40 protein-coding genes, 1 other RNA gene and 1 pseudogene (1 of these 42 running past the window's edge) are annotated in these 45,176 nt (G+C 41.4%); 8 read left to right on the top strand and 34 right to left on the bottom strand.

Annotated elements, in window-relative coordinates; translation table 11 throughout:
• Positions 1–146: 146 nt before the first annotated feature.
• The 5 genes from BLU03_RS06135 to BLU03_RS06115 all read right to left on the bottom strand — a co-directional run bounded on the left by BLU03_RS06135 (position 147) and on the right by BLU03_RS06115 (position 3,771).
• Complete coding sequence (locus tag BLU03_RS06135; RefSeq protein WP_093106349.1) at positions 147–347, bottom strand: hypothetical protein; 201 nt, start codon at positions 345–347, stop codon at positions 147–149.
• A 35-nt stretch (positions 348–382) separates the two neighbouring features.
• The gene (locus BLU03_RS06130; protein ID WP_093106347.1) at positions 383–871 is read right to left on the bottom strand and encodes a TIR domain-containing protein; all 489 of its coding nucleotides are present in this window, start codon (positions 869–871) and stop codon (positions 383–385) included.
• Between the two features lie 25 nt (positions 872–896).
• Positions 897–2,264: an SIR2 family protein gene (locus tag BLU03_RS06125; protein WP_245698731.1), complete on the bottom strand. Its 1,368-nt coding sequence runs from the start codon at positions 2,262–2,264 to the stop codon at positions 897–899.
• Positions 2,265–2,326: 62 nt separating this feature from the next.
• On the bottom strand, positions 2,327–2,935 hold the full coding sequence (locus BLU03_RS06120; RefSeq protein WP_093106342.1) for a TIR domain-containing protein: 609 nt from the start codon (positions 2,933–2,935) through the stop codon (positions 2,327–2,329).
• A gap of 26 nt (positions 2,936–2,961) precedes the next feature.
• Complete coding sequence (locus tag BLU03_RS06115; RefSeq protein ID WP_143023820.1) at positions 2,962–3,771, bottom strand: TIR domain-containing protein; 810 nt, start codon at positions 3,769–3,771, stop codon at positions 2,962–2,964.
• Positions 3,772–4,038: 267 nt separating this feature from the next.
• Between BLU03_RS06115 and BLU03_RS06110 the strand changes: the two genes are divergently transcribed.
• On the top strand, positions 4,039–4,500 hold the full coding sequence (locus BLU03_RS06110) for a hypothetical protein (RefSeq protein WP_093106337.1): 462 nt from the start codon (positions 4,039–4,041) through the stop codon (positions 4,498–4,500).
• A gap of 134 nt (positions 4,501–4,634) precedes the next feature.
• Here the strand turns inward: BLU03_RS06110 and BLU03_RS06105 are convergent, their stop codons facing one another.
• The 7 genes from BLU03_RS06105 to BLU03_RS06075 all read right to left on the bottom strand — a co-directional run bounded on the left by BLU03_RS06105 (position 4,635) and on the right by BLU03_RS06075 (position 12,355).
• On the bottom strand, positions 4,635–5,981 hold the full coding sequence (locus BLU03_RS06105; protein ID WP_093106334.1) for a dihydrolipoyl dehydrogenase family protein: 1,347 nt from the start codon (positions 5,979–5,981) through the stop codon (positions 4,635–4,637).
• Positions 5,982–6,098: 117 nt separating this feature from the next.
• Positions 6,099–7,748, bottom strand: a complete 1,650-nt coding sequence (merA, locus tag BLU03_RS06100) for a mercury(II) reductase (RefSeq protein WP_407690262.1) — start codon at positions 7,746–7,748, stop codon at positions 6,099–6,101.
• A gap of 14 nt (positions 7,749–7,762) precedes the next feature.
• The gene (gene merF, locus BLU03_RS06095) at positions 7,763–7,990 is read right to left on the bottom strand and encodes a mercury resistance system transport protein MerF (protein ID WP_093106329.1); all 228 of its coding nucleotides are present in this window, start codon (positions 7,988–7,990) and stop codon (positions 7,763–7,765) included.
• On the bottom strand, positions 7,977–8,408 hold the full coding sequence (gene merR, locus BLU03_RS06090; protein WP_093106327.1) for an Hg(II)-responsive transcriptional regulator: 432 nt from the start codon (positions 8,406–8,408) through the stop codon (positions 7,977–7,979). The genes merF and merR overlap by 14 nt, the downstream gene beginning before the upstream one ends.
• A 227-nt stretch (positions 8,409–8,635) precedes the next feature.
• The gene (locus BLU03_RS06085) at positions 8,636–9,031 is read right to left on the bottom strand and encodes a DUF6262 family protein (RefSeq protein WP_076572938.1); all 396 of its coding nucleotides are present in this window, start codon (positions 9,029–9,031) and stop codon (positions 8,636–8,638) included.
• Positions 9,024–11,144 (bottom strand): tyrosine-type recombinase/integrase, encoded by a 2,121-nt coding sequence (locus BLU03_RS06080; protein WP_093106324.1) that lies wholly within the window; start codon positions 11,142–11,144, stop codon positions 9,024–9,026. The genes BLU03_RS06085 and BLU03_RS06080 overlap by 8 nt, the downstream gene beginning before the upstream one ends.
• Positions 11,145–11,209: 65 nt before the next feature.
• Positions 11,210–12,355, bottom strand: coding sequence for a tyrosine-type recombinase/integrase (locus BLU03_RS06075; protein ID WP_076572910.1), 1,146 nt, complete (start codon positions 12,353–12,355; stop codon positions 11,210–11,212).
• Between the two features lie 273 nt (positions 12,356–12,628).
• On the opposite strand from BLU03_RS06075, the pseudogene BLU03_RS06070 reads away from it, so the two are divergent.
• A pseudogene (locus BLU03_RS06070) lies at positions 12,629–13,270 on the top strand (DNA/RNA non-specific endonuclease); the annotation flags it as partial.
• 1,691 nt (positions 13,271–14,961) lie between these two features.
• Here BLU03_RS06070 and BLU03_RS06060 read toward each other — a convergent pair.
• Together BLU03_RS06060 and dcm are read right to left on the bottom strand one after the other, a co-directional pair.
• A complete protein-coding gene (locus BLU03_RS06060; protein WP_093106317.1) occupies positions 14,962–15,393 on the bottom strand; it encodes a very short patch repair endonuclease in 432 nt (143 codons plus the stop codon).
• A gap of 125 nt (positions 15,394–15,518) precedes the next feature.
• The gene (gene dcm, locus BLU03_RS06055) at positions 15,519–16,802 is read right to left on the bottom strand and encodes a DNA (cytosine-5-)-methyltransferase (RefSeq protein ID WP_093106314.1); all 1,284 of its coding nucleotides are present in this window, start codon (positions 16,800–16,802) and stop codon (positions 15,519–15,521) included.
• Positions 16,803–16,898: 96 nt separating this feature from the next.
• Between dcm and BLU03_RS06050 the strand changes: the two genes are divergently transcribed.
• Positions 16,899–18,272 carry a Sau3AI family type II restriction endonuclease gene (locus BLU03_RS06050; protein ID WP_093106312.1) on the top strand — a complete coding sequence of 458 codons (1,374 nt, stop codon included), beginning with the start codon at positions 16,899–16,901 and terminating at the stop codon, positions 18,270–18,272.
• A 357-nt stretch (positions 18,273–18,629) separates the two neighbouring features.
• Here the strand turns inward: BLU03_RS06050 and BLU03_RS06045 are convergent, their stop codons facing one another.
• From BLU03_RS06045 to BLU03_RS05980, 14 genes are all read right to left on the bottom strand, one after another.
• Positions 18,630–21,206 (bottom strand): hypothetical protein, encoded by a 2,577-nt coding sequence (locus BLU03_RS06045; protein WP_093106309.1) that lies wholly within the window; start codon positions 21,204–21,206, stop codon positions 18,630–18,632.
• Positions 21,196–24,867 (bottom strand): UvrD-helicase domain-containing protein, encoded by a 3,672-nt coding sequence (locus tag BLU03_RS06040; RefSeq protein ID WP_093106306.1) that lies wholly within the window; start codon positions 24,865–24,867, stop codon positions 21,196–21,198. Before BLU03_RS06040 ends, BLU03_RS06045 begins: the two co-directional genes overlap by 11 nt.
• Positions 24,868–25,564: 697 nt before the next feature.
• A complete protein-coding gene (locus tag BLU03_RS06035; RefSeq protein WP_093106304.1) occupies positions 25,565–25,768 on the bottom strand; it encodes a DUF6501 family protein in 204 nt (67 codons plus the stop codon).
• A gap of 103 nt (positions 25,769–25,871) precedes the next feature.
• The gene (gene msrB, locus BLU03_RS06030) at positions 25,872–26,831 is read right to left on the bottom strand and encodes a peptide-methionine (R)-S-oxide reductase MsrB (RefSeq protein WP_093106301.1); all 960 of its coding nucleotides are present in this window, start codon (positions 26,829–26,831) and stop codon (positions 25,872–25,874) included.
• A gap of 95 nt (positions 26,832–26,926) precedes the next feature.
• Positions 26,927–27,595: a uracil-DNA glycosylase gene (locus BLU03_RS06025; RefSeq protein ID WP_093106299.1), complete on the bottom strand. Its 669-nt coding sequence runs from the start codon at positions 27,593–27,595 to the stop codon at positions 26,927–26,929.
• Positions 27,596–27,643: 48 nt separating this feature from the next.
• Positions 27,644–27,892 (bottom strand): DUF2584 domain-containing protein, encoded by a 249-nt coding sequence (locus tag BLU03_RS06020; RefSeq protein ID WP_093106296.1) that lies wholly within the window; start codon positions 27,890–27,892, stop codon positions 27,644–27,646.
• 12 nt (positions 27,893–27,904) lie between these two features.
• Positions 27,905–31,024, bottom strand: a complete 3,120-nt coding sequence (locus tag BLU03_RS06015; RefSeq protein ID WP_093106294.1) for an AAA family ATPase — start codon at positions 31,022–31,024, stop codon at positions 27,905–27,907.
• A 2-nt stretch (positions 31,025–31,026) separates the two neighbouring features.
• Entirely contained in the window at positions 31,027–32,175 is a 1,149-nt protein-coding gene (locus tag BLU03_RS06010) for an exonuclease SbcCD subunit D (protein ID WP_093106291.1), read from the bottom strand.
• A gap of 8 nt (positions 32,176–32,183) precedes the next feature.
• A complete protein-coding gene (locus tag BLU03_RS06005) occupies positions 32,184–32,405 on the bottom strand; it encodes a YozE family protein (protein WP_076570144.1) in 222 nt (73 codons plus the stop codon).
• Positions 32,406–32,492: 87 nt separating this feature from the next.
• On the bottom strand, positions 32,493–33,227 hold the full coding sequence (gene tatC, locus BLU03_RS06000) for a twin-arginine translocase subunit TatC (RefSeq protein WP_008587592.1): 735 nt from the start codon (positions 33,225–33,227) through the stop codon (positions 32,493–32,495).
• A gap of 70 nt (positions 33,228–33,297) precedes the next feature.
• Positions 33,298–33,480 carry a twin-arginine translocase TatA/TatE family subunit gene (locus BLU03_RS05995; protein WP_008587590.1) on the bottom strand — a complete coding sequence of 61 codons (183 nt, stop codon included), beginning with the start codon at positions 33,478–33,480 and terminating at the stop codon, positions 33,298–33,300.
• 130 nt (positions 33,481–33,610) lie between these two features.
• The gene (locus BLU03_RS05990; RefSeq protein WP_076570141.1) at positions 33,611–34,099 is read right to left on the bottom strand and encodes a dihydrofolate reductase; all 489 of its coding nucleotides are present in this window, start codon (positions 34,097–34,099) and stop codon (positions 33,611–33,613) included.
• A 10-nt stretch (positions 34,100–34,109) separates the two neighbouring features.
• Positions 34,110–35,063: a thymidylate synthase gene (locus BLU03_RS05985; RefSeq protein WP_093106287.1), complete on the bottom strand. Its 954-nt coding sequence runs from the start codon at positions 35,061–35,063 to the stop codon at positions 34,110–34,112.
• 156 nt (positions 35,064–35,219) lie between these two features.
• Complete coding sequence (locus BLU03_RS05980) at positions 35,220–36,068, bottom strand: DUF72 domain-containing protein (RefSeq protein WP_076570137.1); 849 nt, start codon at positions 36,066–36,068, stop codon at positions 35,220–35,222.
• A gap of 265 nt (positions 36,069–36,333) precedes the next feature.
• Between BLU03_RS05980 and BLU03_RS05975 the strand changes: the two genes are divergently transcribed.
• From BLU03_RS05975 to BLU03_RS05965, 3 genes are all read left to right on the top strand, one after another.
• A complete protein-coding gene (locus BLU03_RS05975; protein WP_008587582.1) occupies positions 36,334–36,534 on the top strand; it encodes a cold-shock protein in 201 nt (66 codons plus the stop codon).
• Between the two features lie 259 nt (positions 36,535–36,793).
• Positions 36,794–37,471: a queuosine precursor transporter gene (locus tag BLU03_RS05970; protein WP_076570135.1), complete on the top strand. Its 678-nt coding sequence runs from the start codon at positions 36,794–36,796 to the stop codon at positions 37,469–37,471.
• 5 nt (positions 37,472–37,476) lie between these two features.
• Positions 37,477–37,875, top strand: a complete 399-nt coding sequence (locus tag BLU03_RS05965; protein WP_093106285.1) for a ribonuclease HI family protein — start codon at positions 37,477–37,479, stop codon at positions 37,873–37,875.
• Positions 37,876–38,002: 127 nt separating this feature from the next.
• Here the strand turns inward: BLU03_RS05965 and BLU03_RS05960 are convergent, their stop codons facing one another.
• From BLU03_RS05960 to BLU03_RS05935, 6 genes are all read right to left on the bottom strand, one after another.
• A complete protein-coding gene (locus BLU03_RS05960; protein WP_076570131.1) occupies positions 38,003–39,130 on the bottom strand; it encodes a THUMP domain-containing class I SAM-dependent RNA methyltransferase in 1,128 nt (375 codons plus the stop codon).
• A gap of 144 nt (positions 39,131–39,274) precedes the next feature.
• Positions 39,275–39,649, bottom strand: an RNA gene (rnpB, locus tag BLU03_RS05955) — RNase P RNA component class B.
• 57 nt (positions 39,650–39,706) lie between these two features.
• On the bottom strand, positions 39,707–40,042 hold the full coding sequence (gene gpsB, locus BLU03_RS05950; RefSeq protein ID WP_093106282.1) for a cell division regulator GpsB: 336 nt from the start codon (positions 40,040–40,042) through the stop codon (positions 39,707–39,709).
• A 56-nt stretch (positions 40,043–40,098) separates the two neighbouring features.
• Complete coding sequence (locus tag BLU03_RS05945; protein WP_093106280.1) at positions 40,099–40,668, bottom strand: SLOG family protein; 570 nt, start codon at positions 40,666–40,668, stop codon at positions 40,099–40,101.
• Positions 40,669–40,785: 117 nt separating this feature from the next.
• On the bottom strand, positions 40,786–41,187 hold the full coding sequence (gene cdd, locus BLU03_RS05940; protein WP_076570121.1) for a cytidine deaminase: 402 nt from the start codon (positions 41,185–41,187) through the stop codon (positions 40,786–40,788).
• A 74-nt stretch (positions 41,188–41,261) separates the two neighbouring features.
• Positions 41,262–41,609 carry a DUF1798 family protein gene (locus tag BLU03_RS05935; protein WP_093106277.1) on the bottom strand — a complete coding sequence of 116 codons (348 nt, stop codon included), beginning with the start codon at positions 41,607–41,609 and terminating at the stop codon, positions 41,262–41,264.
• A 319-nt stretch (positions 41,610–41,928) separates the two neighbouring features.
• Between BLU03_RS05935 and recU the strand changes: the two genes are divergently transcribed.
• Together recU and BLU03_RS05925 are read left to right on the top strand one after the other, a co-directional pair.
• Positions 41,929–42,537 carry a Holliday junction resolvase RecU gene (gene recU, locus BLU03_RS05930; protein ID WP_093106375.1) on the top strand — a complete coding sequence of 203 codons (609 nt, stop codon included), beginning with the start codon at positions 41,929–41,931 and terminating at the stop codon, positions 42,535–42,537.
• A protein-coding gene (locus tag BLU03_RS05925; RefSeq protein ID WP_093106275.1) for a PBP1A family penicillin-binding protein crosses the window boundary here: on the top strand, positions 42,538–45,176 show its 5' portion. 919 nt of this gene lie beyond the right edge of the window; 2,639 of the gene's 3,558 nt are visible here — the first part of the coding sequence; the start codon lies at positions 42,538–42,540; its stop codon lies off the right edge, out of view.

Raw genomic sequence — 45,176 nt, 5'->3', positions numbered from 1 at the left:
AGTCACTTCTAACATCTCCTTAATGACCTCCTGTCCTTAAATGGTTGCACAACAGGAAGTCTATTGATTTAAGGGATCGTTAGCAAGTGGCTTTTTTTTACGCTTTTTGCCTTCTTTGGCAACCTACATAGAAGGACTGCCGAACCTTACATTTTCATACTGCCATAAACAACTATAGGAAGAATAAAGATTATTAAATCGGAACCACCAATTGTTTGAGTACTTTTATACGTTAGTAATGCAGTAACTAACGTTACTGCCCAACCTTTCAAATAAAAAGAATTAGCTGCCATACGCGATATAATTGGCTGAATCATTTCTAGGTGCCTAATTTTTTCCTCGTTCATAATAATGCTCCTAATTTGTTTCAAATATTTTTTTATTATAAATATTTATAACTTATAGCGCATGCTTCATCTATCCACCTCCCTAGGTTCTGATAGCCATCGTGGATTTTCCAATCATAAACAGGAAATACATTTGATGCTTTTTCAATTCGACTATTGGTTCTAACATTAAATTTATTAAGTGGATTGGCGCCTTTGATGCTAGTATAGCCGTCTAAATTTTTTATATTGTGTATATTAATACCTAGTATACCTTTGTTGCGATTTAAACTTTCTTCTATTTCATACTTCACCCAATCTCTTTTTGAAGTTTCCGCTCCTATTAAAATGATTGTCGCTGAAGTATTCGTTAATTGAGAATTAATCCATCGTTTAATAGCAAGGGGAGTTTGTTTTTTCACCTTTTCCCACTCTGCAGCATCAAAATAATCTTTCATATCTTTAGTAATATTTGAATTCCTTACTACTCCAGCTCTCGAATTATCTTTACTATAATGAAAGCTAAAAAAAACTCTTTTAACCAAATAATCTCCTCCATTATCTTTGTAATCAATATTTTTGTATAGATTTAATTAACATTATTATATGCTTGATTAACTTTTCTGGTTCCTTTTCTTCTGCCAATGTTTCTAAATGGCCTTGTAAATAATCATAATTTGTAGAGTCATTTCTAATTTCTTCGTAAATGGTTTTAGAAGCGTGGCCAGTAATTCCAACAGGTATAATATACTTGTTCTGCTTTTTAGCAATTTCAAATTCTTCTAAAACCCCATCTGCTTCCACTATCTCTCCATTTTTGTTTTTATTACCAAACACAAAAATGGCTATTCCAGATGAGCTTATAATGTCTTCTCGATAAGAAGACCATTGTTCTTTTAAATTATCTCCGAATTGTGGAAAAGGTTTCAGTTCTAAATAATCTGTGACCTTTTTGTATTTTGAATCTTTAATGCTTTGCAAAGCTCCATTTATGACAAAGTCTCCAACTCCTAAACCAAATCCATTAATTGTTTTCCATCCCTCGTCAACTATACTTTTAGAAAGTTCATGTATGAAAGATTGACCTTCTTTTTCGTCAAAAGGCTCGTAAGTGGCTGCACTTCCAGATATTAATATGTTATTTAACTTATATTTCCTTTCAATATCTTTCAGTATTCCAGTAATCTCTTCATATTCATCTACTAGCACAGCATTAATCGAATACCTTTGCAGATCTTCAATCTTTAAATCTTGTTTTGTTTTTTCATAAATATAATCTTCTTTATAATCGAAATCTTTCTCTTGCAGTCTCCTGAAAAAACAATAATGATCTCTGCTGTTTTCTCCTAGCAACAATCTAATACTGCTTAAGATAAAATTAAGGTTTGGATCTTCGAAACTAAAACCGATAAATAAAAATGTCTTCGAAATCAAATCACCTTGAAGATTAGTAGTAAATAATTTCCGATGTTCATTATATGCTTCGTAGTCATCTTTAATTAACACCGTTTCTTCAGGACGGTTTATATCGCCATGCATTTTATAAACTATCGCATCTCTTTGAGGAACATTTTGGGCTAGATCTTGCTGAGCGGTTTTAACATCTGGTTTCCTGTTTTGTTCTTCTAGAGCTTTTTCGAGTAATTTATCGTAATTGGTTGTCCAATAATTGAAAATTGGTAAAGAGGCTAAAATTCTTAAATTTTCAGAAGTAACTGCATCTTTTGTGAATTCTTCTAACAATTTTTGGTTTAAGGAGTGTCTATTTTGACGTTTAGAATTAACATAAAACTGAGCTATTTCAGCCAAATCCGATTCTTTATCAACGTCCAAACCGATGTATTCAGCTAACTCCCTCAGTAGTTCTTTCCAATTAACAAAACCTTGGGTTCTAGATAATCCTGCTCCAGCAAAGATTGCAGCGTTATCCTCTTTCAAAGATTTTAAAAAGTCTCGTTTAAATTCACGAACGGAAGTACTAATATTAACTCCCCCTTAACTTAAATTTTTCTTGTTATTTCATAATCATCAATATTTTTGCTTTTATTATAGGCATTATTGATATATTTATTAGGATTTTCAAGAAAATTTTCTTCGTTAATTAAAGAAATGAAAGAGCCTTCAAGCACATCAATATTTTTACATACATCGCAAGTATATTTTATAGGAAACTGATTACTTCTATTTTTCTTAATAATCTCATATAGATAGTCATCTTCTGTCAAAATTGCTGTGTGTCCATCTGAATTGACTGTAGTAGGTCGTAACCAAGAATAATCTCCATTCACTTTTTTCACCACACCTACTATGCCATTCGTTCCTGACCTTCTATTATCTCTTTTTATTTGCTTTAATGAATACTCTATTTCCCAATCTATCCAATTACTTTGTTTCATGTTTGGAGAAATAATTACGATAGTCACTGATGTATGATAAATCATGTCTTTTAATTTGCCCCTAATGTATTCTGTAGTCCTGTCTCCTAGATATGGTGAGTCACTTGTTTCACCTTGATAATATCTAGCATCTTCGCCTAGAGACATTTCGATTTCATCTCTTAAATCTTTAGCCTCGGAGTATTTATAAGAGATGAACGTTTTATAGGCCAAACTATCACTCCTTACACATTTATTTTTTAATTGGATTTTTCAAATTGTGAATATAAATAATCTAAAGGGTGCACATCAACGTCTGAATTTTTAGAAAATTGGTTTCTCCAAACCACTAAGTTTTTATATTTTAAAGGAATAAGTCTATTTAAGAGTTCATCGACAGGATAAGCAACATCCAATCTTTTCGCCTCTTCCAAAGTATGTTTTTCCATAGATTTTTGAACTTTTCGTCCAGGGTTTTTTTTTCTAATTAAATTAGTTAAAACAAGTTCTGAATATACCCAAGGAGATTTAGTTGCCTGAGAAATAGTGTCGTTAACTGGTTGCACTGAATTTTCAGTATTCATAAATATTACAAGTTCAGCTTTGTCCATCATTTTCGTTAAAGCCATTGATAGCATCATATGCACATGACTAGTAGAATAGTTTCTCTTGTTGTAATCATACATAGTTTCATCATCATTAAGGCAATGCTTATCATCTATCATCTTCAAAAGATCATTGGCATGTCCCCATATACAAGAATCAATAAATACAGTTAAATTAAAATTTTCTTCCAACCATCCAGCAAGGCCAATAGCTTTTTCCTTATCTATATGAGAATGTGAAAGAAATACATCTACTTTAATCTTCGGAAACCATTCGTTTGCCATCAAGCTTCCATTGTATATCTCTGTTCCTTCATAAAGATACTTTCTTAAGTTCTTCTCGACTTCAGAAGAATTTTGCTTGTATAATACTCTTCCTTTGTCATACCATTCAGTAAAATCGACGTCGGCCTCAAGGTTAAATCCTAAGTACATTTCCACTTCTCCTTTAAATTTATTAATCATGTATTAAAATCTTTTACTTCTTAGTAATGCAACTATGTTTCACTCCCCCTATCGATTCAACACTTTCAATAGTCAGTAAGATTTCTGATATAGTTAAAATATTACTTAAGTATAACCCTATTAAAAATTAAAACAAAGTATTGAAGGGGATTTTTTCCAATTCTCCCCCCCAACCGAAACGAAGATGGTATACTACAACTACAACAACCCCCGGGGGCGGTCCCGAGGTCCCCGTGATTCATCTATCATCCCGAGAGGAGCCTTCCCATGAAAAATATGATTATGTACATTCTTTTGCTTTTAACCATGCTCTTTACGTTAGGGTGTGCGGAGGACGAAGCGACCTCTGCCCCTGAGAAACCTGAAGAAACCGAAAAAGTCGCGGCCGACGAGACCACAACAGAGGAAGAACCGGAAACACAAGAAGAAAACAAGGAAATGGAAGACCCAGCCCCTTCTCAAGAAACGACAGAAAAAGAAATGACGATTGAATCCGAAAAACTAGAGCCCAAGACCCAACCATCTTCCAACGAAACCGATGAAGATCTGTTTTCCGGCTATGAACGTATCGACGTGGACGGCGGAGATCAAAGTGGGCATCGCGCTTCCAGCGTTGTCGTAGATATCGGCTACGGCGACCGGGAGTACTGGGCATTCACCAATGTTATATTTAGGTTAGAGGCTTTTACGCTTGGTATTAAAAGAACCACACATATTAGACATATCTAAAATGTGTGGCCTTATTTTGATCTTATCTTCAAGAAACGCCCCCGATTATTGAAAACTCGATTTCAAGATATTCTAGCTTTAGTTCTATTAAAAATATTACCGTCGATCCTTTTGAAATAGGAAATGCTATGCAATCATAGCATGTGAGCTATATCAGAAGCTGCTGTTGGATAGGCATACATCATTTGTTTCATTTCTTTGGGAGGTATCCCGAACCGGATCGCCGTTGCAAAGTGATTAATCAGTTCGTCTGCTTCTTCACTAATTAGATGAGCTCCAACAACCTGATCTTTATCGTTATCTACCAGGATTTTAAACCCGGTATGCGTTTCGTTCGTACGCTTATACGTAAACCACCCATCTACCGTCTGGTGTTTCACGTCAATATCCCTCCCCGAGGCATGCGCTTCTGTTTCTGTCATCCCTACCGAAGCTAGCTTTGGTACAGTGAAGACAACAGAGGGCATAGGCGGATACTCTACTTCCTTATGGTTTCCTTTCAGGATATTGGAAGCTGTAATGTGAGATTCCATGCTCGCTACCGGGGTGAGAGGCAGTCCACTAGTTGAAGCAGCATCCCCTGCAGCATAGACACGTGGGTTCGTCACGCTTTGCAAATAACTATTCACAGAAATCCCATCCTTCGTTGCATCAACATTCCCCTGTTCCAAGTCCAAGTCGAGCGCAGGGACCCGGCCTGCACCGTGCACGACCATATCTGCAGAAAAGGAGATTTCTTTTCCTTTGGTACGGGTTCTGACCACAAGAGAATCGTTTTCTTTCTCAATAGCTTCCACCGAATACTCTTCATGAACTTCGATGCCAAGGTCTTCGCTCTTTTGTAACAAGGAAGCGACAAGGTCGCTGTCAAAATGTTTCAGTGGACGTTCCCCGCGGTGAATAATATGAACCTTTGCCCCTGCCCGTGCCGCAATATGGGCAAATTCAAAAGAAATATACCCGCCTCCAACAAAAACGATTGTCTCCGGAAGTCGATCCAGCTCGAGGAACTCGTCACTATGCGTCATGTATGCTTCTCCCGGAATCGATAATGGCGTCGGTGTGGCACCGGTAGCTATCAATATATATTTCCCTTCAAGAACTTCATCTTCGACCCTTAACTGTCGGTCGTTGATAAAAGAAGCTTTTCCATGGTAAGTGTCCATCCCTTTTTTGTTTAATGCCTTTTCTTTTTTATCCGGCACGTCATCCGTGAATGTCTTTTTGAATGCCATAAGTTCCGGCCAATCGATGGTTACATCCCCGTGAATGCCGCTTCCTTTCATTCGTTTATGCCAGTCATATAGTTCTGCAGCTCCATGAAGCACTTTTTTCGGATCGCACCCTCGCAGGGCACAAGTACCTCCATACGGGCGATCATCTATCATGGCCACACGCCAGCCTTCTTTCAGGCATTTTGCTGCTGTGATTGACCCTCCAGAACCTGAACCTATCACAATAAGATCGTATTTATTGGTCATATTTATCTACCTCCTAAAATCTTTCTTATTTACGTTTGCCTACTTTGTGAAATGACAAACCCTGTACCTTATCCATGGTTTTAAAAAAGTTCATCGTAACTTACGGAGAACTTTTTGCTAGCCTGCACAACAAGACAGTTTGGAGACATCTTTATCGAACGTAAGACTGGCTAACTTCAACCCTTCTGCCATTGTAAGGTAAGGAGCCATGGTCTCTTGAAGGTCGTCGGCTGTTAATTTAAATTTCACAGCTAACGTAGCTGCATAAATGACATCCCCTGCATTTTCAGCTACCACATGAGCACCAATAATCTGGTTGGTTTTTGCATCCATAATTAATTTGAAAATACCCTGGGTTTGATGGTTCACTAGTGCTCTTGGAACTGACTCTAAGGGAAGCACGGACGTTTTCACATCATAGCTTGCTTGTTTGGCCTGGTGTTCTGTCCGCCCAATAGAAGCAATCGAAGGAGTCGTAAACGTCACTGCAGGAACATGTTCCAGATTTTGTGTCTTTTTCGTTTGCTTGGATACGTTTTGTCCAACAATACCTCCTTGGTGAGCTGCCACATAAACGAATTGAGGGCTAAGTGTTACATCACCAGCTGCATAGATATGAGAGATATTGGTCTCCAGATAGTCATTAATTAAGACTTCTCCATATTCCCCCAATTCTAAATCAATGTTCTCTCCTTGGAGTTTTTCTGTATTGGGCTTCCTTCCTGCAGCAACGAGAAGCTGATCGCCTTGAATGGTTTCAGGCTTCCCTTCCACTTCAAGATGAACGAACTTTTGACCGTTTTTGTCCTCGACTTTATGATAGCTAACACCTTTCAATAATGTGATGCCTTCTTCTTTTAACATATTTTCAACGGTCTCAGAGATTTCGGGATCATAATGTTTCAAGAATGTTGCACTACGTTGCATGAGGGTGACTTCCGCGCCTAAGTGGCGATACATTTGCCCTAATTCCAGGGCGATGTATCCCGACCCTATAATAACCAGATGCTTAGGAACTTCTTTCAACTCTAAAGCAGATGTGCTTGTTAAAAAGGAAGTCTCTTTCAATCCAGGAATCTCCGGAATGAAAGGAGAAGCCCCAGTAGCAATTAAAAAGGACTCAGCCGTTAGATGTTTTCCCTCTACGGATATGGTGTGTGAATCACGAAAGTAAGCCTCTCCTTTAATGAGATCGAACCCGTATTCCTGAATAAGGTCTTCGTACTTCTCTTTACGCAATTGGTTAACCAACTTCTCTTTTTGGTTTTGCAGCCCGATCATATCTGGTTGTTGGGCCGAAGTCGTCAAACCTTGGAATGGCTGTTGTTCGGTTTGGAATTGAATGTGTCCAGCTTGAATAAGGGTTTTAGAAGGAACACATCCGATATTGACACAGGTGCCTCCAACCTCCCCTTTTTCTACCATGGCTACCCGTAATCCATTCTCAGAAGCTTGAATGGCCGCAGAAAAAGCTGCCCCTCCGGAACCGATAATTAAAAAATCGTAATCGTACCCTTCACCTGAAACACCTTTTTCACTATCGGAGGAAATACGAATCATTTCCCCTGGTTGATACGGCGTCTGGTGTAGTTTTTCCTTTATATTTTCTTCCTTGTACCCGTCTGGTAATTGAAAGTCAGCCTTCCCTTCTTGATAGTCGACATGAATATTTTCAGCGCCATTTTTTTGAAGTGTCTGCCTTACATGATCTTCACAGCTTGCACATGTCATTCCTCTGATTTCCATTTGAATTTTTTTCATATTCATCTCCTCCTTCATTTTTAAGAGCAACAGTCCTTATTAGTTGATGTTGGTTTACTTCTTTTATAAGACCCTACCGCAAGGATCAAAAATACAATCAATAGTGGAATTAAAACGTAATCCAAGTAACCTACCCACGCTCCTAGACCAAGTAAACCTAATGAAATTACTAACAAAGGCGTCGCACAACAAAGAAGGGTTACGAAAAATCCAGTCAAACTTCCGATAAACCATTTATTCCCCCTCATACAGTGCCCCCTTTTGCTCTCCACCTTCAATCACCTTTTCTATAATCGGGCAGGCATACAGGTCTTTTTCATCCGGACAACAGATCTTCAATTCATTCAACACTTTTTGTATATGTTGCAATTCTCTAATTTTCTTTTCAACATCCTGCTGTTTTTCTGAAACGAATTGATACATATCCTGACAACGATCAGAATCTTTATCCACCACTCCTAGTAGCTTGTGGATTTCACTTAGTGAAAAACCCAGATCTTGCATTTTCTTGATAAAATTAATGCGCTTCACTGTGGCCCCTCCATATATGCGATAACCTGAATTGTTCCGATATGGTTTAGGTATTAATGATTTGCGTTCGTAGTAACGGATAGTTTCTTTATTCACATTACAAGCTTCGGCTAGCTGGCTGATTTTAAATTCCAAAGCAATCACCTCTACATATAATATAAACCCTGTACTATAATACAGGGTCAAGTGTGAATCGATTTTATTTTTCCAATCTTAAACTCAACAGATTATTTTTTGCCGAAAAATTCACTCTCCTTATTTATTAACGATTGATTGTGGTATCTCGAAACTAAGCCTTCTACAATCCTGCCCTTTACTTGAAGACTCGGTCTCAAGATAACTGCCCTTAGTTGCAGAAGGATTTATATCTTCGTAAAGTATGCTGAAAGTTTTTCTTTTTCTTTTTCCCTTAACTGTTTATTTTCTTCTTCCAGTTCTTTATTCTTTTTCTCCAACTTTTCAACTCTTCTTTTAAGGGAAGCAATTACAGCTTTCTGATTATTTTCATCACGCTTGGTACTAGACTCCACAAAGGCTTCTTCTTGTTGTTCTCTAAGGAAAGCAATACGTTCTTTAAGCTCTATGTGGTTGTAAAGAGTAGCTTTAGCTACTCCTGCTTCTTTTGCCACGCTATTAAAATTAATTACTTTAGAACTCTTTGTAAGGCGTTTTATAGCTTCCTCAACTTTATCTTTGGTTTTCTGCTTTCGTTGTTGATGCAACTGCCTTATTTGCTCCTCACGGTCAAAATTACTCATTTTTAACACCATTCTTTTTCTTACTTTCATATTTTCTCTTCATACGATCAAAGCGGCCAAAAATCACATTTCCACCCTTGATGATCTCGTAAATATTTTGATATCTCTCCAAGTTCTTTTTATTTGCTTTTACCATCTCTTCCCGGCCATACTCTTTTGCGGTTTGAATATTCTTGGTTACAGACTCAATGAGTAACTCATATTTTTTCACGTCGAAACTATCCATTCCAACAGCTAAATCAAAACAAGGTTTGCCATCGTTGGCTGTAAGACAAGGGGGTTCTGCTGCTAGTGGACAATTCCCATTGACCCTCGCCCGACATGTCCCATAAGGGTTATCTAAGGCGTTTAACTTCTCGTCTTTCCACAGCATATCAAGGATGCCTTCAGGAATATCTTCCTTTTCTGAAATCTGATGAATTTCCCCGTTTACGTTAAAAGTAAATACACCTTGTTTCAACACCTTTTCGAATTCTTTACGTTTCGTATCATCTAACAGACGAGCATATTGCAAGGTCATTTCGGGTGATGCGTGGGCTAATAACTCCTGCACCGTTAAAATATCAGCTCCACCGTTTAACAATTTTATTCCATAAGTATGTCGGAACATGTGATTATTGAATTTAAACAATTCGCCTGCTTCATCTGTTATATTCACTTTTCTTGCTAAATGGTTTAGTTCTGCTCGACAAAAATTCGAACTCAATGGTCTTCCCTTACGGGAACCTCGGTAGCGAACAAAAAGGTATCTTTCTGGGTTGTTATCATCGTTGCTGTATTGCTTAGAACGCTCAATTAAAGCTGCAATTATATCTGCTAGATGGTCATCAATGGGTATTTTATGACCTATTACATAGGTTTTTTCTATATCTGTGGTAAGGTTTGGTTTTCCATTTATTCTACCTAAAGAATCCTGCGTCAATCCCAATGTATCACTTATGCGAAGTCCAGTTTTGAAAGCAATCCATACAATTGGCTGTACATCTGGATGAAGATCATTTAGATTATCAAACAGTTGTTCCAATACATAGTCAGGTATGTAATTAATATCATCATCTGATTTTTTAGGGACAGTAGGAATGTCTTCAGAATAAATTAGGCGATGCACGGTTTTTTTAGGTGCGAAATCTTCGAACTTCTCGAAAGTTTGAAGGTCTCTAATAAAGTTACGAATAAGCTTTAATGCCTTATTAATATAGCTTTTAGGATTGGTAAGTTTCGTTGTATGTTCATTTAACTCTTCTAGGTACTTTTCCAAATGTTTTCTTTCAAGTTCTCTCAAATCATTCCATTTAGGATTTTGTTTTGAAATTGAGTTCAAAAAATTACCAACGAACACTTTATACTGTAACGATGTACCCCAAACGAAATTTTTGCCACTGATTAGACGGCCTTTTATATATTCTTTAAATACTTTGCGAAAACTGTTGTTCTCAATTCCTAAAAAATCAATGTAATAAGAAGTTGATGAAACATTGAATCCAAAATCGTATCTTTTATTCAGCTCCCGTATATCCCATCGATCCTTCTCCCATTCATCACGAGTATCCGTTAGTCGTAAGAGTGGATTATATATCATTCGGATAGATTTGGCTGGTAACGTCTTGGCATTGATTTCTTCCCCCCTTAGAGTCGTAATATACCTTGTCTTTATTCCTTTTCGATTCAGCCAAAATATCCATAGCTTTTCCTCTTTTTCAATGTCTAAATCAAGAAGGGAAGTGAGATTTGGATGCCTTTCTTCTAAATATTCACCCAGTAATTTTACGCTATGATTTAGACCTTTAAATAAAGACCGTAATGCCCAACGGTCTGAAAAAAGTTGACTAAAAAAAACAAATTTCAGTTCCATATTGATGGTGGAACTATCGCATTCAAAGTAAAGGTTATGTGCTATTCTCTTTGTATTCGTATCTTTAAAATTAGGGACCTTGGCAATCTCATGTATATTCCAAACATCATTGACTAAAAAGTAATCATCATTTACAACTCTTCTCGCTACTTTTCCATTGTCGGATATCTCTTTAACCTCGTAAGAGGATAGGGTGGAAGCGATTAAGTCCCAATATTCACTTTTATTGGGTATTGAATTACTTGGTATGATTTTATCCAATGTTTTCTCTCCTAACATACTAATATAGCTCTAAAAAAGGGAACTACTCTGCCAGGAATACCTGATTAAAAAGCATTCTCTTTGTTCTCTATGCCTCGCCCAATTTCAAAGGCATGAGAGGCTTTCTCCCAATCCTTACGAATATCATCTTCTGAAGGATGAACATATAAGTCAATGGTTGTTTGGATTTGTGCATGACCTAGACGTTCTTGTACTGCCTTTATGTTCTTTGTTTGAAGATAAAATATAGTTCCGTGTGTATGTCGGAATAGATGTGGAGTAATATATATGCCCGTTTTCCTTTCAATCTCTTTAAAAGTGGCATAAACATCAGAATAGGTTAGAGGTTCTCCAGCGTTCTTACCACGGACCTTTACAAATACAAAGTTATGGTCAGGATTATATTCATCAAGTACTTCATACAAATAATCATCATACAAGTCCATTAGTCCCTGGGAAATATCAATCTTTCGTTCTCCTGTTTTTAACTTCCCCCCGTTTGGTAACTCTCCTTTGTTTTTTAGTTGGATTTTGTGCTTTCTTTGTACAGCGTCAAATTGAAAATCTTCAAGAAATAAGGAGAGAACTTCACCTATACGGAAGCCACTTTCAAAAAGTAATCTTACTATAAATCTATCCCTAAGATTAGTGGTAGATTTATAGATTTCATTAACTTGCTCCTTTGTAAATACCTTTACTCTTGCTCTAGGTTCGTTTAATTTGAGTACATTTTTAAAACGTGGTTTGTCTTTATTTACGTGATATAAAAAATCCTTATATCCACTTCCACCTGCACCTAGAAACATCTTCTTCATCAACTTATCTACGATTCCTGATTCAATTAATTCATTTCTGTATAGAAAATCATAAAACGATGACACTACTGAAAGATAAGTGTTAACTGTTCTTTCACTACGTTTAGCCTTCTCTTTTTTCTGAGGTAGTACTTTATTACTTTCATAAGGATTTCTGAGCCAAGCAACGAAGTCAGATAATATTTGAAAGTTAACTTGCTGATAATCAATTCCTATTTGTTCTAAATATGTAAAGTAATATTTCAAAGCTGTACAGTAAGTCTGTAGAGTATTGCTACTACTCTCCTGGTTATAGTGATATTTCATGTACTTTGCAACGGGTTCAACGGGTAATCCATTTGAATCAATTAGCAGATATACTTTTCTATTCCCAATCAATATTTGTTCTACCTTCATGAAAACATCTCCAACCAATTATAATTTACGATAGTGCTTCTCCTTATATAAGGATTACCGTTATTTTCGTTTCTTTAAGATCCTCAAACTATCGTTTCTGCGGAGTGCTGCCCTCGCACCGAAGCTACGTCCTCAAAAGACAAACAAACGTTCCTGTATATTGTTACATTTTATACTTATTAAACCCTATATTCAACCATTATTTATTCAATTAATTATGTAAAAAAAGGGGGTAAGTAGCCTTCATAATAGACTGATTACCCAATGGAATAGTATCTTAATTTAACGAATGAACATGGGCAGCTCGTTAAAGTCGTAGCTGAGGAAATCATTCCTCAGGACGACACCTCGGAATCCGTACTATCGAACGGCAGATACTTCTGGGATGAAGCGAAGGTCCCCGGCGTGGAGAGCGACACCCTTGATGAAGGGCATATCATTGCGGACTCCCTCGGAGGCGTCTCCAATGCGTATAACATTACACCTCAGGAAAGTACGCTGAACCGTCACGGAGACCAAGCGTATCTGGAAGATGCCATCCGAAAAGCCGGAGGGGCGACGGATTTTAAAGCCATCATTACGTATCAAGATACGGAGACTCAGATCCCTTCAACGTATCAGTACACCTATACGATTCAAAAAAACGAGATTGTGGACACTTTTGATAACTTGAATCCGGATGAAGTGAATGCGTCTCTCGGGCTGACGGAGGATGATGCTTCCAATTCCCCTCCTTCTTCTAATGCCCCAAGCAATGCCGAAGAAGGGGATGTTTCGAGCGTGGATGCGAATGACAATGGCCAAGTAACCATCCAAGAGGCTAAAGATGCTGGTTTTTCCATGCCAATCACCAGTGATCACTGGTTGTATCCATACATGGATGATAGAGATGGTGATGGGACGGTGGGGGAATAAACCTCTATAGGAGACGGAGAAGAACACTCTCTGCCAGCCTCGGAGGATAAAAGAAGTAGACGAGAGAAGGGCCTTCCCCTTCTCTTTTCATTTTAGAATGAACGTCTATGACTGCTTCCTAATTGCATGTAGGGAGTATTTGCTAGGGGTTATCCCCCCTTCTCCTCTTACTTACCAGTTATCCTTCCCCACTTGTTTACACAATCTATGATATAAATACAATAACAAAGAACACTTGGATGTAGACATCAAAATCATCAATGTCATTAGGGCAAAAAGTTACCATCTCTCGCAATTTGAAACGAGACGCCGTCACGCTTAGGAAGCCCTCAACCATATTAAAAACCATCCTGTTAGATAGTGTCTCGTAAAATTCTTGACTCTCCGACTCGCTCCAGAAGTCTACTATATTCCTCCGTATATCTCTAGCAATCGACTCTCGAACGGATGATACAACAAAAAGTTTCACAACTATGTTTTAATATTTCATACAACTAAATAGGATATTGATATGTTTTCAGGGAACTATTTCAGTCGACACTCAAATTATCAAGATAAATACTTGTAATCAAAGAACGTATCACTTCGTCCATATGTGTCCCTTCAGTTTGATATGGTATATATCGAAATGTGGCTTTTGCGTAAAAGTACTTCTCACCTAGTATCTCTATATTTACATAAGTTCCAACCATCGGATAACGAAGATATCTCCTTGTTATAATCATATGACCACCAACTTCCGCTTTATTCTTTTTCACCGCAGATAACTGTATGCTTTTCTACTTAAGATAAGTTTTCTTAACACCTTGAGCATCATCATCTTTCTGGACAAAATCTCTAGCAAATAAGGAAATTTCTTTCTCTGTTAATTTGCTATAGCAATGATGCAGCTTCACTTCTTTTTATCCTTGTTAAACCCCCACACAAAATCTTTTCTCACTCTGTATTATATCTTTCAAACCTCTTAAAAAGACGTAGCAGGTTGTTTTTTTTGCTTCCTCGGGGGATTCGTCTCTTCGATATGAGAGTAAATTCAACACTAAAACCCTGAATGAAAACGTAGTCGAATTCAAGCTCTTTGGCACTCTTAGTTTCGAGAAAGTAAACTGCCCCCCTTTTACATATCATCCACCCTTCTTTGAAAAGGAAAACGGGCTACTATTATGACCCCACTGTTTCCTGTCTCCACTCATCACCAATTCTTCTTCACATAAACCTAGTACGAAGACGACGCAAATGTACGGAATGTTCTGATAAATTTTCATCCATAAGTTCCATAAGTTTATCTAAGTTTTTTTCATATTTCCTTATATATGCATGGGCTTCCATATGAATTTCTTTTTTTCCGAATAATTATCAGTAGAAGAGTCCTTCATAAAATCATAAACTCAACGACTGTATACAAAGGCAAACACATTTCTATCTGAAATCATTTATCTTCTGTGATGATGTCTATACCTTAGTGTTGTCTAGTTCTATCCAAAGTTCTTTCGAAATCATGATTAATTCTCGCGCATGAATATTTATCGACAAATTTCACTACCTCTTTCTCAACTTTCAAGTCAACCTCGAATTTTGAAATCATGCTCGACTTCTCCTTGATTCCTTTATTCAATTATAACAACTTTCTAACTTTTATTGTACATTTTTACAATTTTCACTATAGCTAGCACAAAAAATCGTATATTTTATTATGGACTTTCGACTTCATACTTGGATTCTTCGATAAATCGGACAATGCTATCGATAGTATCTTCAAAAACATTCTTTTTCAAATCGTGGCTCCAAATCCTCATAATATTCCACCCTTTTTCCTCATAATACTCTCTATCTCTTTTATCCCTGGCTTTGTTCTTTTCAAATTTATTCTTCCAGAACTCTGTATTCGTCTTAGGTACACTCCCGTGGAGAGGACAAGCGTGCCAGTAACAGGAATCGATGAAAATGACGACTTTGTACTTCTTGATTGCTATATCAGGCGTCCCTCGCAGATTCTTTACATTCTTCCGGAACCGGTATCCTCTCGCCCACAGAGCTTTTGAAACCTGGTCTTCCAACTTCGACTTTCTTGTTATACGGCTCATCGTCTTTTTCCTGTCTTCTTTGCTCATGATATCTGCCACGGTACATCTCTCCCATCGTTGATCGGTTTATCCATCTATTAACCGTTTCTTGGAAACTTCACACCTGAACAAAAAAGTACGCAGAGGTATTTATAACCCCTGCGTTGATTTTCATTATTCATTTTTCAGAAGAGTTCCATCTGTTTCTGGTGGTTGAGTTCCTGTTCCTTCTCGTGTAGATTCATAATCTCTTTCCCCATTTTCTCAATCAACCCCACGACTAGAGCATTCCCCATACAGAAATATCTGGTGCGTTCCGGCATGGTCCCTGTCGCTGTCCATTTAGCAGGGAAGCCGTTCAGAAGTTCCGCTTCCAGAGGCGTAATGAAACGTATCTTGCCGGTATTCAAATCCTCTACCACGTGGGAGCTTCTGTTCTTCGTACCTTCACTCGTCAACATCGTACGGCTAGGGACATCCAATCTTTCAGGAAATGCCATGCCACCCTCCGTGTAATAATATTCATGTCCGGTGTTGGAGATACGTTTCTCTTTTTTAGGGCCTTTCTGATATGCCATCTCTTCATAATCGGAGCGACCTTTCTTGTTTTCGTTATCCGTCCTGAGATAATAACGCTCGTCCACTTCTCCTTGAATCCTATCAGCCTCTTCGAGAATTTCGCCTAAAGTGACGGGGGTCCCATCGAATTCTGGAAGTAGTTCTGCGCTATAGACTTCGTCCCCTATCATTATGCCGCTGTTTTTGTAAGCGAACGAGTAATGGTCGGATATTTCCACAAGATCCTTCGGAAGGGTGCCTTGCTGGTCAGGATGCTTGGCATTGTGTTCTTCCTGTACAGGAAATCTACGAGAGAAAAAACCTTTATTATGAACTATATTTTTCGGCTTATCACTTTTCAATTCTTCAGCTAGCTGTGTGGATTCATGGAATGCAAAAATGAAGACCCTTCTTCTACGTTGAGCGAATCCATAATCAGCGGCATTTATCATACGCCATTCGACAAAGTACCCTTCGTCCCGGAGACTGGCCAACATTACCGAGAAATCTCTTCCGCGCTGATTGGCAGGCGATTTCAACAAGCGATCGACGTTTTCAAGCAGAAGATATTTCGGTCTTCTCGACTCCACTATTTTCATAATCTGCCAGAACAGAACGCCTTTTTTCCCTTGTATCCCGCTTTCACCTGATAACGTCCTGGCGACGGAATAATCTTGGCAAGGGAATCCACCTACGAGAAGGTCATGTTCTGGTACCTCGTTCCAACTTTCTGCAATATCTCTATTCACATGCTCACCTGAATCAAAATTCTTCGTGTAACAATCGAATGCGTGCTGCGATTTTGTAGAGGGTTCCCATTGGTTCGCCCATACTGTGTCGAATCTATCGTCGGCTCTTTCGAGGCCGAGCCTGAAACCACCAACTCCCGCGAACAATTCTACCACTTTCATATACCGAACATCCTTTCGGTTTAATTTCTAACATTATATATTATAATGGAAGTACTTGTAAAGATCAAATCCACTGCTCTAAAGGAGTATTTTATCATGCCAGAGTATAATGAATCCAGTCCTACGTCCATCGAAGACTTCGGAAAAAGGATATCCGACAAAGCATTCCGTGATATCATCGTTGAAAGTCCCCATTTCATTTCTGAAGAGAAAGGTACATATGAGGTCCTTAAAAAGAACAAAGGTAACTTAGGCCAGTTGGTGGAGAAGTACCATTTCGGCTATGCCCCGAATTCTGATGCAGCACCCGATTTCGAAGAGGCCGGTGTCGAACTCAAAGTGACCCCCTATTACAGGAAGAAGAACGGCGGTTATTCTGCGAAAGAACGTTTAGTCCTCAATATAATCAATTACCATTCCATCGTAGAAGAGACTTTCGAAAAAAGTGCGTTCTGGAGAAAGAATTCACTCCTCCTCCTCGTACATTATTTCTATGAGAAAGAATTGGAGCAGCTCGATTATCAAATCAAAAATGTGCAACTGTTCCAGTTCCCGAAGAAAGATATCAAAATAATACGCGAAGACTGGGAGAGAATCAAATCGAAGGTAGTCGAAGGAAAAGCCCATGAACTATCCGAAAGGGATACGAACTATTTAAGTGCCTGCACGAAGGGTTCCACCAGTGAAAAAAGCATGAGGTCCCAGCCCTTTTCCGAAAAACCCGCGAAGCAACGCGCTTTTTCATTAAAGGGGTCCTACATGACCTTTATCCTCAACGATTATATCCTTAAGAAAAAAAGCACGTTCGACCCCTCCATCTATGAAGAGACTTCTGACCTTTCCCTTGAGGACCATATAATCGATAGATTCGAGAAATATTTTGGAAAGACTGAAAGAGAGCTCTTGGAAAATCTGGGTATCGACGATGAGAGAAAACCGAAGAACATCAAAGCATTGATTGCAGGAAGAATCTTCAACGAAAACCTCAATGATTTAGCGAAAGCCGAAGAAATACAGAAAGCTGATATAAAAGTGAAAACAATCAGAGTACAGAAAAACGGCAGAGTACGTGAATCAATGTCCTTTCCGAAATTCGACTATCTTGATCTAGTAGAACAGAAATGGGCCGAATCTGACTTAAGGAATATGTTCCTCGAAAAGAAATTCCTCTTCATCATATTTCAGGAGAAAGAGGATGGAGAATTTTTCCTAGAAGATGCGAAATTCTGGACCATCCCTGACTACGACTTGGAAGAACACGTACGTAAAGTATGGGAGGATACGGTAGAAATGATACGTACCGATGATACCGGCAATCTTCCAGCCAAAAGTGATAGCAATTATAAGGTTGCTCATGTACGTCCTCATGGCAGAGATAAAAAGGACACCCTTCCACTCCCTTCTGGGAGAGAAGAAGTGAAAAGGTGTTTTTGGTTAAATAACGACTATATACTTGAGCAAATAAACTAATAATAATTCTATGAACAGTAAATATAACAAATCCGTCTTTTTCAACTGTATATAAAGGTTTTAAGGCTCTCCTAACCTTTTTAATCGAAGAGCTTTAGAACTAGCAGTCCACTCTTCTTCAGCTGATTTAAACATGTAAATAGCTGGAACTTATCTCATTATATTTTTTCATATACTTTCTCAAACGCATCATTTTAAATAACCGTTATCTCTAATTTTTATCTAGATGGTATTATCTGGAGTCTTATCGTCACCATAATAGATGAAAGTATTTTTTTATTCATGTTTGCACACACAATGGATGGTTCTCCTATAGAATTTTCTAGTGCTAACCATATACCCTTCTCTCCTCTATTTCTAATCAACTGCATAAGTACCATCTGGACAAAGATCGAGGAATGGACAAAAACGGCACTCAAATCCAGGTTTTGCTTCCATCATAATGGCCATCTCCTCTTCAGGACGTTCAATTTCTCCTATGATTTTCTTTTTGTTCACCTTGACAGATCTATATATATCTTCCTTCTTCTTTTTTTTAAGTCCAGGAAATTGATAATTCTTTTTGGAGGGGGTATACCTTATACTTCTCTGTGCCATACTCTCTATCTGGAATCGTGTCCACTGAGGAAACAACCCCTCTACATATGTGATTACTTCTTCTTTGTTTTTCTTTGTACATTGCTTAACTGTATTAATGATTTCACTAAATAGAAATCGATGTATGAATTCATCTGAAAAAGTAGGATATTTATCTAATACATAACCGTAGTAAAATCTCCTTGGACACAATTGATACTCCGCAAGTATATCTTCATACTTCAATCCTTCCATTGCCTCATGAAAATTATCGTCTTCAAGCTTATATGTTTGGAAATCATATATATTGTAAGGTCCCTCTTCCCTTTCTTCTAATGTAGAAGAATTTTCATGGATATCCATATTCAAGTATTGGACATAAACGGTCGGTTGAAGATTTTCCCTATCCAAAAAGTTACGCATCCATGATAATTCCGACTTCTCATTGAAAGTAAATTCAAGCGAAATGAACATAAGATATCTAGAAATATCCTTGACTGATTTATTTCGGAGCTCATTCATTTCTAACTCTCGATGCCACTCACTCAAATTCGAATAAGTAATCTCCTGCAGAGGCCAAGGAGTGGCAAATTTCCCTAAGGGAAGGCCTTGTTCATCCAAACCAGTTAAATAGAAACTACGGTCAGAATCCTTGAAAGCTTCTCCGTCAACCTCAATAAAAGGCTTGATAAAGGTCTCTTCATCGTCTGATAACTTACCACTTAAATAAAACCGGATAGCTTCTCCTATGTCTTCATATAGAAATCTCTGAGAATCATCTATAATCGATAACTTGTGATTGATTTTTTCCACTAGCTCTTTTTCCGTTCTCTGAAGCTGCACTTTATTCTTCGCAGGATTATATTCATGCATTAAATTTGAGAGACGCTTGAAATGTTCATTGATATAAGAACCATCTTGAGACATATCAAATAGATTCTCAGCCATTTCCTTCAACAAAAGAATAAAAATATGCAGTTGTTTCACATCGTCTATGTTCAAGGATAAATAACCTATTTTCGAAAAAGGATCAATGGTACTCCCATGCACTCTATTATCGCCCTCGTTATGAAATAACGGCAAAATCGAATTGTACTGCTGTTCAAGATTATCTATACACTCTAACCATTCATCAATTTCGTGACACCGAGCGAAAAAAGGTAATAATTGATTGAGCTCATATGTGAACTGCTGCGCGTTCAAGCCCTTCTCCTTATCACTCAACCATCCTGAGGTGAAGCATGCCATCAATATCTCTTTATTCAATATCAATTTATCACCTTTACGCATTTCATGAATTTTCAAAATGAACTGCCCTACGGGGTAACTCAGAAAATTCCGCTTATCTGCAAACCTCTCTGGATAATATTGAATGAGAAGCTCATTCAATATATCAGCATTTGTGGCAACCAATTGGACATCTTCTTTTGTATCACTAGCTTCTTGACCGATGGGGTAATGGCTCATGATTACACTATGTAAAAAATCAAAGAATGAATCATAAGCAACAACTTTTTTCGTTTCTGACCTTTCTAGATGTTTTCCTTCTTCAAATGATTGCAAAAAATTCGCCCCTACTGTGTTGGGGTTGTCTGGTCGCTTCTGAATATTCCAATGGTCTGTCCAACCAAATCTTCTAGAAATAAACGACTTTGAAAAATCGAAAGTATTAGGAAAGCGATCATCATAGAATTGAAAGAAAATCAGCTCATACCCTGCTCTCTCTAGAAGTTTCAAAAATCTCTGCTGCTCTGGAGTGATGAAATAAAAACCATGTAATACTATTGTTTTTTGTGATTTATTAACTAAAGGGATTTCTTTGTCATTAATTTTATTTAAAATTTCATTTATCTTTTCTGTCCTATACTTCTTGGTAAGCGATTCTCTCATTTTACAATAGATGGGGGTTTCTTTTTCCATTTCCCCCCATAAATTCACAAAAAATTTTTCTTTGTTTTCCAGGTTATGATTCTTACTTTTCTCTACTCCTTTTAAACTGCTTGGCTCAACACCACTGAAAACTAAAAAACGTATAGTATCTAGTACTTCTTGAGCGTTATTCCTAAATGAACTTTTTATATTAACGTCTCCTGGAGTTTCAGTAATCAATCTGCATAGAATTAGATATTGTTCCATGATATTCTCTGGTTGATGCCACTTTTGAAAAAAACCACTCATTACTTGATGGATTGTGAAAATATGACTGAACTCATCTGATTGTTTACACTGATAACGAGTCTTAATACCTTCAGCCATATTTTTTGTTGCACATATATGAACGGCATCTTTGATACGATTATAACTTTCATGACTCCCCCATTGCTTAGGGTTGTAATAAGTTTCTACTTCAACTGTCATAAGGTATCACCTCAACTCCCGTTTCTTCGATAATTTCTGCCCATGTATTTTTTGCAGAACGATGAGGGGTGAATACGACTAACCTTTCTTTAACTCTAGTCATAGCCACGTACAAAAGCCTTGTTTCTTCTTTATAAGCTTCCTCTCTGTCCTCTTTCGAAAGTTCGTCATAATAGCTGTTTTGTGTTTTTAAATCTTTTATAAACCAAGCTGCTTTACGATTTAAATCATGGTTATCTTCATTTTCTTCTATATGGAAGGCAGTCATTTTAAAGTCAAAAGAATTGTTTGTTTTTGGAATAATCACTGTATGGTATTCAAGGCCTTTAGAACGGTGAACTGTGGTAATGTCAACCGTCTGTTCCGAGGTCTTAACCATTGGCTCGTTTTCAGTCCTGTTCGTACGCATTTGCAGAGTAATCCATTCATAGATATTGTATAGTGTAGCATTCATCATATCGAACTGAAGTTGTATAATATTCATCAAGTGGAATAGGTTCTTTTTATATTTCATTAGAAATTCATCTAATTCTTTTTGACTACTAAACTTATCATTATAATATTCTCTCAAATAACGGAACAATGATTTTTCTGAAATTATTTTTTGAATCACGGCCATTACAGGTAGCGTCTTCAGTTGATTGAAGTATTTGTTGAAATCGTCACCGATTTTACTGTGGATAAATGCAAGGATTTCTTCATCCCTTCCATTAAATTGTAACAAAAGCTTGTAAGGAATAGCGTATCTGAAATAAGGAGATTGTAAAGTGTTCAATACATGCTTAGCATCTCCAGGAAACATCAATCCATCTAATAAGCTTTTAAAATCTTTCACTGCTTGACTTGTATAGAAAGTTCCATCCAGGTTTTGAGACGTGCTTATTCCAGTAGAATCAAACCATTGCTTCACTTGTTTAGCCTGCTTGTTAGTACGAACGATTATAGAAATTTTTTTATTCTTTTTTTCAGGAAGATTCTTTACTAATCTCATTGAGTAACGAACAGCTTCAACCGTACCTCTTTTAGCCTGTTCATGATTAGCGCTATAGAACTTAAATTCACTGTTAGTTTTTTGACGCTTATTCATTCCTTCGAGTTCGTCGGAATAAGTCAGCCATCCTTTCTCCCCCCATACGACAAAAAGTTGATGTAAACGTTCTAAAATAGTAGAAGCAGTACGATAGTTTTGGTTTAGTTTTCTATGAAGAAAAGCAGACTCTTGTTCTCCTGTACCTTTTACTTTCTTATCTAACAAGTCAAACGACTTGTAATCCGCGCCCCGGAAGCGATAAATAGATTGTTTGATATCTCCTACTACAAAGATTTTATAATCCAGAAACTTAGACAGACTTGCTACAAGGTCAATTTGAACATTATCGCTGTCCTGAAATTCATCCATGAAAAGATACTTATCGTGTGTTAGTTGCTTCATTTTAATCCCATCATTACTGAACTCTTTCAATTTTCGAATCAAATCATTAGTTGATACAGCATTTTCAACTTTCTTCACTTCATCTAAGCGATTTTCACAGTGCCCTATTACATATTCAAACAGACTGTTCATTGAATCGTAACTTTCATCAATAGCATTTCCCCACGACAAACACTGCATTTCTTTTTTTGATAAACCTTTCTTTTCTACCTCATCCCAAAACTTTAATAGAATCGTCTCAAGTTTATAGTGCTCTAATTTACTCATATAAGAAGCGTTGGGATTTAACCTATAATGTTGATTAATCAGTTCACGGATAACTCTTTTCTTCTCATGGACAAAACTTCTTACTTTCACATTTTTTCCATATCCGATTTCGTGAGCCAAGGTAGTTAGTATATCCTTCGAAAAAGAATGTATAGTCTTGATTTCTACATCTTTTATTGCTTCAGCATATAATCCAAACTTAACTCTCCCGGTGATTTTAGATAAAGTAGTAAGCTTGCTTTGTAATCTCTTTTTCATTTCCTTAGTCGATTCATTCGTGAAGGTGATCATAATAATATCTTCTAAAGAAACACCCTTGGTTAACAAAAACATAATCCGATCAATCATGACATGCGTTTTTCCTGTACCTGCGCCAGCTGTTACCATCAATTTTTCATTATGTGGTGCATGAACAATGTCAAACTGTCCAAGGTTAAACATCCTAAAGTGCTCAGATATGAAAGGTGGAAGTGCTGATTCACCATCTTCTATTTCCAACACATAATCTAAAGGACATTCCCCTTCACTCGTAAAGCACTGCAATTGATATGAGTTTATAAATTCACATAAACTCAATTCCCATTCTTGATCTAATTCGAAATAAGTTAAAACAAATACTTTCACACCATGGCTCAGTTCTTCACAAATCTCTTCTTTTCTATCTTCGAAACTTAGCTTATCAGGGAATACATATAGTAAGGAATAACGTTCTGGAATAGCTATTGAAAAGTTCGATTCTAAGTCGAAGTACTGTTTCATCCTCCTCCATTGTTTATCACTCAATGGCTGATCAGCTTTAAAGACAAAGTATTCATGAATTCGTTCAATCCCTTTACTGTTCTCTAAATCATCTTTGAAAAGTACCGGGGGAATATTGATTTTTTTATGGAACCCTCTATTTTTCCATTCTTTTCGAGTGATATAAGGTAAGGCAATTACTGCTCTTTTTGAAAACCTACGGAATAAAAGTTGCTCATCTTCTAATTCGTTACTCAGAAAGTCCAATTGTGTGACAGCCTGTTTAAAGGGGTTGGCTTTATCAGTATAAAATCCAGCATTGAAGTGCCACTCCCCCCCATGAATCGTTTCAATCTGTTCTATACTGATTCCTTTCACTTCAATTACGGATAATCCGTGCTCTCTATCAACAGTTAATATATCGATTTCCTTAAATCCTTTAAATCCTTTTTTATGTAAAGGAAAATGCATAAAAGTATGACAATCACGGTTTCTTGCGTAATTTTGTATAGCGTTCCAAACTTTACGTTCAGCTTTATAACCAGACGGTTCTACCATTCTTTCATCGATAGTTTCCATTATGGAATTAGTATGAAGATTTAGTATTTCTTTTTCTGACACTTTGACATGTAAATCAGATAACTTTGTTAACTCCGACTTATCTATTTTGATGTTTATAGGTCTTTCGGCTTTGTTTTTAGACATAATCATTTCCATATGGGGGGTCATTCTTTTTCTTACTGCTCCCGAATCTCTAAATTCACGATTTAAATCATAAAGAACTTGCTGATTATATCCAAGTGCATCCAGATATTCCCATAACCTATCTTTAGGAATAATCATAGCTTCTACTTCCAAGATATCCTCAAATCGAATCTTTTTATTATCTATACTTTTATTCTTAGTAGACAACCACATAATATTATAGTGTGTAGTAGATAAGTCTTTATTTAAAAGCCATCCTAATCGAGCACTCCCCCGGACTAAAGATGACAGTTCAAATGTGAACGTTCGTAGATTTTTATTAGCATAATAAAAAGCACATTTGTCATCAATGAGCATAGTTTTTTTATCATTCTGCAGTGACACATCAATTCCTTTCATTTGCCTTTCAAAGTCATGCACCCTCACAAAATCCTCTCCAATGTAAGGGTACAGGTACTTATCTATGAATTTCGAAACCTCAGCTTCGACATTGATATCATCTTCAAAATTCGACTTCATTTTTTCACCTCAAATTATGTACAATTAAATATTTTATGAAGGGGAACACTCTGTATACTTAATATTCAATTCGATTAATAAGGTAATCACTCCAAAAGAGAGTCACAAATAATCCAAAAGAATCATACAATACTATTGTAACAAATTATAACAATTTTTTTACATATTAGCTATGAAGTACAGTAAATCTCTTGAAAGCTAAGAAAGACCATCCAAAACCGGATTACCTTCTCCCCTTCTATATATTTACTGCAATCCAGCTCGTCATTCTTACTCCGATTTTACCCACAGTCCCCTTCATACTCAGACGCTTCACGTAAGAAGTTACATAATTATAAATCAGCGGCTACCGTTCTGGATAAAGCGGCTTACTCCTTAGCATTTGTTGCATAAAAATTACGAACCACAGCCGCTAATATATACAACACTAGCACCTGCTTTGTGGTGCTCGAACCGTTATACCATTTTCCAAATACGTAGTAAGGAATCTCCATGTTCAAGAGTTTCGCCCCTTGAGAATAAAAGTTATTCGTAATGCTAATAATGGTGCTCCTTACTTCCTTCAGATAAGTGAAATGGGGCGTCGTGAAGCTGATTTCTCAAAAAATACTTATAAAAAAGATGCCCTATGCTGCTCTTCAGCATAAAGACATCTTCGGCAAAGCGTCATCGTAAAAGTTCAACGTAATCCGCTCTCTTACTCTTCTTCGAAATAATGCTTGTAAAACCCGCCCATTCTTTCTGAATCGTCGATAATGAAGTAAAATTCCTCACTCTCGTTCTTTACATCGTAGATTTTCCCTGGAGTGAGCACATTATCCACTACGAATTTCTCGGCATTGTTGTGTACGCATTTGATACGTTTCACCGTCGCATTGTTTTCCCACGTTTTATGGATCATCCGGATTCCTCCTCTTTTTTCTTACATGATACGTGGTCCGTACTATTATTGTCCATTATGTAGAAGAAAAAGCTCAGCTTTTTCTTCAGGGAATGAATACCCGTTATCTGAATAAATAAAGATAGTCCCCGTACCCCTGCTCTTTCATTTCGCTTTTAGGAATGAACGTAAGTGCCGCGGAATTGATGCAGTACCTTAGACCGCCCTGATCCTTAGGACCGTCCTCGAATACGTGACCGAGATGGGAGTCCGCTCCGGAGCTGCGCACTTCCGTACGGATCATACCGTGGGTCTGATCGACTTCTTCTTCGACCTGCTGTTTTTCCATAGGTTTGGTAAAACTGGGCCATCCGCATCCGGCATCGTATTTATCTGTGGAAGAAAACAACGGTTCTCCGGATACGACATCTACGTATATGCCGTCTTCTTCGTGATCGTGATATTCATTCTGGAACGGCCGTTCCGTTGCATTTTCCTGGGTCACTTTGTACTGGATATCCGTCAGGCTGTTTTTCAGATCCTCTTTGTTCTTGTCAAGTTTCCAATGATCTTTGATAAATTTCGCCCTCCCTGAACCTTTTTTGTACATTTTATAGTGGAACCTGTTTTTCTTGTAGTAGTCCTGGTGTTCCTTTTCAGCTTCGTAAAACTTACTGGCCGGCAGTATGGGAGTTACGATAGGATTGCGGAATTTTCCGGAAGCTTCGAGCTCTCTCTTACTTTCTTCAGCGAGCTGCTTCTGTTCTTCATCGTGATAGTAGATCGCTGTCGTATAGGAAAACCCGCGATCGGCGAATTGACCTTTATCGTCGGTAGAATCGATCTGTGTCCAGAAAATATCAAGCAGTCGGCGATACGGGAAAATCTCAGGGTCATAAACGATTTCTACGGCTTCCCTATGTCCTGTGTCCGTCGTCACTACCTGCATGTAGGTCGGGTTTTCCACGTCCCCTCCCGTGTAGCCTGAGGTGATGGAATGGATACCGGGCCTTTCGTCAAAAGGCTCTACCATACACCAGAAGCATCCGCCTGCGAATGTTGCTGTCTTCAGTTGCTGTGCCAAATGAACCCCTCCATACTAATTCGTTCCAATTATATTGTTTCTGAATTAACGAAAAATATCAATTTTCGTGCTTACTGCAATGATGGCCGGTTATTTCAGGAAAGTTTCCAGTTCACGGGAGAACGCCCCTTTTCCTCGAGGAACGCATTAGCCCGGCTGAACGGTCTGCTTCCGAAAAAACCTTTGTGCGCGGCGAAGGGACTCGGATGAGAACTTTCGATTACGAAATGCTTCTCCCTGTCCACTCCGTCCGCTTTCTGACGGGCGGCTCTCCCCCACAGGAAAAACACGACCGGTGTCTCCCGCTCATTTAAAACTTCAATCACTTTATCCGTGAACTGCTCCCACCCTTTCCCCTGATGGGAATGAGCCTCCCCGCGGCGGACGGTGAGAACGTTATTCATCAGTAATACTCCCTCTTCCGCCCATGGAAGAAGGGTTCCTCCGAAAGGCGCCGGTACCCCTATATCTTCCTGAAGCTCTTTGAATATATTCCGGAGTGACGGCGGGATGGTGACACCGGGTCTCACCGAGAAACTGTAGCCGTGCGCCTGCCCCGGGCCATGATAGGGATCCTGGCCAAGAATGACCACTTTTGTATCTTCATACCCGGTAGTCTGCAGCGCGTTGAATATATCGTGCATCGGAGGATATATTTCTTTCTTTCCGTATTCTTCTTTCAGAAAAGACCGCAGCTGCCGGTAGTAAGGCTTCTCCTGTTCCGGCTGCAGAAGCGGATTCCAGTCGTTATTCAAATCGATCACTGTTGCTCCCCCCTGTCCACTTATTAAAAATCAGGCACATCTGTCTGTTCAGTTGACCGAATACAGGGAGACCAGCCGGTAATGACAGATAGTCCTGCCGTCTTTCAACGTCAGCTGCTCAATATTGGCCGTTCCGATCTGGTCCGATTTCAGATGACGTCTCACTTCCAGATGTTCATGCATCGGAAACAGCTGATACCCGTCGAACGTCACTTCAAACAGATTATCATCCGGATTTAGTCTTTTTTCTTTTCCTTCGGTAATAAGCACCCATCCCATTGAAAAGGGAGTAGCCATATGAATTCCTCCTCAGCTATATTTGATCGTGACACTGGACCCGCTGCCCGTAGCATTGACCTGCATCTGTACGGGTATTTCCTCTTTCAGCTGCGGGACGTGTGAAATGATTCCTAACAGACGATTCCCGTCCTGCAGTGATTTTAGACATTCGATCGCCTGCTGCAGGGAAATATCATCGAGAGTCCCGAAACCTTCGTCGATGAACAGCGTATTCAACTGTACACCTCCGGCATGGGACTGGACGACATCCGCCATACCGAGAGCAAGACTTAAAGCGGCTTTGAACCCTTCGCCTCCGGACAGGGTACGTACCGATCTTTCGAGTCCCGTGTACTGATCCATCACTTCAAGGTCCAGTCCGCTTTGAGCTCCCCTTTTGGCGATTTCTTCGCTCCGTTTCAACTGATAGCGGTAGTCGGTCATCACCTGGAGCCGCTGATTCGCCTGAAGCAGGATTTCATCGAGATACGAAGCGAGTACATATCTCTCGAGAGAAAGCCGGAGCGAATTGTCTCCGTTCGTAACACGGGCAAGGTCTCCCACCTCATAGAACAACTGCTCGTTCGTCCCCTGCTCCTTCAGGAGGTCATTAAGTTCCCGCAGGGATTTCTCATTGTGCTTTCTTTCATAACCCTTCTGAGTGAGTCTTTCCTGAATGTTGTTCATTTCCTCCGTAATCTCCTGTATTTCCTGTGCGAGGGAGTCGGTGGGGATATACGCTGTTTCTTCACCGATTTTTTCGTCGAGTTCTTTCAGACGGCTTTCGATGAATTTTTTTCTGTTTTCATAGTCCTGGATTTCTTTTTTTGCAGCTTCCACTTCACCGGGAGTTATTTTACTCTCTTTGTAGTCTTCCAGACTTGAAAAGGAAGTCTTTTCAAACATTTGTCTAAACTCTTCTTCGTTGGCTCTTACTGTTTTTTCCGCTTTCTCATACGTCTCTCTATGCTGTTTCAATGTCCCCTCAAGGCCGCTGCGTTTTTCGGCAAGACGGGACAGTTCATCATCGATCCGCTGCTTCTCTTCCGTCATTTTCTCGTGCCGGGCGCTGATGTCTTCATATATCCGCTCCAGCGTATCAGTCGTCAGTTCCTCGACATTTCCGAACTGAGACAGGGAACGATAAAATTCTTTCAGTTCTGCTTCCACCTCGTAAATCTCTTTTTGTACGGCATCATACTGAGCTTTCAGAGTTTCGTATCGCTCCCTTTTCTCTTCCAGCGATCTCTGGACTTCTCTGTGCGTGCGTTCCGTCTCATCCCTTTCTTTTCTTTCCGCATCAAGCTTCTCTGTTTCTGTCTGCAACGTGTGCAGGCTGCGGTTCACTTCTTTGATCTGTTCTTCCAGGTTTCCGGCGACATCATCCGCCGGTGTTGCTTCCACTTCATAACCGTTCGCTTCCAGTTCCTGCTTCTTCGATTCTTCATCCGCTTTTACCCGGAACACCTTCTCCTGCAGCTGCTCTTCCTGTTTTTTCAACTGCTTCACGGCTTCTTCCGCTGCTTCTATCTCCTCTTTATCCACAGCCTCTTCCGGACGCGCAGGCGACGGGTGATGATCGGAGCCGCACACCGGACAGGAGTCGCCGGGGGCGAGTTCAAGCATCAGAAGATAAGCCTGGTGTTCTTTCTGCGAGGAAGTCAAACGTGTCCATTCTTTTTCTTTATTGATCCTTTCCTCTCTTTTCTCCCGGAAAAAGGCTTCATGTCTTTCCCGTTCCTTCTGCTCTTCCGCCCATTTTGCCGCGAGGCCATACATCCGGTTCAGTTTTTCTTTTTCGTATTCCTGCCGGTCGGTCTTCCCTTTCCAGTCGAAGTACTTCTGATCTATACCCTGAAATTGCACCAGACTGTCCGAAAGGGCTTTCTCCTTCTGCCTGCAGCGTGTGCCATCTTCCTTTTGTTGTTGAAGTTCTTTCCTCAGCTCTTCTTTCTTTCGCTTTTTCGCGTCTGCATTTTTTTCTTTGTCTTTTATTTCAGGAAACCGTTCCCTGTCTTCCTCGAGACGGTCCAATTTCCGTTTCAGCTGCAGACGTTCTTCTTCTTTCCCCTCAAAATCTTTCCGCTCCTGCTGCTTTCTTTCCTGCTGCTGCACCACTTTCTCATAATCTGCTTTCGTCTCATTCCTCTGGCGCTCCAGGTCCTTGAGGTCATGTTCGGCTACTCTCACCTGTTTGTCGTAAATTTCGAGCTTATCTGCTTCTTCTCCCTTCGCGGCCATGGTCTTTTTCTTCTCGATTTCCTGCTTATGAGACTGTATCTCTTCCTGTCTCTTCGCGTAATCTTCCCGATCTTTCAGCAGGTCATTGTGCTGTTCGATTTTCTTAAGCTTCTCTTCTATATCGTTTTTCACTTTTTCCCGGGCTGCTTTACGTTCCCCGATCCGGGCAATCAGCTCATTCTTCCCGTCAATATCTTGCCGGATATAGTACATGGCATCAGCAGGATTTTCGGGCAGATCTTTTTCTTCATCGAAATAAAGGTGTGACACGATGTCTTTCGCTTTTTCCCTCGACTTCTTAATTTCCCCCTCCAGGCCCGCTCTCTTCTGTTTAAGTCTTTCCGTGACGTCCATATACAGGCTGGTGTCGAAAATTTTACGCAGCACTTCTTCCCGTTCCCGGCTGTTTTCGGAGATAAGTTTGCGGAACTCTCCCTGAGGAATCATCATCATCTTGCGGAACTGCTCGTAATTCAATCCGAGCATATCCTCGACAAGCTGATCCACCTCCCTCACTTTCGAAGCCAGAAGCTGACGCTCTCCTTCCGGATCGAAATACAGTTCAGCTCTGGCCGGCTCTTCTTTCGTTCCTTCTCCCCTTTGTTTCGCCACTACCTGTTTCGGGGATCTTTCAAGCGCATACGTCTTGTTGTTTATACGGAATGTAAAAGAGACAAATGTCTTTTCTTCGGGCCGGGACAGCTGGCTTCGTAAGGTTTCCTGGTCGCGGTCGCTGCCGCTGGCCTTTCCGTACAGAGCAAAACAGATGGCGTCGAATATTGTCGTCTTTCCTGCACCTGTCGGACCGGTGATAAGAAATATGGGATACTGTTTCAGTCTCTCAAAAGAAATAGTCTGCCTGTTTTTATACGGTCCGAAGGCCTGCAGGGTCAACTCCATGATTTCCATGCTTATACCTTCCTTTCCGACTGTCTGATATCTTCGATGATCTGCTGAAGAATTTCCTGTTTCTCACCGCTGAGCTCTTCGTCTTTCACCAGTTCAAAATACTCGCTCATCACCTCTATCGGAGCTTTGTTCCGCTTCTCTCTCACTCTTTCTATATCTTCTTCCCGGAAAGATCCGGTGATTCCTTTTCGTTCCAGATGAAGGACGTTTGGATAGACCGTTTTCAACTGACCGACGGGGTCAAGTATTTCTCCGTCATCAAGCAGTCGTATATTCAGGTAATTATCGCGGTTCACAGTCGCATCCCCTTTCATCAGATCGCTGAAATAGCCTTCCACTGTTTCGAGGTCCTTCTCAGGGGCAAGAGGAATCTGCCGGGTGCTCGTCTCCCCCGGTGTGATATCTGCTACAGTGAGTGATTTATTGTGCGTCACTTCCGAGAAGGAGTATTTGAACGGAGAACCGCTGTAACGGATGTGCGGAGAACCTACGCGCTGAGGCTGGTGGAGGTGGCCGAGAGCCACATAGGAGAAATCGTGAAACAGTTCCGCCTCCACATATGGAGTCCCGCCCATCATCGTCAGTCTCTCTTCGGAATCGCTCTCCATGCCGCCCTGTATGAAAGCGTGGCCTACGAGCACGTGGCGCTCGTTCATGTCGAATCTCTCCCGGATGTCTTCGACGATCGCCTCATAAGCCTCCTGGTGAGTCTTAATCTCCTTCTCCCTGAAAACTGCCTGCGCTTCCGCAGGTTCTATGTACGGGATCAGGTGGAAATATACGGGACCCTCTTCATCGAGAAGTACGACAGGCTCCCGGTTTTCTTTCAGTTCCGTATGCAAGTGGACTCCTCCGAGTTCAAACAGGGACGTCCCGAACGCAAGGCGTTCACTGCTGTCATGGTTACCGGAAATCATAAGAACCGGTATATTCAGCTTCCGCAGGTGAAGCAGCGTATCGTTCAGCACTTTCACCGCTTCTTTAGGCGGGATGGCCCGGTCGTACAGATCTCCTGCAATAATGACGGCATCCGGCTGTTCTTCTTCACATATTTTCAGAAACTGTTGAATAACTTCGTTCTGGTCTTCGGTCAGATGCTGTTTGTAAATGATTTTTCCTAAATGCCAGTCGGCAGTATGGATGATTTTCATTTGTTCTCCTACCTTTCTTCTTCCAGATAAGAATCGTACAAATGGTCAAAAGCAGCGAGCGCCCCCGGAAAAGGGCTGTGATACTCCAAATATGCACTGAGTTCATCATAGGTAGCGGACTGTTTCGGAAAGCTGTGCTCATGAAACATCCAGTCAGCCAGCTTCTTTTCGGGTCCCTCATTTAAATCACCCCGGAACCTCATCATATAATGATAAAATGAACGCTTCATATACAATTCCTCCCCACACTATCGTATTACTGTTTTATCATGCTTTTCCCTCCGTTACAAAAAAGAACGCCGACCGGGGGTCAGCGTCTAATCTTCATCCAGGTATTCCCGCTGTCGTTTCATCCGCTTCCGGAAAACGATCCGGGAAAGGATGATACTGATTTCATACAGCAGAATCAGCGGTACAGCCACCACCAGTTGCAGGATAAAGTCAGGCGGAGACAGAATCGTGCCCATGATGACAAGTATGAGATAAGCATACTTCCTGATTTTGATGAGAAACTGGGGGTTCACTATGCCGAGACTCGTCAGAAACATCAGAATAAGGGGGATTTCAAAAAACACGGCGAACGGTACAGTGACCCGGAAAAGAAACTTAAAGTACCTTTCCACTGTATAAATTTCCGTGAACATGCCGTCATTCAGATCGAGAAGAAACGGCATGATAAATTTGATGAATATAAAATACCCGAATACCAGCCCTGCAATAAACAGAATAAAGATAAAGGGTATGTACATGAGTGATACACGTTTCTCCACTTTTGTAAGTGCCGGCCTGATAAACAGCCACAGCTGAAACGAAAACATCGGCAGCGTAGCTGCGATCGCAATAATGGATGCAATTGTAAATACGATCCATATGATTTCACCCGGGCTCGTCATATGAAGCTCGAATGATACGTCATTTAAAAAATAAGCCTGTATAGGTCGATGATAAAGAAAGCCCACGACGAAAAATGCTATAAACGTCACCAGCGTCAGGATAATTCTTTTTCGTAACTCGCCTAAATGTTCTACATAATTCATCTCCTGATCGGCCAATGTTCACCCTCCCTGTCGAAATGAAACAAAAAAGTAGATGTAAGGATATCCCTTACATCTACGCATCTCCTTACTTGTTCTCTTTGTCCGAGGATTTCTTCGAATCGTCGGACATAATATCACCGGTGGCGTTCTTGAACTCTTTCAGCGTCGTTCCGAAAGCTTTACCGATCTCCGGCAGTTTCGAAGGTCCGAAAATAACCAACGCTATAACCAAAATTAAAATTAAACCTGGTACCCCTATAGATGCCACGTGGCTTCACCTCTTTAATATACATATTGGTTCCAGCCGTGTGATTTTAAACCTGACCGGGAACCCTGATGAACATAAGTTCGTTTCGTTCATCATATCACGGAAATCGCTTTATGTCTCTACTGATTTATTATTTCCTGTCATAAATACAGAAAAAATAGTCGTACGGATTCTTCTCATCCCGCATTCCTTTTTCTTTGTCCGTAAGTTCCCACCTCGACCAGTCAATCTCCGGAAAATAGGTGTCCCCTTGGAAAGAATGATCGATATGCGTGACATACATCCGGTCGACATCCTCAAGCATCGATTCGAACAGCACCGTCCCGCCGATCACGAACCATTCTTTTTCTGGATCTCCGGAAGTAATAGCCCGTATTTCGTCCACGGAATGGACTACGGTGCAGTCGCCTGCTTCGTAGTTTTCATCTTTTGTAATGATGATATGTTCCCGTTTCGGGAGAGGGCCGTCGAGAGATTCGAACGTCTTCCTGCCCATGATAATGGTAGAATGCATCGTTTTCGTCTTAAAGAACTTGAAGTCATTAGGAATATGCCAGGGAAGATCATTATCTTTCCCTATAAGTCTGTTGTTATCCATTGCAAAAATAAACGAAATCATGTTTTCCCTCCTATACTGCTACAGGTGCTTTGATGCCCGGGTGAGGATGGTAACCTTCAATCCCCACGTCCTCGATGGACAAATCAAATATAGACTTTTCAGGGGCGTAAATATTCAGCTCAGGGAGCGGCCCGGGATCTCTGGACAGCTGCTTCTCTATTTGTTCAAAGTGATTATGGTATAGGTGTGCATCCCCGAGAGTATGCACGAATTCCCCAAGCTCCAGCCCGCATTCGTTCGCAATCAGATGCGTCAGAAGAGCGTAACTTGCAATGTTGAAAGGTACGCCAAGGAACGTATCCCCGCTCCTCTGATACAACTGACAGGACAACTCCCCATTCTGCACGTAAAACTGGAACATCGTGTGACAGGGAGGCAGAGCCATGTTTCCCGGCACATCTTCAGGGTCCCAGGCTGTTACGATATGTCTCCTGGAATCAGGATTCGTTTTAATGGAATGGATCACTTCTTTCAGCTGGTCGATCACATTGCCGTCCGATGTCCTCCAGGCCCTCCACTGTTTTCCGTACACATTACCAAGGTCCCCGAATTCCCGGGCGAAATCATCGTCTTCAAGAATTCTCTGCTTGAATCTGTCCATTTCTTTTTCGAAGTCTTCGGCAAAACTTTCGTCGGAAAGCCGCCTCCGGCCGAAATCGCTCATGTCCGGACCGTCGTACTTACTGCTGGACACCCAATTTTCAAACGCCCATTCATTCCAGATGTTATTGTTATTTTCGAGAAGGAACCTTATGTTGGTGTCCCCCTTTATAAACCACAGCAATTCGCTCCAGATCAGCCGAAACGGAACCTTTTTAGTGGTAAGAAGTGGAAAACCTTCCTTCAGATCGAATCTCATCTGATATCCGAATACAGAACGTGTACCCGTTCCTGTCCTGTCTCCTTTATCCTTACCGTTATGTAATATATGTCTGCAGAGATCCAGGTATGCCTGTTCATTCATTCTTCATCGCCTCCTTCATAAATAGAGCAGTACATTGAAATCATTATTCTCCGCCCCCGCCTCCTTCAAGGATACAGGCTTTTCACTATTTGCGAAAGGTTTTAGAATCATTCTCCCGGATGACGTCCGCCCGGGAGTCGACTCCCCCGCCGATACTCAGAATAGACCGAGCTGACGCGGGTTCAGTCCTTCGTACGATACTCCCAAATGCCCCATCATTTCCTTAGCATTTGCAGCGGCATCGTGCCCTGAGTTGTTATTGAAGAGCATAGTGATGGAGTTCGACTCCTTTAGAAGTTTCTCGATGGAAGGGACCCAGTTTTTCAGTTCTTCCTCATTATAATTATAAAGAAAGCGGACGGCTCTCCAGTCTTTGTGTCCGTTTTTTTCCCATCCGTGTACGTTGCGCCCGTGCAGCCTTATTAAAGTCTTATCCTTATTCGTCGCCCGAACGACAGCCGGAACCGATCCTTCCCCCGCCTGAGGCTCATCGCATACCGTATGGATAAATCCTTCTTCTTCCAGAAACGAAAGCGTCCTCTCCCGGTATGCTTCCCTGTACCAACTCTGATTCCGGAATTCGATGGCTACGGGATAGTCCTTGAGCCACTCCCTGATCTGCCTCATTTTCTGAATGTTTTCCTTCTTCACATCGAACCAGGGCGGGAACTGGAATAATAAAGCATTCAGTTTTCCTGCTTTCACGACCGGTTCGATCGATTCCTTATAAGCCTCCATCAGCTCGTGAAGTTCCTGTTTCGACCTTTTTTCCCGGTCGTGTCCTGTCAGCCCCCTGAAAGCTTTGATTACAAAAGAGAAATTCCGCGGAGTATCCTTCACCCATTTTTCGTAGTAGGTCTGTTTTTGAATAGCATAGAAAGCTGTGTCCACTTCCACCACAGGAAAATGAGACGCATACGCCTGCAGTTTTTCATGGGACCGTACAGACTCTTCATACAAAGATGGATGATCGCTCCATCCTGTGAGTCCAATATTGATGTTCATCGTTGTCACCTCCCGGAATATAATCTATTATAATATTTCTTAATAAGAATTTGAAATTTTTTCGAACACTTCCTTGACTAATATTGATAATTACGATATATTATTAAGTAAGCAAATAAGATGTTTGGAATCATAAAACAAAGGTAACTCCTAATGAGAAGTGCTTATGCTTTTGTATTCCGCACTTTTGTTAGGACGTTTTGTTATGTTCCGCATCATATTTGTAATATCACGTGTTACGTGCAAGATCTAGGAGGATTTAATTATGCAAAACGGTACAGTAAAATGGTTTAACGCAGAAAAAGGTTATGGCTTCATTCAGGTAGAGGAAGGTAACGACGTATTCGTACACTTCTCCGCTATCCAAGAAGAAGGTTTCAAGTCTCTTGAAGAAGGTCAAGAAGTCACTTTCGAAATCGTAGAAGGCGACCGTGGCCCACAAGCGGCTAACGTTGTTAAACAATAAATTAAATGTCCCAAAAGCAACAGCATTGAGCTGTTGCTTTTTTGTTTGGATTTATACTGTCTTTTTGAGTCTGGTAAGTCGTCCCGGTCTGTCTTCGTTTATACAAGACAGTTCGAGACGGCTTTTTTTATCTGATTTCAGAGGGTTCCCCTTTTATTAATATATTGCAACCTTACTCCGTTCTGCGTATAATGTTACTTTGTCAGGCTTTCGCGGTTCGCAAACTCCCGCGTTACCAAAACTAAGGAGGAAAAGTATTATGACGAATGAACTATTATGGATTATCTTCGCCCTGGTCAATTTCAGTATGCTTCTGGTGATCTACCGGATTTTCGGTAAATACGGCCTGTTCGTATGGATCGGTATGGCTACTGTTGTTGCAAATATTCAGGTAGTGAAGACAGTTGAATTGTTCGGATTGACTGCCACCCTCGGTAATATTATTTATGGGACAGCTTTTCTCGCGACAGACATTCTGAATGAAAAATACGGAAAAGAATCTGCAAAAAAAGCAGTGTGGCTCGGATTCTCCGCACTAATCACCATGACTATCATGATGCAGTTTTCGCTCCGGTTCATACCGGCTGAAAGTGACATTGCCCAGTCCGGTCTTGAAACACTGTTCGGCATCGTTCCGCAGATTGCCATCGGCAGTCTCCTTGCCTACATCGTGAGCCAGTATTTCGACGTCTGGCTGTATGCTCTGTTAAAAAGATTCTTCCCGAAAGATCGTCAGCTTTGGATCCGGAACAACGGTTCGACGATGATCAGCCAGCTGCTCGACACTGCCGTATTCTGCGGTATAGCCTTTTACGGTCTGTATCCATTTGACGTCTGGCTTGAGATTTTCTGGACCACTTATTTCATCAAGTTCATCGTGTCACTGCTGGATACGCCTTTTCTATATGCAGCAAAATCCTTTTCATTCAAGGAGTGACGATTGTGATAGAAATTTACACAGACGCTGCGACAAAAGGAAACCCCGGTGTCAGTTACTCCGGGGTTTATATAAAAAACAACCAGGATAAAGTGTACCGTACTTCGTACCTCGGTACACTTTCAAATCATGAAGCGGAATTTGCAAGTGCCTGTTTCGCACTCGGGATTTGCAAGGACCTTTATCCGGGAGAAATCATTTCTTTGAGAACGGATTCTAAAATAGTTGTCGAAACATTCGAGACCGGCCGATGTAAAAACAAAGATTTTCAACCCTACCATGAACAATTGCTAAGGCTGGCCGAACAGTTCTCTTTTGTATTTATGAAGTGGATTCCGGAAAAAGAAAATAAAACGGCAGACCGACTGGCTAAAGAAGCGCTTCAAACTCATTTATATGAGTAACAACACAGATTTTACAGATCTATTTTTATTTTTTCTTTCGGAGTTGCTACTAAGTATTAATAAGAATCATTAAAAGAGAAGTTTAAAAAAACCCGCTTTCTGTGCACTCAGAAAGCGGGTTTTACAATTATTTTTTTCCGAAGAACTGGTAGTAATTCGTTTCTATAAAGCCGTTGAACAATTTTCTCTTCTTCGTAGCTTCCGTACCGTATACCTTTTCGAACTGAGAATGGGCGGTAAGTATATAAACACTCCACGTCGGGAAGTCTTTCATAGTCCCGCCGAGCTGGCGATACGTTTTCTCAACCTCTTTCCTGTCCCCTATCCTTTCGCCATACGGCGGGTTTGAAATGAGATAACCGCCTTTCTCTTCGGGTTTGAAGTCCCTTGCCTGCATCTGTTTAAAAGGGATCAGTTCTCCGAGCCCCGCTTCCATAGCGTTGGCTTTTGATATTTCTATCATCTTCGGATCGATATCCATCCCCTGTATATTGACGGGCTGATCATACTGCGCTTTGTCTTCAGCCTCTTCAAAAGCCGCATCCCAGTACTTGTCACTGACGAACGACCAGTTTTCGGAAGCGAATTCCCGGTTGAACCCGGGAGCGATGTTCTGCCCGATAAGTGCCGCTTCTATCGGTATCGTACCGGAGCCGCAGAAGAGATCGACGAAAGGGGCATCCCCCCTCCAGTTCGTCACCTGTATGAGCGCGGCAGCCAGCGTTTCTTTTAAAGGGGCCTCTCCCTGACCTACACGATAGCCCCGCTTATGGAGACCGGAACCCGAGGTGTCCAGTGTGAGCCACGCCTCGTCTTTATTGATATCCACTTCCACACGATAAAATGCCCCCGTCTCCTCCAGCCTGTCCGCGATACCGTACTTCTGCTTCATACGTTCTACAATCGCCTTTTTCACGATAGCCTGACAGTCAGGGACGCTGTATAATTTCGATTTTTTGGATTTTCCAATGACCGGAAACTCTCCATCTTCCGAGATGAACTGTTCCCATGGAAGAGCTTTCGTATTTTCGAACAGTTCGTCGAAACTGTAGGCGTTGAACTTACCGACGAGAAGCTTCACCCGGTCGGCGGAACGGAGCCATAAGTTCACTCTCGGTATATCGGAAGGGCGGGCTTCAAAGACAGCGCGGCTGTTCTCCACCTTCACGTTTTCATACCCGAGATCCCTCAGTTCCTGCCCGACGATCCCTTCAAGTCCCATCGCGGCTGTAGCTATAAGCGTAATTTTATCCATCAATATCACATCCTTATATTAAAAATAAATAGTTTCCATGCGACCTTCACCCGGTGGCTGAATTGCTGTCTTAAAGAAAAAACCTCCATTACGGTAATCCTACCATAAAGGAGGTGACATATCTTATGTATGACCGGGAGATGCCTGGTAAGCCATGTTCTGTACCTTTGTACTGCCGGCGGTGGTCAAACCTCGTACTCCGGTGGTAATCATCTATCTGCCGGCGATGCCGGCCTCTTTCTCCGTTTCATTCCTTCGAAAGAGTGCCCCTACCTAAGTTTGGGTTGCTCGCTCGAGGGGTTTACCTCGTTCCACCCGAAGTATTTCTACTTCGGCTCCGTCACTGTGGCACTTTCAAGATAGTCAGACCATATCCCATCCGGGACACAGGTCTTTTCTCTGCCGTTAGTGCTTGGCACTACCCAGACTTATGATTTCGTCTGGCACGAACACTACAAGCAATCTCAGCTTGTGCGAGCATGGACTTTCCTCTGCCATCGGCAGCGATTACCTCAGCATCTCCCATGTTGCGAAAGTTCATTTTATCAGATTCCCGGACAATTGTCATCGAACAATTTATTCCTGATCATCCTGATATTCACGAGAACCGAATACTTCCTTCTCCAGGTTGGACAGACGTTTCAAAATATCGTAGTTCACCTGGTTGCCGGACTTCATCGATCTCGTTTCCCTTTTCTCGGGCTGGACCGGATCCTTCGAAAGGGACCGATTCTTCTTAAGGCGGTCATTTTCTTCTTTTAAATCCTTGATCATTTGCTCGTACTGTTCATAATCCTGGATAACCAGGTCGAGGTATTCATCCACTTCTTCCTGATTATAACCTCTCATCGACGTTTTGAAATCTTTTTCAAGTATTTCTTTTCCTGTCAAATGAAACCGATCTTCCGTCATTCCATTCACCTCTTATCCTGCGAGTACTTATATTCTTTCAAAACTGGGTGCGTCTGTCAATCGGGATTTCCTCCTTCAAACAGTTCTGGGCTCGTCCATTCCAGTTCTTCTACGGTATCCTGAAGATCCTCCGGGGTGATCCGCTCTATTTCATACCCTTCGGCAAAACGAGCCATTTCCAGAAAGAATTTGGGAGTCCCGGGAGTCTCTTCATCATAAAGAACAAGCGCCCTGTCAGAATGCTCGATCAGAAAACGATCTTTCGCTTTAAACTGAAAAGCACCCTGATAGCCGCCTTTGTAGACCGGCTTATAAAAATCCGCATCTTCTTTTATTTCCTGAAAAGCCATCTGGATATCTTCGGGCCAGCGCTCTTCCACACCTTCAAAAGGAGGAAGAACCGCCAGGGACACATCATAGTCTTCTTTCAACGCCAGCACGACCTGGGCCGTCCAGAATTCTACACCCGGCTGACAGGAGACGAGGACCCACTCTCCTCCGTCCTCGAGAAAAGCGACGAGTCTTTTCCGGATAGCCTCTTTTATAAACAGCACCCGTCTGTCCTCCCCCTGGAAGATTCCCATTTCGTGAGACTTATAACCTGTTACGACCAGGCGTCTGTCCAATTCGGCTCCACCTCCCTCTTCCTTCCTGATTCATCACCTGTAAATCTGTTTGCGGTTGTTTTTCAATGAAAACCCACTAAAACTATTATAGCTTTAGTGGGCCGGAGTGAAAACTGTTCATTTGTTAAGATCTTCCGGAGTGAAAGAAAAAGGCAGAAGTTCTTCCATCGTCATCGATTTGATCTGCCCCTTCACATTAGTCGTGTGTATCACTGTGTCGGAATCGAAGAACTCACTCATCACCTGTCTGCAGGAGCCGCACGGAGGTACCGGGCGATCTGTGTCTGCAGTGACTGCCAGCGTCTCGAAATCATAGTGGCCGTCTGCTACAGCTTTGAAAATAGCCACCCGTTCAGCACAGCAGCTCGTCGGATAAGCGGCATTTTCAATATTCACTCCTTCGTATACCTCACCGCTTTTCGTAAGCACTGCGGCTCCCACCGGAAATTCGGAATAGGGTACGTACGCTCTCTTCCGTATATCTATCGCTTTCTGGATTAATTCGTCTCTCGTTACCATCATATCCCCTCCTCTGTTAGGGATATTCATTATATAAAACACCCGTCCTTTTGTAAAGCGTTTGCATTCGACCTTCAGAGATTGTCCAGCACCATGTCCAATACGTAGTGGGAAGACTGATGAAGATCTTTGTACCTGTTCTTATCCACGTCAAGATAATAAGAATGAAGAATAAGCATTTCTATGTTTTCATGCGTCGATTTGATCTGATTCGGGTGTACGGTTACGTCTCTTTCCTTTACAAACGGTTCCACTTCTTCGTACCAGTCCTGGACCAGCTCGAAATAAGGTGCTGTTTCATTTTTCACCTTTTCAAAAAATTCGTGATCCGTCCGGTCCACCGGGCCGGTGTGTGAAGTGTATCGCTCGTGCAGCTCGTCCAGAGATTCTTTAAGCGTACGGGTTCTTTTTTGCAGACTCATCCATACCCTCCTTTTCCCCATCAAGAGTAGCATGATTTGTGTAACTGGTAAATCCTTCTCCCGTACAGGGCCTGCTTTTTGTTCACAAAGATGTAACTTTATCACCTCTCGGCCCCTCCCTCACATTTCCCAGTGCTTTGGAACTGTTCTTTCGGACCTGTTCACACCCCTCTCCCTCCCTTTTCCTGTTCTTACAGCAATAAAATGTATTTCCTTGAAAAAAATACTGCTGTATCCGTATTCATGGAAGGATTTATATTTGTCGTTTGGGGATGAAGCACGTATAATAAAGTGAGAATTCCAGGAGGAGGATATGATGATGCGATATCCGAACGGAAGTAAAAAGAGGGTATCCCGTGCCAACACCGCTCCTGCCTCCTCAGCTGATAAATACAGCAACAGGGGCATGACGCTTGAAGAGGACTTGAACGCAGCCAATATATACTACCTTTCCAGGAATATAGCAAGCATCCATAAAAAACCTACACCCGTGCAGATCGTTAACGTCGATTACCCGAAGAGGAGCGCCGCTGTGATCAAAGAAGCTTATTTTAAACAGGCATCGACTACGGATTACAACGGGGTTTATAAAGGATATCACGTGGATTTCGAGGCGAAAGAAACGAGAAACAAGACATCTTTCCCTTTGAGTAACATCCACGCCCATCAGATTGCTCACATGGAACAGGTGATCTACCAGCGCGGTCTGTCCTTTATCATTATCCGTTTTGCACCACTGGAGGAAACCTATCTTATGGAAAGTGAATATATCATTGAATACTGGAATAACCAGGAACGCGGAGGACGAAAATCGATCCCTTATCAGACGGTCAAGGATAAAGCGTATATGATACCTTTTCACTTTCAGGCAAGACTGGACTATTTGAAAGCTGTAGACATGGTTTTGGAGAAATTGGAGGAAAATTGAATGGCTAATAACTACAACTCACGAAAAGAACGACGCCAGCAGTTGAACAGACGAAAAGCGAAGAATAAGAAGAGTAAGTTCGCGGGTTCGTCCAAAATCAAAAAGATTATCGCTATTATATTAATTGCAGGAGTGATCATAGGACTCGGAGTAACTGCCCTGTTCGCCTACTATGCTTCGAACGCTCCGGAGCTTAAGGCATCCGAACTTCAGGCCCCTTTTTCTTCAAAGGTTTACGACATGGACGACGACTTCGTTCTCAATATAGGAGGGGAAGAACGACGGACGAGAGTCAATTATGAAGATCTTCCGGAAACATACGTAAATTCCGTGCTTGCGACGGAAGACGTCCGCTTTTTCGAGCACAGCGGTATCGACCTTCGCCGTATACTCGCCGCTATATGGGCAAACATCACAGAGGGTTTCGGATCGGAAGGGGCGAGTACCATCACCCAGCAGGTAATTAAACAGTCCCTCCTCACCTCCGATAAAACGCTGGAGAGGAAAGTACAGGAACAATATCTGGCACTGAAACTCGACCGTGAATACGAAAAGGAAAGAATTTTCGAAATGTATGTCAATAAGATATATTTCGGGCAGGGTGCCTACGGCGTTGCCGAGGCTGCCAAAACTTATTTCAATAAGTCGGACCTGAGCGAACTGACTCTGGCAGAGTCTGCATTACTTGCCGGTCTTCCTCAGCGTCCAAGCGGCTACGACCCTTATGAGAATCCTGAACTTGCCAAAGACAGAATGAGTACTGTCCTTCACTTAATGGTAAGTCACGGCAAGATTTCCGAAGAGGAAGCAGAAAAGGCGCGCCAGACCGATATTTCTTCGATGCTTGCCGAACAGACAGAAAAAACGAAGAAATATCAGGCTTTTGTCGACCAGGTCCAGAAAGAAGTCGAAAGCAAAATGGAAGATGTGAACATTTTCAAAGACGGACTTAAAATTTACACTACCCTGGATCCTGAAGCTCAGCAGCTGACCCAGAAAGCGATGAACGGGGAAGGGCCTGTAAGCTGGCCGACCGATTCCCTTCAAAGTGCCGTATCTGTCGTTGACACCCAAACCGGTGCGATCCGTGCCATAGGTGGCGGAAGAAACTACGTATCCGGCGGCCTGAATTTTGCCACCGACGACCCGAGACAGGCAGGTTCGACGATGAAACCGATCGCGGCGTATGGTCCGGTCATAGAACATGAAAAATGGTCGACGTATCATCAGCTGAAAGATGAGGAGACGGATTTCAACGGGTACTCCCCTTCCAACTTCGATGATGAATACCGCGGCTGGATGTCTATACGTGAAGCGCTCGCCCAGTCTATCAACATCCCTGCGGTAAAAGCACTAGATGCTGTAGGACCGAGCCGTGCCAGTGATTTTGCCAATAAGCTCGGTATCTCCTTCGGTGAGGGCCCTATGGAGCTTGGTGATGCTCTCGGGACCCAGGAAGTAACGCCTATTCAGATGTCCGGGGCTTATGCCGCCTTCGGTAATGAAGGAGTCTATAATGAGCCGTATACTGTAAGGAAAGTGGAAACACCTGATAACGGTACCGTAGATCTTACACCTGAACCGGTCTCCGCCATGAAAGATTATACAGCGTACATGGTCACCTCCATGCTGAAAACTGCCGTGGAAAGTGGAACCGGTACAGCTGCTAAAGTTCCGGGCCTCCCTATGGCCGGTAAAACGGGTACTACGAACAAAGAAGTGGACGCCTGGTTCAACGGCTATACGACAGACTACTCTATTTCCGTCTGGACCGGGAATCAGGACAGAAGCTCTATAGAAAATGAAAGTGGTAAAGATGTTCCGAAACAGATGTTCCGCCATCTTATGGGAGAACTGTCCGAAGATAAAGACACGGAAGACTTCAAGCAGCCGGACAGTGTCGTGGAAGTAGGAGTGGAAGAAGGTTCCAGGCCGGCAAAACTGCCGAGTTCCTACACTCCCTCCTCCGAAATCGTGACGGAACTGTTCCATGTAGACAATCAGCCCTCAGATGTATCAGCCCAGTATCAGCAGATGGACCCGGTCAGCGGTCTGTCTGCTTCTTATGACAAGGATTCGGACAGTATCGATGTAACGTGGTCTTATCCGGAAAGCGCCGATTTCTATATTACGGCGACCGGGGGCAACTCAACCTCGACCGGGGATACAAGCTATGAAATAAGCTCCCCGGAGCCGGGTAAGACCTACGACATCTCTGTAACGGTCCTCGGGGACGGTTCTTCTTCCGACAGTGATTCAAAGAACACTTCCGTACAGGTTCCGGAACAGGAAAGTGAACCTGCTGAAGAATCTACTGAAGACGAACAAAGCAGCGAAGATGAAGAAAACAGCAGTGAGGAAGAAAACAGCGAAGATGAAGAAAACAGCAGTGAGGAAGAAAACGAAGATTCAGGCAGCACCGGAAATAACGAAGACAATAATACGAATGAAGACTCCGGAAACGAGAGCGATGCCGGAGAAGAGAACGAAGATTCCGGTTCCGGAAATGAAGGGACCGACAATGAAAACAACGGCTCCGAAAACGGCGGATCGGACAGCCAGAACAACGATGCCGATAGTCCGAATAATGAGTCGGACAGCCAGAATAACGACTCCGGAAATAGCGAATCGGACAGTCA

The organism is Salimicrobium album (assembly GCF_900107115.1).
GTDB classification, from domain to species: Bacteria; Bacillota; Bacilli; order Bacillales; family Halobacillaceae; genus Salimicrobium; species Salimicrobium album.
Note: the sequence above shows the minus strand (reverse complement) of the source record. Positions and strands in the feature narration are given on the sequence as shown.

Bases quoted from the DNA above. Each gene is read 5' to 3' on its own strand.
- BLU03_RS06045 (WP_093106309.1), bottom strand. From the start codon at position 21,206: ATGACAGTTGAAGTAGAAACTTATTACAACCCTAAGCAATGGGGGAGT.
- merF (WP_093106329.1), bottom strand. From the start codon at position 7,990: ATGAGGGGGAATAAATGGTTTATCGGAAGTTTGACTGGATTTTTCGTA.
- BLU03_RS06010 (WP_093106291.1), bottom strand. From the start codon at position 32,175: ATGAAAATCATCCATACTGCCGACTGGCATTTAGGAAAAATCATTTAC.
- cdd (WP_076570121.1), bottom strand. From the start codon at position 41,187: ATGGTAACGAGAGACGAATTAATCCAGAAAGCGATAGATATACGGAAG.
- BLU03_RS06005 (WP_076570144.1), bottom strand. From the start codon at position 32,405: ATGAAGCGTTCATTTTATCATTATATGATGAGGTTCCGGGGTGATTTA.
- BLU03_RS05935 (WP_093106277.1), bottom strand. From the start codon at position 41,609: ATGAGTCTGCAAAAAAGAACCCGTACGCTTAAAGAATCTCTGGACGAG.
- BLU03_RS06110 (WP_093106337.1), top strand. From the start codon at position 4,039: ATGAAAAATATGATTATGTACATTCTTTTGCTTTTAACCATGCTCTTT.
- BLU03_RS06105 (WP_093106334.1), bottom strand. From the start codon at position 5,981: ATGACCAATAAATACGATCTTATTGTGATAGGTTCAGGTTCTGGAGGG.
- BLU03_RS06050 (WP_093106312.1), top strand. From the start codon at position 16,899: ATGCCAGAGTATAATGAATCCAGTCCTACGTCCATCGAAGACTTCGGA.
- BLU03_RS05960 (WP_076570131.1), bottom strand. From the start codon at position 39,130: ATGGATAAAATTACGCTTATAGCTACAGCCGCGATGGGACTTGAAGGG.
- BLU03_RS06020 (WP_093106296.1), bottom strand. From the start codon at position 27,892: ATGGCTACTCCCTTTTCAATGGGATGGGTGCTTATTACCGAAGGAAAA.
- BLU03_RS05975 (WP_008587582.1), top strand. From the start codon at position 36,334: ATGCAAAACGGTACAGTAAAATGGTTTAACGCAGAAAAAGGTTATGGC.
- BLU03_RS05970 (WP_076570135.1), top strand. From the start codon at position 36,794: ATGACGAATGAACTATTATGGATTATCTTCGCCCTGGTCAATTTCAGT.
- BLU03_RS06135 (WP_093106349.1), bottom strand. From the start codon at position 347: ATGAACGAGGAAAAAATTAGGCACCTAGAAATGATTCAGCCAATTATA.
- BLU03_RS06035 (WP_093106304.1), bottom strand. From the start codon at position 25,768: ATGATCCATAAAACGTGGGAAAACAATGCGACGGTGAAACGTATCAAA.
- gpsB (WP_093106282.1), bottom strand. From the start codon at position 40,042: ATGACGGAAGATCGGTTTCATTTGACAGGAAAAGAAATACTTGAAAAA.
- BLU03_RS06040 (WP_093106306.1), bottom strand. From the start codon at position 24,867: ATGAAGTCGAATTTTGAAGATGATATCAATGTCGAAGCTGAGGTTTCG.
- recU (WP_093106375.1), top strand. From the start codon at position 41,929: ATGCGATATCCGAACGGAAGTAAAAAGAGGGTATCCCGTGCCAACACC.
- BLU03_RS05980 (WP_076570137.1), bottom strand. From the start codon at position 36,068: ATGAACATCAATATTGGACTCACAGGATGGAGCGATCATCCATCTTTG.
- BLU03_RS06075 (WP_076572910.1), bottom strand. From the start codon at position 12,355: ATGAAGGTAGAACAAATATTGATTGGGAATAGAAAAGTATATCTGCTA.
- BLU03_RS05985 (WP_093106287.1), bottom strand. From the start codon at position 35,063: ATGAATGAACAGGCATACCTGGATCTCTGCAGACATATATTACATAAC.
- BLU03_RS06115 (WP_143023820.1), bottom strand. From the start codon at position 3,771: ATGATTAATAAATTTAAAGGAGAAGTGGAAATGTACTTAGGATTTAAC.
- BLU03_RS05990 (WP_076570141.1), bottom strand. From the start codon at position 34,099: ATGATTTCGTTTATTTTTGCAATGGATAACAACAGACTTATAGGGAAA.
- merA (WP_407690262.1), bottom strand. From the start codon at position 7,748: ATGAATATGAAAAAAATTCAAATGGAAATCAGAGGAATGACATGTGCA.
- dcm (WP_093106314.1), bottom strand. From the start codon at position 16,802: ATGAAAGTGGTAGAATTGTTCGCGGGAGTTGGTGGTTTCAGGCTCGGC.
- BLU03_RS06015 (WP_093106294.1), bottom strand. From the start codon at position 31,024: ATGGAAATCATGGAGTTGACCCTGCAGGCCTTCGGACCGTATAAAAAC.
- BLU03_RS06085 (WP_076572938.1), bottom strand. From the start codon at position 9,031: ATGAGTAATTTTGACCGTGAGGAGCAAATAAGGCAGTTGCATCAACAA.